Source organism: Cohnella nanjingensis, assembly GCF_014212125.1.
Taxonomy (GTDB): domain Bacteria; phylum Bacillota; class Bacilli; order Paenibacillales; family Paenibacillaceae; genus Cohnella; species Cohnella nanjingensis.
This window is the reverse complement of sequence record NZ_JACJVP010000026.1, coordinates 57,672-115,342: the sequence shown is the minus strand read 5'-3', so window position 1 is coordinate 115,342 and position 57,671 is coordinate 57,672. Positions and strand designations below refer to the sequence as shown.

At 60.5% G+C, this 57,671-nt stretch carries 50 protein-coding genes and 1 pseudogene (2 of these 51 cut by a window edge); 29 read left to right on the top strand and 22 right to left on the bottom strand.

Annotation, left to right across the window (positions count from 1 at the left end):
- The 6 genes and pseudogenes from yhbH to H7C19_RS16965 all read right to left on the bottom strand — a co-directional run.
- Positions 1 to 1,114, bottom strand: partial view of a sporulation protein YhbH gene (gene yhbH, locus H7C19_RS16990; RefSeq protein WP_185143852.1) — the 5' portion only. It extends 32 nt beyond the left edge of the window; the window shows 1,114 of its 1,146 coding nt (coding positions 1-1,114); it begins with the start codon at positions 1,112 to 1,114; the stop codon falls past the left edge of the window.
- Between the two features lie 37 nt (positions 1,115 to 1,151).
- Positions 1,152 to 1,814 (bottom strand): annotated as a pseudogene (locus H7C19_RS16985) (DUF444 family protein); the annotation flags it as partial.
- Positions 1,815 to 2,201: 387 nt separating this feature from the next.
- The gene (locus H7C19_RS16980; protein WP_221469300.1) at positions 2,202 to 3,413 is read right to left on the bottom strand and encodes an MFS transporter; all 1,212 of its coding nucleotides are present in this window, start codon (positions 3,411 to 3,413) and stop codon (positions 2,202 to 2,204) included.
- A 34-nt stretch (positions 3,414 to 3,447) separates the two neighbouring features.
- Entirely contained in the window at positions 3,448 to 4,293 is an 846-nt protein-coding gene (locus H7C19_RS16975; RefSeq protein WP_185143850.1) for a carbohydrate ABC transporter permease, read from the bottom strand.
- A 15-nt stretch (positions 4,294 to 4,308) separates the two neighbouring features.
- Positions 4,309 to 5,214 (bottom strand): carbohydrate ABC transporter permease, encoded by a 906-nt coding sequence (locus H7C19_RS16970; protein ID WP_185143849.1) that lies wholly within the window; start codon positions 5,212 to 5,214, stop codon positions 4,309 to 4,311.
- Positions 5,215 to 5,306: 92 nt separating this feature from the next.
- A complete protein-coding gene (locus tag H7C19_RS16965) occupies positions 5,307 to 6,707 on the bottom strand; it encodes an ABC transporter substrate-binding protein (protein WP_185143848.1) in 1,401 nt (466 codons plus the stop codon).
- Between the two features lie 702 nt (positions 6,708 to 7,409).
- Here H7C19_RS16965 and H7C19_RS34340 point away from each other — a divergent pair.
- Together H7C19_RS34340 and H7C19_RS16960 are read left to right on the top strand one after the other, a co-directional pair.
- Entirely contained in the window at positions 7,410 to 7,706 is a 297-nt protein-coding gene (locus H7C19_RS34340) for a transposase (protein ID WP_221469299.1), read from the top strand.
- Positions 7,707 to 7,717: 11 nt separating this feature from the next.
- Positions 7,718 to 8,581, top strand: coding sequence for an IS3 family transposase (locus H7C19_RS16960; protein ID WP_313731746.1), 864 nt, complete (start codon positions 7,718 to 7,720; stop codon positions 8,579 to 8,581).
- Positions 8,582 to 9,180: 599 nt separating this feature from the next.
- On the opposite strand, the gene glxB is transcribed toward H7C19_RS16960, so the two are convergent.
- The 6 genes from glxB to H7C19_RS16930 form a co-directional block, all read right to left on the bottom strand.
- Entirely contained in the window at positions 9,181 to 9,564 is a 384-nt protein-coding gene (gene glxB / locus H7C19_RS16955) for a methylglyoxalase (RefSeq protein ID WP_185143847.1), read from the bottom strand.
- Positions 9,565 to 9,664: 100 nt separating this feature from the next.
- Positions 9,665 to 9,943, bottom strand: a complete 279-nt coding sequence (locus tag H7C19_RS16950; protein WP_185143897.1) for an ArsR/SmtB family transcription factor — start codon at positions 9,941 to 9,943, stop codon at positions 9,665 to 9,667.
- 362 nt (positions 9,944 to 10,305) lie between these two features.
- The gene (locus H7C19_RS16945) at positions 10,306 to 11,841 is read right to left on the bottom strand and encodes an extracellular solute-binding protein (protein ID WP_185143846.1); all 1,536 of its coding nucleotides are present in this window, start codon (positions 11,839 to 11,841) and stop codon (positions 10,306 to 10,308) included.
- An 18-nt stretch (positions 11,842 to 11,859) separates the two neighbouring features.
- Entirely contained in the window at positions 11,860 to 12,843 is a 984-nt protein-coding gene (locus H7C19_RS16940; RefSeq protein WP_185143845.1) for a substrate-binding domain-containing protein, read from the bottom strand.
- A gap of 18 nt (positions 12,844 to 12,861) precedes the next feature.
- Complete coding sequence (locus H7C19_RS16935) at positions 12,862 to 14,649, bottom strand: cache domain-containing sensor histidine kinase (RefSeq protein WP_185143844.1); 1,788 nt, start codon at positions 14,647 to 14,649, stop codon at positions 12,862 to 12,864.
- Position 14,650: 1 nt separating this feature from the next.
- Entirely contained in the window at positions 14,651 to 16,282 is a 1,632-nt protein-coding gene (locus H7C19_RS16930; protein ID WP_185143843.1) for a response regulator, read from the bottom strand.
- A 225-nt stretch (positions 16,283 to 16,507) separates the two neighbouring features.
- On the opposite strand from H7C19_RS16930, the gene H7C19_RS16925 reads away from it, so the two are divergent.
- The 3 genes from H7C19_RS16925 to H7C19_RS16915 all read left to right on the top strand — a co-directional run bounded on the left by H7C19_RS16925 (position 16,508) and on the right by H7C19_RS16915 (position 21,617).
- Positions 16,508 to 18,940, top strand: coding sequence for a type IA DNA topoisomerase (locus tag H7C19_RS16925; protein ID WP_185143842.1), 2,433 nt, complete (start codon positions 16,508 to 16,510; stop codon positions 18,938 to 18,940).
- Between the two features lie 357 nt (positions 18,941 to 19,297).
- Positions 19,298 to 19,675, top strand: coding sequence for a DUF423 domain-containing protein (locus H7C19_RS16920; protein ID WP_185143841.1), 378 nt, complete (start codon positions 19,298 to 19,300; stop codon positions 19,673 to 19,675).
- 121 nt (positions 19,676 to 19,796) lie between these two features.
- Positions 19,797 to 21,617 carry a putative bifunctional diguanylate cyclase/phosphodiesterase gene (locus H7C19_RS16915; protein WP_313731731.1) on the top strand — a complete coding sequence of 607 codons (1,821 nt, stop codon included), beginning with the start codon at positions 19,797 to 19,799 and terminating at the stop codon, positions 21,615 to 21,617.
- A 101-nt stretch (positions 21,618 to 21,718) separates the two neighbouring features.
- Here H7C19_RS16915 and H7C19_RS16910 read toward each other — a convergent pair whose 3' ends face one another.
- Complete coding sequence (locus H7C19_RS16910; protein WP_185143839.1) at positions 21,719 to 22,144, bottom strand: hypothetical protein; 426 nt, start codon at positions 22,142 to 22,144, stop codon at positions 21,719 to 21,721.
- 297 nt (positions 22,145 to 22,441) lie between these two features.
- Here H7C19_RS16910 and H7C19_RS16905 point away from each other — a divergent pair, with 297 nt between their 5' ends.
- Positions 22,442 to 22,771, top strand: coding sequence for a YunC family protein (locus tag H7C19_RS16905; RefSeq protein WP_185143838.1), 330 nt, complete (start codon positions 22,442 to 22,444; stop codon positions 22,769 to 22,771).
- A gap of 23 nt (positions 22,772 to 22,794) precedes the next feature.
- Here the strand turns inward: H7C19_RS16905 and mtnA are convergent, their stop codons facing one another.
- Positions 22,795 to 23,874 carry an S-methyl-5-thioribose-1-phosphate isomerase gene (mtnA, locus tag H7C19_RS16900; RefSeq protein WP_185143837.1) on the bottom strand — a complete coding sequence of 360 codons (1,080 nt, stop codon included), beginning with the start codon at positions 23,872 to 23,874 and terminating at the stop codon, positions 22,795 to 22,797.
- A gap of 30 nt (positions 23,875 to 23,904) precedes the next feature.
- Positions 23,905 to 25,116 (bottom strand): S-methyl-5-thioribose kinase, encoded by a 1,212-nt coding sequence (gene mtnK, locus H7C19_RS16895; RefSeq protein WP_185143836.1) that lies wholly within the window; start codon positions 25,114 to 25,116, stop codon positions 23,905 to 23,907.
- A gap of 256 nt (positions 25,117 to 25,372) precedes the next feature.
- Here mtnK and H7C19_RS16890 point away from each other — a divergent pair, with 256 nt between their 5' ends.
- The 10 genes from H7C19_RS16890 to H7C19_RS16845 all read left to right on the top strand — a co-directional run bounded on the left by H7C19_RS16890 (position 25,373) and on the right by H7C19_RS16845 (position 36,441).
- A complete protein-coding gene (locus H7C19_RS16890) occupies positions 25,373 to 26,806 on the top strand; it encodes an NAD-dependent malic enzyme (RefSeq protein ID WP_221469304.1) in 1,434 nt (477 codons plus the stop codon).
- Between the two features lie 472 nt (positions 26,807 to 27,278).
- Positions 27,279 to 27,815 (top strand): sigma-70 family RNA polymerase sigma factor, encoded by a 537-nt coding sequence (locus tag H7C19_RS16885; RefSeq protein WP_185143835.1) that lies wholly within the window; start codon positions 27,279 to 27,281, stop codon positions 27,813 to 27,815.
- Positions 27,802 to 29,163, top strand: a complete 1,362-nt coding sequence (locus H7C19_RS16880) for a hypothetical protein (protein ID WP_185143834.1) — start codon at positions 27,802 to 27,804, stop codon at positions 29,161 to 29,163. The genes H7C19_RS16885 and H7C19_RS16880 overlap by 14 nt, the downstream gene beginning before the upstream one ends.
- A gap of 48 nt (positions 29,164 to 29,211) precedes the next feature.
- On the top strand, positions 29,212 to 29,781 hold the full coding sequence (locus H7C19_RS16875) for a DUF1802 family protein (protein ID WP_185143833.1): 570 nt from the start codon (positions 29,212 to 29,214) through the stop codon (positions 29,779 to 29,781).
- 216 nt (positions 29,782 to 29,997) lie between these two features.
- A complete protein-coding gene (gene sufC, locus H7C19_RS16870; RefSeq protein ID WP_185143832.1) occupies positions 29,998 to 30,777 on the top strand; it encodes a Fe-S cluster assembly ATPase SufC in 780 nt (259 codons plus the stop codon).
- Between the two features lie 23 nt (positions 30,778 to 30,800).
- Positions 30,801 to 32,105, top strand: coding sequence for a Fe-S cluster assembly protein SufD (gene sufD, locus H7C19_RS16865; protein WP_185143831.1), 1,305 nt, complete (start codon positions 30,801 to 30,803; stop codon positions 32,103 to 32,105).
- Entirely contained in the window at positions 32,106 to 33,335 is a 1,230-nt protein-coding gene (locus H7C19_RS16860) for a cysteine desulfurase (RefSeq protein ID WP_185143830.1), read from the top strand.
- Positions 33,319 to 33,771: a Fe-S cluster assembly sulfur transfer protein SufU gene (gene sufU / locus H7C19_RS16855; RefSeq protein WP_185143829.1), complete on the top strand. Its 453-nt coding sequence runs from the start codon at positions 33,319 to 33,321 to the stop codon at positions 33,769 to 33,771. Before H7C19_RS16860 ends, sufU begins: the two co-directional genes overlap by 17 nt.
- A gap of 20 nt (positions 33,772 to 33,791) precedes the next feature.
- The gene (gene sufB, locus H7C19_RS16850; RefSeq protein ID WP_185143828.1) at positions 33,792 to 35,189 is read left to right on the top strand and encodes a Fe-S cluster assembly protein SufB; all 1,398 of its coding nucleotides are present in this window, start codon (positions 33,792 to 33,794) and stop codon (positions 35,187 to 35,189) included.
- A 265-nt stretch (positions 35,190 to 35,454) separates the two neighbouring features.
- Positions 35,455 to 36,441, top strand: coding sequence for a C40 family peptidase (locus H7C19_RS16845; protein WP_185143827.1), 987 nt, complete (start codon positions 35,455 to 35,457; stop codon positions 36,439 to 36,441).
- A 55-nt stretch (positions 36,442 to 36,496) separates the two neighbouring features.
- Here H7C19_RS16845 and H7C19_RS16840 read toward each other — a convergent pair whose 3' ends face one another.
- The 3 genes from H7C19_RS16840 to H7C19_RS16830 form a co-directional block, all read right to left on the bottom strand.
- A complete protein-coding gene (locus H7C19_RS16840; RefSeq protein WP_185143826.1) occupies positions 36,497 to 37,540 on the bottom strand; it encodes an HD-GYP domain-containing protein in 1,044 nt (347 codons plus the stop codon).
- Positions 37,541 to 38,100: 560 nt separating this feature from the next.
- The gene (locus tag H7C19_RS16835) at positions 38,101 to 39,147 is read right to left on the bottom strand and encodes a ThiF family adenylyltransferase (RefSeq protein ID WP_185143825.1); all 1,047 of its coding nucleotides are present in this window, start codon (positions 39,145 to 39,147) and stop codon (positions 38,101 to 38,103) included.
- Positions 39,147 to 39,911, bottom strand: a complete 765-nt coding sequence (locus H7C19_RS16830) for a molybdenum cofactor biosynthesis protein (protein ID WP_185143824.1) — start codon at positions 39,909 to 39,911, stop codon at positions 39,147 to 39,149. Before H7C19_RS16830 ends, H7C19_RS16835 begins: the two co-directional genes overlap by 1 nt.
- A gap of 135 nt (positions 39,912 to 40,046) precedes the next feature.
- Here H7C19_RS16830 and moaA point away from each other — a divergent pair, with 135 nt between their 5' ends.
- From moaA to H7C19_RS16765, 13 genes are all read left to right on the top strand, one after another.
- Positions 40,047 to 41,051: a GTP 3',8-cyclase MoaA gene (gene moaA / locus H7C19_RS16825; protein WP_185143823.1), complete on the top strand. Its 1,005-nt coding sequence runs from the start codon at positions 40,047 to 40,049 to the stop codon at positions 41,049 to 41,051.
- 67 nt (positions 41,052 to 41,118) lie between these two features.
- Positions 41,119 to 41,583: a molybdopterin-dependent oxidoreductase gene (locus H7C19_RS16820; RefSeq protein WP_185143822.1), complete on the top strand. Its 465-nt coding sequence runs from the start codon at positions 41,119 to 41,121 to the stop codon at positions 41,581 to 41,583.
- A gap of 31 nt (positions 41,584 to 41,614) precedes the next feature.
- Positions 41,615 to 43,066, top strand: coding sequence for a bifunctional metallophosphatase/5'-nucleotidase (locus H7C19_RS16815; protein ID WP_185143821.1), 1,452 nt, complete (start codon positions 41,615 to 41,617; stop codon positions 43,064 to 43,066).
- 18 nt (positions 43,067 to 43,084) lie between these two features.
- A complete protein-coding gene (locus H7C19_RS16810; RefSeq protein WP_185143820.1) occupies positions 43,085 to 43,930 on the top strand; it encodes an undecaprenyl-diphosphate phosphatase in 846 nt (281 codons plus the stop codon).
- A gap of 264 nt (positions 43,931 to 44,194) precedes the next feature.
- Positions 44,195 to 45,295: an HD-GYP domain-containing protein gene (locus H7C19_RS16805; RefSeq protein WP_185143819.1), complete on the top strand. Its 1,101-nt coding sequence runs from the start codon at positions 44,195 to 44,197 to the stop codon at positions 45,293 to 45,295.
- Between the two features lie 125 nt (positions 45,296 to 45,420).
- Positions 45,421 to 46,575, top strand: a complete 1,155-nt coding sequence (gene yfkAB / locus H7C19_RS16800) for a radical SAM/CxCxxxxC motif protein YfkAB (protein ID WP_185143818.1) — start codon at positions 45,421 to 45,423, stop codon at positions 46,573 to 46,575.
- A 77-nt stretch (positions 46,576 to 46,652) separates the two neighbouring features.
- Positions 46,653 to 48,077: a hemolysin family protein gene (locus tag H7C19_RS16795; RefSeq protein ID WP_185143817.1), complete on the top strand. Its 1,425-nt coding sequence runs from the start codon at positions 46,653 to 46,655 to the stop codon at positions 48,075 to 48,077.
- Between the two features lie 28 nt (positions 48,078 to 48,105).
- The gene (gene ytvI, locus H7C19_RS16790) at positions 48,106 to 49,128 is read left to right on the top strand and encodes a sporulation integral membrane protein YtvI (protein ID WP_313731725.1); all 1,023 of its coding nucleotides are present in this window, start codon (positions 48,106 to 48,108) and stop codon (positions 49,126 to 49,128) included.
- 161 nt (positions 49,129 to 49,289) lie between these two features.
- Positions 49,290 to 49,511: a spore coat associated protein CotJA gene (locus tag H7C19_RS16785; RefSeq protein WP_246469567.1), complete on the top strand. Its 222-nt coding sequence runs from the start codon at positions 49,290 to 49,292 to the stop codon at positions 49,509 to 49,511.
- 68 nt (positions 49,512 to 49,579) lie between these two features.
- Positions 49,580 to 49,843 carry a spore coat protein CotJB gene (locus H7C19_RS16780; RefSeq protein ID WP_185143895.1) on the top strand — a complete coding sequence of 88 codons (264 nt, stop codon included), beginning with the start codon at positions 49,580 to 49,582 and terminating at the stop codon, positions 49,841 to 49,843.
- A gap of 15 nt (positions 49,844 to 49,858) precedes the next feature.
- Complete coding sequence (locus H7C19_RS16775) at positions 49,859 to 50,428, top strand: manganese catalase family protein (protein ID WP_185143814.1); 570 nt, start codon at positions 49,859 to 49,861, stop codon at positions 50,426 to 50,428.
- Between the two features lie 444 nt (positions 50,429 to 50,872).
- Entirely contained in the window at positions 50,873 to 52,231 is a 1,359-nt protein-coding gene (locus H7C19_RS16770; protein WP_185143813.1) for a glycoside hydrolase family 26 protein, read from the top strand.
- 291 nt (positions 52,232 to 52,522) lie between these two features.
- The gene (locus tag H7C19_RS16765) at positions 52,523 to 53,197 is read left to right on the top strand and encodes an HAD family hydrolase (protein ID WP_185143812.1); all 675 of its coding nucleotides are present in this window, start codon (positions 52,523 to 52,525) and stop codon (positions 53,195 to 53,197) included.
- 290 nt (positions 53,198 to 53,487) lie between these two features.
- On the opposite strand, the gene H7C19_RS16760 is transcribed toward H7C19_RS16765, so the two are convergent.
- The 4 genes in view from H7C19_RS16760 to H7C19_RS16745 are tightly spaced (at most 4 nt apart) and all read right to left on the bottom strand, a layout consistent with a single transcriptional unit that may run on beyond the window.
- Entirely contained in the window at positions 53,488 to 54,732 is a 1,245-nt protein-coding gene (locus tag H7C19_RS16760) for a YheC/YheD family endospore coat-associated protein (protein ID WP_313731724.1), read from the bottom strand.
- Positions 54,733 to 54,736: 4 nt separating this feature from the next.
- The gene (locus H7C19_RS16755; protein ID WP_185143811.1) at positions 54,737 to 55,279 is read right to left on the bottom strand and encodes a GNAT family N-acetyltransferase; all 543 of its coding nucleotides are present in this window, start codon (positions 55,277 to 55,279) and stop codon (positions 54,737 to 54,739) included.
- Positions 55,276 to 56,445 carry a YheC/YheD family endospore coat-associated protein gene (locus tag H7C19_RS16750; protein WP_185143810.1) on the bottom strand — a complete coding sequence of 390 codons (1,170 nt, stop codon included), beginning with the start codon at positions 56,443 to 56,445 and terminating at the stop codon, positions 55,276 to 55,278. The genes H7C19_RS16755 and H7C19_RS16750 overlap by 4 nt, the downstream gene beginning before the upstream one ends.
- Positions 56,445 to 57,671 carry the 3' portion of a YheC/YheD family endospore coat-associated protein gene (locus H7C19_RS16745; RefSeq protein WP_185143809.1) on the bottom strand. The gene runs 147 nt beyond the window's last position, so 1,227 of the gene's 1,374 nt are visible here — the last part of the coding sequence; its start codon lies off the right edge, out of view; its stop codon occupies positions 56,445 to 56,447. Before H7C19_RS16745 ends, H7C19_RS16750 begins: the two co-directional genes overlap by 1 nt.

The following is a 57,671-nucleotide window of genomic DNA, read 5'->3' as shown; positions in this document are numbered from 1 at the left end:
GCGCCAGAAATACGTCGGTTTTGTCCTTGATCACGTAATACATGAACTTCGGATCGTCGATATGCTTGTAGGCGGACATCAGCGTGCTCGAACGGTTGTACTGGTTCACTTCGCCGTAGCCGAACATGTTGGACCGCCGCATCAGCTCGTTGATGAGCCGGATGCATCGCTCGTTGTCCGAGGTCAGATTGTCCCCGTCGGAGAAATGAATCGGGTAGATATTGTAGTCCGAAGCGGGATACCGCGAGTCGATGATCTCCAGCGCCTTGAGGTAGGCCGAAGAGCAGATGGTGCCGCCGCTCTCGCCCCGGGTGAAGAATTCCTCCTCGGTCACTTCTCTGGCCTCGGTGTGGTGGGCGATGAAGACGATCTCGACCTTCTCGTATTTGGTCCGCAGGAAGCGGGCCGCCCAGAAAAAGAAACTTCTCGCCGCGAACTTCTCGTAATTGCCCATGCTTCCGGAAGTGTCCATGAGGGCGAGGATGACCGCGTTCGAGTGCGGGCGCTCGACTTCGTTCCACGTGCGGTAGCGGATATCGTCCGGCGAGATCGCCCCGACCGCGGGATGACCGTCCCGGGCGTTCCGCCGCAGGTTCTCCAGGATCGTTCGCTTCTTGTCGATATTGGAGACGATCCCTTTTTTGCGGACGTCGTTGAAGAGGATCTCCGTCTCGCTCATCTGCTTCTTGTCTTTTTGCTCCAGACGGGGAAGCTCCAATTCCTCGAAGAGCAACTGTTCGACCTCCGCGATCGGGACCTCCGTCTCGTAGTAGTCGATGCCGGGCTGATCGCCCGCGCCCTCGCCCTTGCCGGGTCCCCGGGCTTCCTGAGGATCGGTGCCGAGGACGTCTCCCACCCGGGAGTCGCCGTCGCCTTGCCCCACATGCTTGGATTTGTTGTGATTGTAGACGAAGTGATATTCGTCCAGGCTCCGAATCGGGATCTTGACGATCTGTTGGCCGTTGGCCGCGAGGATGCTCTCGTCGGTGACGAGATCGGGCAGATTTTGCCGGAGGGCCTCCCGCACCTTCTGCTGGTGCCGGGTCTGGTCTTGATACCCTTTGCGATGCAGCGACCAATCTTCCTTGGACACAATAAAAAGCGGCTCCGTCACGGCCGCATCACCTCCAACCGCGAATCGTTGCTTATGCCGCACCCGGGGAACCGGACGTATCCATCATCGCGAGGATGACGGCGTTGTTCTGCGGCTTGACGATCTCTTCCCACGTCTTGAACCGAAGGTCGTCCGGCGAGATGCCGTGAATCTCCGCGTGGCCTTCCCGCGAATTGCGCCGCAAATTCTCGAGGATGGTCCGTTTCTTGTCGATGTTGGACATGATGCCCTTGCGGCGGACATCGGTGAACCGGATCTCCGTCGACTCGATGATCTCCTTGTCCTTGCGCTTCAGATAGGGCAGCTCCAGCTCTTCGAACAGCAAGCTCTCCAGCTCGGCGATCGAGATCTCCGCTTCCACGACGTCTTCGCCGGGTTCGCTGCCCGCGCCTTCGCCTTTGCCGCCTTTGTCGGCCGGATCGGTGCCGAGGACGTCGCCGACCTGGCTGTCCCCGTCGCCTTGACCGACGTGCTTCTTCTTGTTGTGGTTGTACACGAAGTGATATTCGTCGAGGCTGCGGATCGGAATCTTAATGATCTGTCTCCCGTCGGACAGCACGATATTCTCCTCGGAGAGCAGATCCGGCAAGTTCTGCTTGATGGCTTCGCGGACCTTCTGCTGATGGCGGGACTGATCCTGATAGCCCTTGCGATGCAGCGACCAGTCCTCGCGGGATAGAATGAATGACGGTTCGGTCATGGACAGACACCACCTTCGTCACCTTTGGGTTCACGGATCAGAAAGTATAAGTTTCACCTATCCTTTGCTGATCTGTCTCCGATAAAAACGTATCGCCGTCTAGGAGGACGGCAAAGCCGTTTTTACTTGGTGCGTGTTATTCAATATATTCTGGATTGGCCAAACGATGTGTGCGAAATGTCCGGCAGCTTGTTTTAGTTTTCAGATTATTCGGCAGCCGACGGGCTCTCCCGGTTCCGCTGGGAGTGAGCGCCAGGGCAGCGCCGATGCTCTAGCGCCCGTCGCCCGGACGAATCTCCGATCCCGATAACAAACGCCCGTCCCGGGCCAATGGATCGTCCCGGGACGGGCTTTTTGCGTTTCCGCAGGGATCCGGTTCATGCCGAATCATTTCCTTGCGACCTCGCCCGTTTCCGAGACGACGAAGCAGGCCGATCTTGCGGCGCTCGCGCGGAGGGCGCGATTCTGCAGCAGCGGAATGGCCAGCATGCAGGCGATCGTGATTGCGACGATCGTCGCGAACAGCGCGCCTCGGAGCTCGGAGAGCGACATCGTCAGGGCGAGCAGGACGCAGCGCGTCGCGACGAGGATGCACTCCCGCCAGACGAGGAAGGAGGTCTGCCGGTTGCCGCCGTAGCGTTGGATGAACCGGAATTGCTGCGCGTTCCATACGGTCTGAAAGTAGAACATGCCGAACGTCGTCAGGAAGTTGGAGACGATCAGCGCCGCCGGCACGTGGAGCAGCGCGGCCAGGAAGCCGACCGCGAGCAGCGTCGTGCCGATCCACAGCCAACGGTTCTCGTTCATCCGAATCTTGCGGTACAGCAGCAAGCCGAGCAAGGAAGACAGCGTGTAGAGCACGTTCAGCAGCGCGATGAGCATCTTGTTCTGCGTCACGGAGAACGTGAACAGCAGCGTGAACAGGTTCTGGAACTGAAGGAATACGCCCGCCGCGAGCAGGGAGCCGAAGATCCAGCCGGCGCCCGGCTGTCCGAAGGCGTCGCGGAAGCCGAACTTGCCGAAGCCGGCCGGCTCGGCGTCGTTCGCCGGCTTCGGCAGGGCGATGCGGGGCATGCGCAAGGCGAAGATCAGCATCAGGACGAGAAAGAGGAGCATGAGCCCGAACGAGCCGCCGTAGCCATACAGATCGATCGCCTTGGCGGAGACGAACGGTACCGCCATGGACAGCATCTGCATCAGGACGCCCACCGCCGCGAAGTACGGCGCGAACTCGCTGCTCTTGCCTTGGCTCGCGACGCCGAGGTTCTGCGCGGCGGAAGAGAGACCGAACATCGCGCCGACGGGGATGCCCAGGAGGATGATCCAGAGGGTCCGGTTGTCGAGATGTACGGTCATCAGGTAAGCAAAGGCGGCGCCGCCGCACAATGCGGAGACGCCGAGCGGCAAGCGGATGGAGAAGCGGGTCAGCAGCTTGGCCGCCGCCGCGAAGGCGAACCCCCACGCGATGAACATCGTCATGTTGTAGAGGGACACCTCGGCGATTCGGCCGTGGGCTTGCCAGATGTACAGATTGACGAAGATGCCGATATAGATGGTCACGACCGAGGTGACCGCGTTCATGAGGAGCAGCTTGCGCATTTCAGGGGACACGAAGCAACACCTGTTTCATTCGTTATTTGACGGCGCCGGCCGTAATGCCGCTCGCGATCTTGCGTTGGAAGACGATATAGACGACGAGGACCGGCACGATCGTGAAGAGGAGGGCGGCGAACAGCGGACCCCACTCCGTCCGGTACTGCATCTCCTGCTGCATGACGCCGATCTCCACCGGCAGCGTATAGTGCTTCGGGTCGTTGATGAGGATCGTACCGACGACGTATTCGTTCCAGATGTTCAGGACGTTGATGATCGCCACCGTGATGAGCCCCGGCTGGGACAGCGGCAGCATGATGCGGAAGAAGGTGCCGTAGTACGAAGCGCCGTCCATGACGGCCGACTCCTCGAGCTCCTTCGGCAGCGACCGGAAGAAGCCGACCAGGACGAAGATGCCGAACGCCAATACGCTGGATGCATAGACCAATATTAGGCCGATGGACGTATTGATCAAGTGCAAAGAATTGAGCAGGAAGAACAGCGGAATCAGCGCGAGTACGAACGGAACCATCATCGACGCGATATAGAACAAATACAGCGCGTTGCTTCCCCGGAACGGATAGCGGCCGATGACGTAGGACGTCGAGGCCGAGAGCAGCAGTCCGAGCAGCGTGGAGCCGGTCGTGATGACGAGCGAGTTGATGAAGTACGAATCGAAGTTATATTTATTCCAGACATAGGAGAAGTTGGACCAGAGCAGCGGCAGCTTCGGCAGCGCCCACGGCGCGTTGCGCAGAAATTGCTCGTTGTTCTTCAGGGCGTCGAGCAGCGTCCAGAGCAGCGGATAGAGGACGAAGAAGCTCCAGATCAGCAGGACCGCATAGAAACAAGTTTTGGCGACGGGATTGCGTATTCCGATATTCATCTGTAGGTCCTCCCCCTAGCTCATCTCAATCGTCTCTTGACGAAGGACGCGCTGCAAAATGACGGTCGTGACGAGCGAGGTCGCGAGGATCAGCACGCCGATCGCGGCGCCGAACCCGAAGTGATACTGCCGGAACGCCATCTGATAGAGATAAGAGCCCATGACTTGCGTAGAATTGTCCGGACCGCCTTCCGTCATGATCCAGACGATGACGAACGAGCCGTTCAGCGTCGTCATCATGATGTTCAGGATCGACACCTTCATCTGCTCCCAGACGAGCGGCATCGTGATGCTGCGGAACTGCTGCCACTGGTTCGACCCTTCGAGGTCGGAAGCTTCGTAGAGCGATTCCGGCACGTTCTGGATGGCGGCGATAAGGAGGATCATATAGAAGCCGATACCGGCCCAGATCGAGGGGGGCAGCAGCATCCAGATCGTATGGGAGGTGAAGCCGAGCCAGGTGATCGTGACGGGTTCTTTGGTGAACAGCGACAGGAACGCGTTCAGGAAGCCGATCTGCGGATTGTATATGAAATTCCAGAGGACGCCGATGACGACCACAGAGATCACGTTCGGGATGAAGAAGATCGAGCGGAAGAAGCCCGCCAGCTTGAAGTTGAAACGCGTGAGCGCGACGGCGAAGAAGGTGGCGAGGAGCATGATGCCGACGACCTTCCCCGCGACGAGGAAATAGTCGTTGCCGAGCGCTTGCCAGACAATCGGATCGCGGAACATATCCTTGAAGTTCTGAAGTCCGATGAAGTCCATATGGTCGGACATGCCGGACCAGTCGAACATCGAATAGTACAAGGCTTTGATTACCGGATAGATGGTGAAGATGCAGAAGAACAGAAGGGTAGGAATGGTGAAGCTGGCAATGAAGACGTTGCGCTGCCATTTAGCCGTTCCGGATGTCTTCACGTTTGACCCCGTCCTTTCAAGTCATTCGCGAAAGGAGGCCAAGGCGTATGCCAAGGTCTCCTTTCGCTTTTTTCTGTAGTCGTGTAGCCGTGTTACTTCTTCACTTTGGCGGCTGCGTCCGTGACGCGCTTCACCCATTCGTCCGGCGTGATCTTGCCGATGGTGAGGGCGTCCGTCGCGTCCCACATGACCTTCTCGACGTCGGCGTTAAACGTGATCGTCGGGATGACGACGGTGTTCGGATCCGTCAGGAACTTGGCGGCATCCTTGACGAAGTTAGGCGCGCTGGAGCTGGAGATGTCGCCCTTGATATTCGAAGGCGCGCCGCTCAGCTCGGCCCATTGCGATGCTTGGGCTTCGGAGAAGATGAAGGACAGGAACGCTTTGGCCGCTTCTTTGTTCTTCGCCTTCGAAGCGATGGCGACGGTTGCGGTGGACGTGTTGGCGACCACTTTGCCGCCGGCTTTTTGCGTAACCGATGGAATGAAGCCGAAGTCGAAGCCGGACGGGATATCCTTGCTCATCTCGTTCGGCAGCCACAGACCGTTCGGGATGAAGGCGTCTTTGTGCTGCAGGAACGACATTTGCGAGTCGGTATGGTTGATTTGGATCGAAGCTTTGTCGATGAAGCCTTTGTCGCGCAGCTCGACGATCTGCTGCAAGCCGGCCATGACGGCAGGGCTCTTGAAGGCGTCTACCTTGGAATCCGCCATGTCCTTCAGAATGCTGTAGTCGTCGTTGTTCGCGGATACGATCGCCGGATACAGGATCGCGCCTTGGATGTAGTACGGATATTTGCCGGTGTGGATGAACGGCGTGATGCCTGCCGCTTTGATCTTGTCGCCGGTGTCGAGGAACGATTGGAAGTCGGTCGGCTCGGTCCAGCCCTTGTCCTTGAACAACGCTTTGTCCCAGAATACGCCCCAGGAGTTGAGGACGAGCGGGATGTTGTAGATCTTGCCGTCGTATTGCTGGGGAGGCTGCGCCAGGATGTCGCTGATGAGCGTGCCGTCGACGTTTTTGGCGGTCTTGAACCATTCGGTCAGGTCTTCGAGCTGGCCGTCTTCGACCATTTGGCGGTCATTGAGGCCGGCGCCGTCGATGTACACGAAGTCGGGCGGATTGCCGCCGATCCAGCGGGGTTTGTTCTGATCGTTGATTTTCGGGCCGCCGTCTTCGATGACGTTCAGATCCGGGTTCGCCGCTTTGAAGTCGGCGATGACTTTTTTCCACCACTTGTCGCCGTAGCCGCCGACGAAGTACTGGATCTCAAAGTCGCCCGTCAGCTTCGGTCCCGCGTCGCCGGCACTCGGGCTGGCGCTGGCGGATTCGCTAGGGCTAGCGGAAGGCGAAGCGGATGGCGTTGCGGACGCGGATGCGGACGGCGAGCTCTCGCTGCCGCCGGAATCTTTAGAGGAACCGCAACCTGCCAGCGGCAGGACGGCCATCATTGCGGCAAGACCGGCTGCTGCCATTTTTTTGTTAACAACCATGAAGCAAAACCCTCCCCGATTATGTTGGATCGCGCTATGGAGCGCCTGTAACCATCATAGAGGGGAGGGGCATTTGTCTCTATCGAATATCTTCCACAGAATCTTTAGTATTTTCTTTTCGTGGTTAGGTAGCCGATTGGAGTAGGTTTGTCGCTGGCGGGCATGAGGGGCTAGTTGCTTCAGTTTGTCGCTGCTACGAGAGGCATGACGCTTCGGCGGCGGCGCGGCGTACCCGGCTCAATCGTCGGATAAGGCAGTAACTATACTTTTTATCGTTTCAGCTGCGGAATGCGGTGGTTGAGGAGCTGTAACGATACATTTTATCGTTACAGCTACCGGCTGCGGTGGTTGAGGGGCTGTAACGATACATATTATCGTTACAGCTGCGGAGTGCGGTGGTTGGGGTGGCGCAACGATACTTTTTATCGTTACAGCCGCGGGAAGCGGTGGTTGGGGTGGCGTAACGATACTTTTTATCGTTACAGGGGCCGAACGGGCTCCATGCGCCGCTGTAACGATACTTTTTATCGTTACAGGGACCGAGCGTGCTCCATGCGCCGCTGTAACGATACTTTTTATCGTTACAGGGACCGAGCGTGCTCCATGCGCCGCTGTAACGATACTTTTGAAGGTAGAATGAAAAGTGGACACCTCATAAGAGTGGGCAGATAATAAAGATAACAAGAGGATGAGGTGTCCGGCATGAGTGAGAAAAGACAGCATTACAGTGAAGAGTTCAAAGAACAGACGGTTATGTACATCCAGGAACAGACAAAGACTTTGCCTCAAATTGGGGAAGAATTAAACGTTCCTGTCGGTACACTGCAGCAGTGGATGAGAAAGTATCGCAAGTTCGAGAACGAGCCTTTGGCGGACCGCGAAACACTTCGTCAAAAAGATAAACAATTACAGGAACAAGAACGCACGATTGAAGATCTCAAAGAGGAGATTGCAATCCTAAAAAAAGCCATGCACATCTTCAGCAAAGAAAGGAACTAAGGTTCCAGTTCATCGAAGGTCATCGCTCCAAATTTCGAATGGAGAAGATGTGCGCAGTTCTTGACGTATCACGGAGCGGCTACTACAAGTGGTGTAAGGAACAAACGAACGAGAACGCCTACCAAACGCGCCGAAGGGCATTGGTGGCGCGGATTACCTGGCTATTTCTCGACTCCAAGCGGCGGTATGGGAGCCCCAAGATTACAAAGCTGCTTAGGCAAGAAGGTTGGACGGTTTCCGAGCGATTGGTCGGCAAGCTTATGCAGGAGAGCGCATTGCGGTCATGCGTGTCGAAGAAATTCAAGGTCACGACGACCGATTCCAATCATACGAATCCCATCGCACCAAACGTGCTAAACCAGCAATTTAAAACGAAAGCGCCAAACAAGGTATGGGTGACGGATATCACCTATATCCCATGTCGTGAAGGGCGGTTGTACCTGGCAAGCGTCTTAGATCTGTACACACGCAAAATCGTGGGCTGGAAGCTGGCAGACCGGATGACGACAGACTTGGTGCTAGCTGCGCTTGATCAGGCTTACGAGGCTAAGAAGCCCGCCAAAGGGCTGTTACACCACTCGGATCGGGGTTCGCAGTACACCTCGGAAGAATATCGAAGCAGACTGAAGAAGTACAAAATGAGAGCTAGCATGAGCCGAAGAGGCAACTGTTATGATAACGCGTGCATTGAATCTTTCCATAGCGTACTGAAGAAAGAGTTTATTTACTGTACGCGTTTTAAGACCAAAGTACAGGCGCAACAAGAGATGTTCGAGTACATTGAGTTCTTTTACAATCGCAAGAGAATTCACGGCTCGTTAGGATACGTATCGCCTGATCGCTTCGAGGCCATGTATTACAAAAGAATCGGCTAAACTCTCTTATGGTGTGTCTACTTTCTTGACAGAGGTCCATTTTTATCGTTACAGGGACCGAACGGGCTCCATGCGCCGCTGTAACGATACTTTTTATCGTTACAGGGACCGAACGGGCTCCATGCGCCGCTGTAACGATACTTTTTATCGTTACAGGGGCCGAGCGGGCTCCTAGAGCCGCTGTAACGATACTTTTTATCGTTACAGGAGCAGGACGTGCTCGTCGCGCCGCTGCACCATGTTAAACTCCCGCGCGGTCGCGCGCAACCGCGGCAGACGGCCCGCTTCCAGTACAAAAAACATGGATGACCGTTTCCGGTCACAATCAATGATGAAAATGCTTAAGGCAGGTGCTTTATCAAAGGCTCTGTTAATGAATATTGTTGATTTTCTCCAAAGAATGAGCCACCTCGATGGGGTGGCTTGAATTTCCGTTTTTTAAACTAATCTCATTTCATTTTAGACCTTCTAAATGTATAACCCCATCCTAAAAATAGGACAGGGTTAACATAAAGTTGTTTAATTTTAGATCAAAACACTTCAACGAACTTAAAACTTGCCAATAAAGGCGTTTATCACTAAGGTACTTCGTCATGAAGTTACTTCTGCGCAATCTGAATAAGGTTGCCGCATGTATCGTCGAAGACAGCTATTGTGAGTTCGCCCATTTTTGTCGGCTCCATAGTAAACTTCACGCCTTTTTCCAATAATCGTTGATACTCTTGATTAAGATCTGCAACGCCAAACATTGTTGCCGGGATGCCATCGGCAAATATCTTCTTTTGATACTCTTTGGCGGCAGGATGGTCATTCGGTTCGAGTAAAAGCTCGGTACCGTCTTGCTCATCGGGAGAAACAAGCGTTATCCATCTAAATTCTCCGATGGGAACGTCATGCTTTTTTACAAAGCTCAGCGTTTCTGTATAGAACTCCAATGCCATATCTTGATCTTGAACGAAGATACTGGTAACAATGATTTTCATAATGTTTTTGCCTCCTTTGATATTGGCGACGTTGGTGCTCTGCTAACAATCTGGCTCTGATCAGAAAAACCCATACATTCGTCAGAAGTTTTAATTAAATTTACTCTACCCATCCTTTCAGTAAATTTTTAAGTGGTTCGTTGTTAAATATAACCACTCGATATTTTCCCCTTTTTTCCGATTTTACGAGCCCTGCATCTTCCAATGCAGAAAGATGTTTAGCTATCGCCTGTCGCGTAATGGAAAGGTCGTGCTTCGTAATGAGACGCACCGTAAGTTCATACAACGTCTGCTCGTTGCGTTCCGATAGTTCGTCTAATATAAGCCGCCGAGTCGAGTCGCCAAGTGCTTTGAAAATAACGTCTTTGTCCCATTTCATATATCGATTATAAGCAACTCTGCGGTTGCTTGTCAAGCATAAGCAACTGTATGATTGCATGATTAAGAAACCGTATCATGCTATCTTAACAAGTTAAAGTCACATCGTTGCAGTTGAACCCCATGTTTATACCGCAAACTTACGTGAATGGATACTCTGGTATGTTTCGTCCACTTCAAACGAGAACGATGCAACGCCTTTGAAAAGGAAAATCCAGTTCTTTAATCGGGAATGCGGCGCATTGACGTTTTAGATAGGGTAGATTCCCTTAATGACAGGCGTCCCTCCATGAGATTTAAAATGGCTAAATATCAACAATAACGTTTAACAGAAGCCTTTTCATAAAAAAATTCCGCCCTTCGTTAGGGGGCGGGATGCTTCGAGGCGAGCTCGTTCGTGCGGGTCACCGCGAATTGCTGCAGCTGATCGAGCGCGGCCTGCGGCGACAGGTGGTCGTAGAGCACGGCGTCGCCCATCTTGCGCGCCTTGTCCATCACGGCCTGCCAAGCGGGCTGTTGGATCGGATAAAACTTCGCTTTGCCGAGCGAGTCGAGGTAGCTCTTCAAGAGCGGATCGGCCTGGGACAGCTTGTCGCCCACGTGCGACGTGACCGGGATGAACCCTTCGCGGATGACGTTCTCCTCGTAGTTGGCATCGTCGTAGAGGAAGTCCAGAAACTTCGCGATCGCGACGGGATCCGTATGGTCCGTCTTGAAGGAGACGAGCACGTCCTGCACGCTGAACGAGACGGGCGCGTGGCCTTCCTTGACCGGGATCGGACCGACGCCCCATTTGAGACCGGGGAACTCGCGCGGCACGACCGATGAGAAGTAGTTGCCGGAGATCATCATGCTGAGACTGCCGTCGCCCATGATCCGCTGCTTCTCGTCCCGCGTCGTCACGGTCGGTTCGGGGTCTGTCAACCCGTCGTCGAACAGGTTTTTGAGGAACGTCAAGCCTTCCACGTTCTGCGGCGAGTTGATCGTCCATCGGCCGTCCTTGAACCATCCGCCGCCGGCTCCGAAAAAGAAGTACGAGAGGTAGGCCTGCACCTCGTCGTCCGTCAGGTCCACGCCGAAGCCGTGGGACTTGCCGGATTCCACGATCTTGCGCGCGTCCTCCCGCAGCGCGGCCCAGGTGGTCGGCGGCGCCCCGATTCCCGCCTCTTCGAACAGCTCTTTGTTGTAATAGAGATTTCGCGTCGACGCTACATAAGGAACCGCATATTGATGTCCTTCCAACTGGTCCATCTCCAGAAGATTCGGATAGAACTTGCGCTTCAGCTCCGGAGAAATGATATCGTTCAGGTCGTTTAAGATGCCGGCTTTGGCGAAATGCGCGTATACGTTCGTATTCAGCAGGTCGGGCGGCTGATTCCGGCTGATCATCGCCGTGTAGATGCCGTCCAGCACGTTCCAGTTGGCCACCTGCAGCTCAACGGCGATGTCCGGGTTTTTCAGCTCGAATTCGTGGACGAGCTTCTCCAAGATCGGCCGCGTCTCCGTGCTGTACTCGGAGGCGACGAAGCGGATGAGCGACTGTTTGCGGTCGATGGTCGCCGCCGGCTGCCGATCCGCCTTGGCGCATGCGCCGAGCGCGGCCGCCAACAGCATGATCGATGCCGCAACCGTCGCTCCGCGTACAGCCCCGATCCGCGCTTGAGCCGCCGCCCCGCGAACGGTCCACGCGTTCGACGTCGCCGCTCTCGCGGCCGCTCCGCGAACGGTCCTCGCGATCGGCGTCGCCGCCCTGGCAGACGCCCCGCGAACGGTCCGCGCGTTCGACGTCGCCGCTCTCGTGGCCGCTTCGCGAACAGACTGCCGAATCGAAGGCGTTGCCGAATCGCGGATATTCTGCTGCCCGCCTGCCCGTCCGGCACCCGGAACCTTTGTCTTCATCGCCACTCGGCCTCCTTTTTATTTCTCGTTGAACGGGAAGAGCAGCTTCTGATTTTCCGGCGAATACATGTTGTCCCGGGTCACGATGAGCGAATCGATGTAGGTCGTCTTGGCCGTCTTCTTGCCGTCGATCAGCTGCAGCGCGGCTTTGACCCCCAGATAGCCCATGTTGAACGGCTTCTGCACGACGATCGCCTTCAAGCTGCCGTCCTCCAGCAACTTGATCTGATAGATCGAGCTGTCGAAGCCGATCAGGGTGACCCGGTCGGTGACTTCCTTCTCCTTCAGCGCCTTGGCGGCGCCGAGCGCGGCCGCTTCGTTCAGCGCGACGACGGCGTTCAGCCCGGGCTTCCTCGCAAGTGCCTGCTTGACGATCTCGTAGGCTTTGTCTTCGGAGTCTTCGCCGTAGTACGTGCCTACATAACTCGCGGGATACGGGGAGATCGCCTCCAGAATGCCTTTCTCTCGCTCCGCCGACACGCCGGAATCCTTGAAGTCGCTCACGATCGCCAGATAAGGCTTGTCCCGCGTCGCCCGCACGACGGCCATTCCCGCCTGCCGCCCCGCTTCCAGGTGGTTGTTCGCCACCGATACGGGGGCCGGCTTCAGCTTCGAAGGCGTGTCGATCACGACGAGCTTGATGCCGGCCGCTTGCGCACGCTGCAGCTCCCGGACGATTCGCTCGTCGTCGATCGGGGCCACGACGATCGCTTGGGGCTTCCGGTCGATCGCTTCATCCAGCAGCTCGGCCTGCGAGTCGGCATCGGTCTCCTGCAGCGGGCCGTGAATCTCCAGCACGGCGCCGGCTTCCTTCGCAGCCGCTTCCGCGCCCGCGCTGACCGTCTGCCAGAAGTCCGACCGCACGTTCTTGGACTTCAGCAGGAGCGTGACGGTCTTCTCTTGCCCGGCGGAGGCCTGATAGAGCTTGAAGTAGAAGACGGCGTATACGGCCGCGGCGAGCAGCAGAAGGGCGAGCACGAGGGTGAATCGTTGGATGCGCATGGCCGTTCCGGCACTCCTCTACGTTTGGACTTTGGGGATGGTGATGGTGACGCAGGTGCCCTCCGCGATCTCGCTTAGGATGCGCACGCCGTAGCCGGGGCCGAAGAACAGCCGGATCCGCTCGTCGACGTTGCTGATGCCGATGCCGCCCCGCCGGAGATCGTGCGCGTCCGGCGTCTCCCAGATGCGGGCCAGCCGCTCTTCCGTCATGCCCACGCCGTCGTCCTCCACCTCGAAGACGATGGCGTCCTCCGTCTCCTTGCCCCGGATCGTAACGGTGCCGACGTCGGGCTTGTTGCGGATGCCGTGATAGATGGCATTTTCCACGAACGGCTGCAGCAGGATCTTCAGCGTACGATAGGGGAGAATCGCGTCCGCGAATTCGAGCTTGTAGTTCAGCTTGTCGGTGTATCGCATCTTCTGGATGAGCAGGTAGTTCGTGATGTGCTCGATCTCCACGCGGATAGGCACGATCTCCTGATCCTTCGTGATGCCGGCGCGGAACAGCTTGGCGAGGGCGGACGTCATCAGTACGACCTCCTCGTGCTGCTTCTGCTCGGCCATCCAGACGATCGAGTCTAACGTGTTGTACAGAAAATGCGGATTGATCTGGGCTTGGAGGAGCTGGAGCTCGCCCTTGCGCTTGTTCTCCTGCGTATCGATGATCTCTTGCATGAGATTCTTGATCTGGCCGACCATCATGTTGAACGTCCGCCCGAGCTGGCCGATCTCGTTCATCTGGCCGACCTCGGTCTTGACGTCGAAGTTGCCCTTCTCCACCAGCCGCATCGTCTTCTGCAGGTGGCGGATCGGCCGCGACAGGCGATGGGAGAGGAAGACCGACAGCAGCAGAGAGACGGCGACCCCGCACACGGTGATCAGGATCGAGTTGCGCAGCGTGCTCTTGTACCCGATCAAGTCGCCGGCATAGGCGACGCCGACGATTTTCCACCCGAAGTTCGTGTCCTGAACCGAGTAGAACCGCCTGCCTTCGTCGTCGTCGACGGTGAACGAATCCCCGCTCCCCGCGGCCGTCACCTCCGCGATATGCTCCGTCCGCAAGTTGCTGTAGATCAGCTGCTGCTGGGGATGGTAGACGATGTTGCCGCTGTCGTCGACGATGAAGACGTACCCTTTCTTGCCGAGATTGATCTGCCGGGCCAGGTCGTTGATGACGCTCAGGTTCAAGTCGACGAGGAAGATGCCGTCAGCGGTGATGCCGTCCGTGTTCTTCAGCTCGCGGCTGAGCGAGACGACCCAGCGGTATTCGTTCTGGATGATGTTCTGCACGTGCGGGGCGGAGATGACGGACTTGCCGCCCTCGTTCTTCGCGTTCCGGTACCAGGGCTGCTCCTCGATCTTGGCGTTCGGATTGAGGCTCGTGATCCGCCGGTCCGACACGAAGCGCCCGTTGTAGCCGAAGACCATGATCGAGGCGATGTCCTTGCGCGTATAGAGGATCGACTGGAACAGATCCGAGATCCGTTTCTCGTAGGGTCGCCGTTCCTCTTCGCTGATGAAGCTGTTGTTCGAGATGTAGTATTTGACGTCCTTGTTCGTCATGGCGAGCAGCGAGATGTTCTCCATATTGTCGATGTAGGACTGAATGTTGGTATTGACCTGCTTAATGACTTCTTCGATGTAGTTCTGCGAGTTCTTCTCTACCGCGTCGACCGAGAGCCGGTAGCTGATGAGGCTCGTGACCGCGATCGTAACGAGGATGAGGCACGAGAAGGCGACGGAGATGCTCGATTGGATGCTCTTCAGCGGGAAAATCGGACGGAAAGGCCTGCGTGCCGGGAACATGTCAGCGATCCGTCTCCTTCGCCTGCCGGTCCCGGAAGTCGCGCGGCGTGACGCCGGTGTGCTTCTTGAACAGGATGCTGAAATAGTTCGGATCGCCGTAGCCGACCTTCTCGGCGATCTCGTAGAACTTGAGCGGGGTGCCGAGCAGCAGCTCCTTCGCCTTCTCGATCCGGATGCGCGTCAGGTGCTCGATGAACGTCTCGCCCGTATGCTGCTTGAAGACGAGGCTGAAGTAGCTCGTGCTCATCAGGACGTGGCGGCACAGCTCCTGCAGCGAGAGCTTCTCGTTCATATAGTTGGCTTCGATGAAGTCCTTGGCCCGCGCGATCTGCTGGAGGGTGAAGTGGTTGCGGTTCTCCAACGCGGCCTCCATCATCGTCCCGACGACGTGCTTCAGCCACGTCTCGATCTCGTCTATCGTTTTGAACCGGTAGATGTCCGTCAGCCACAGCTGAATTCCGTTGCCGTAGTCGGCGCCGTTCGCGATGCCCATCTCCTGCATCGCGTTCATCAGCGTGAGCACCACCTTCTGCACGTGCAGGAAGCAGGGGCCGACCGGCATCCAAGACGCCTTGAGGTCGGCGACGAGCCGCTCGATCAGCGTATAAGCTTCCGAGGCGGTGCCGGTCTTCACGGCGGCGGCCAGCAGCCGCTCGATGTCCGGCTGCGGCTGCGGCGCTATAGACGCCGCTTCCATGTCGGCGATGCTCAGGACGCGGTTCTTGCCGAGCAGGAACCGGTAGTCGAGCGCGGAGAGGGCGCTCCGGTAAGAGACGGGCAGCTGTTCGGCCGCCGCGCACGGGCGTCCTACGCCGATCGTTAACGTGAACTTGAGGAATTTCTCCACGTGATGGCGCACTTCCTCCGCGATGCCGAACGCCTGCTCGTAGAGATCGCTCTCCTCCGGCCAGCCGAAGAGCAGGGCGACCATCCGTTCCTCGCGCGTGCGGAACAGCAGGACGTCGTTCCGCTGCTGGACGGTCTCCTCGAAGATATTGAACGCGGCGAACCGCAGAAACTCCGCATCGTGCGCGTCGCCGAAGTGCGCCTCCCGGACGCCGAAGTCGTCGATGTCCGCGACCATGATCAGGTAATGCGGCACGAGCCGCGGCAGTCCGAAGTACGCGAAGCGCTCGTCGATCTCGGGCTTGCCCAGCTCAAGCGCGACGAGCCGTTCGAGGAACCGCTCCTTCAGCAGCGGCAGGCTCTGATGCAGCTGGTGCTGCAGGCGGGAGAGGTCTTCGCGGCGCCGCGTGTCCGCGTCCATCTCCAGGCGGACCTTGTCCAGCAGCTCCCGGATCTCGCGGGCTGTAATCGGTTTCAATATGAAGTCCGACACTTTCAGCCGAATCGCCTGCTGGGCGTATTCGAACTGGTCGTAGCCGGTCAGGATGATCAATTTGATATAGGGGTACTGCGTCGAGACGAGACCCGCCAGCTCAAGCCCGTCCATATAAGGCATGCTGATATCCGAGATGACGAGGTCGGGCTTCAGCCGCTCGATCGCTTCCCAGGCTTCGCGTCCGTTCGCGCAGTCTCCGATCAACGAGAAGCCATGCTCTTCCCAACGGATGGTGTTCTTCAGACCGTCGCGGACGACCGCTTCGTCGTCGACGATGATGACCTTGTACATCGGCGTCCCCTCGTTTCTATCTCCGCGCGCAGTAGTTCGCAAGTAATGGTCTCTTCATCATAATCCAACTGTTCTCGCACAGAGGGGCAATATCCTCCAGCCAGGGGGAAAAATCTTCTAATCCCCGATGGCGGACGTTCCTTCTGCGCGATCCGCGGCCGTTTTGGCCGATATGCTATAATAGGGAAACTAGGCCATGCCGGGCTATAGAGAGGAACATGTCCGTTGAAAACGTTGGTAATCGCCGAAAAGCCCGACATGGGGCGGAATATCGCGGCCGTGCTGGAGCCGAAGGCGACGAACAAGCGGTCCTACCTGGAGGGCGAGCGGTATATCGTCACGTGGGCGATCGGTCATCTGATCGGACTGGCGGAGCCGGACCTCTACGACGAGAAATACAAGAAATGGCGCTTCGACGACTTGCCGATCATCCCCGAGCGGTTCAAGCTGCTGCCGAACCCGCGGACGAAGGACCAGCTGCAGGTGATCCGCGAGCTGGCCGGCCGGTGCGACCGGCTCGTCAACGCGTGCGACGCCGGGCGGGAAGGTCAGCATATCTTCTCGCTCATCCAGCGGCACCTGGGTCTCGCGCAGCCGGTGAAGCGGCTGTGGATCTCGGACCTGACCGCGGAGACGATCCGCCGAGGGTTCGAGGAGCTGAAGGACGGCGCCGAGTACGACAATCTGACCCGCGCCGCGCAGGCGCGCAGCGAAGCGGACTGGCTGATCGGGATGAACGGCTCGCGCGCCTTCACGACGAAGCACAACGAGCTGCTGTCCGTCGGGCGGGTGCAGACGCCCGTCCTGGCGCTGATCTACGATCGGCAGATTCAGATCGAGTCGTTCGATTCGCTCAAATATTACGAGGTATCGGCGGTGTTCGCGCAAGGCGAGACGACATACCGCGGCTTGTGGCAGGGCGAGCGGATCATGGATCCCGCCCAGGCCGAGCGGCTGGCAGAGAAAGTCCGGGGCAAGACGGGGCGGATCGCCAGCTACGAGGTGAAGGAGACGAAGGAGTACCCGTGGCGGCTGTACGACTTGACGCTGCTGCAGCGGGAAGCGAACGGGAAGCTCGGCTTCTCTGCCAAGAAGACGCTCGACGTGGCGCAGGCGCTGTACGAGAAGCACAAGGCGATCACCTACCCGCGGACGAACTCCAACTACGTGAACAACGAGAACATTCCCGAGATGCACCGCGCGCTCGACGCCCTTCGCGGCACGGAGTTCGAGGCCATCGCCGCGGGCGGCAACAAACGGCTCGTCCATACGGGCAACCGCGGCGTGTGCAATCCGGCCAAGGTCGAGGATCATCACGCGATCATGCCGACGGCGAAAAAAGCGCAGGGGCTCTCCCCGGACGAGCGCAAGCTGTACGAGATGATCGTGCGGCGTTTCGTCTCGCACTTCTACCCGCCGGCGGAATACCGGGTGCATACGGTGCTCACCGAGGTCGAGCGCGAGACGTTCAAGACGACCGTCAAGCAGCTGCTGTCCCCGGGCTGGAAAGTCGTATACGGCGATCAGCAGCCGGGATCGGGCGCGCCACCGAAGAAGGGCAAGGGCGGCGCGTCGGAGGACGGCGCGGAGCAGGAGCGCGAGGAGGAAGAGGAGACGAACGCGCCCTTCGAGCTGGACGCCGCCAAGGAGGCGGCCTGCGTCGAGGCGGAAGCCAAGGCGAAGGAGACGCAGCCCCCGAAGGCGTTCACCGAGGGCACGCTGCTGAAGGCGATGGAGAGCGCGGGCAAGCAGATCGAGGACGAGGAGCTGCGCGACGCGATGAAGGACTCGGGGCTCGGCACGCCGGCGACGCGGGCGGCGACGATCGAGCGGCTGAAGCAGGTCGGCTACGTCGAGATGCAGGGCAAGAAGATCGTCATCACGCCGAAGGGCCGCTCGGCGATCCAGCTCATCCGCGGCGCGGGCGTCGAGCTGCTGGCTTCGCCGGAGATGACGGGACAGTGGGAGCGCCGCCTGAACGAGATCGCCCGCGGCCAAGCCTCCGCGGAGACGTTTATGGCGAACGTACAGAAGTTCACCCGGCTCATCGTCGACAAGGTGCGTGTTCAGCGCCCGGCGGCGAAGGCGGCTTTCGCGCGGCCGGAGAAGCCGGCCAAGGGCGGCGGCCGCGCCGGGAGCCGAGGTTCTTCCGACGCGGACGAAGGCGCGGGCGGCGGCTCGGTCAAGGGCAAGGCGACCCGCAAGCCGCGCGCTGCTGCCACCGGGCGTGTCGGATCGGGCGGCGGAGGCGCTGCTGCGGCCTCCGCGATGGCGACCTCTTCGCGCCCGGACGCGGCCGTTGGCCAGCGATCGCGCGCCTCGCTCGCGAGCGCCCCGGACCGGAAGCCCGCTCCGCCAACGCAGGCTGCGGCCGCGGGGCCGTCGGTCGTGGCGCGCTGTCCGCGGCCGGGCTGCGGCGGCCAGATCTTCATGGGCCGCAAAGGGTACGGCTGCAGCCATTACAAGACGGGCTGCAAGTTCGTGATCTGGAAGGATAGCTTCGGCAAGTCGCTGACCGACGCGATGGTGAGCAGCCTGATCGAGAAGGGGCAGACGGGCAAGCTGAAGTTCAAGGACGAACACGGCGCCTCCTTCGACGGACGTCTGACGCTTGCGGATCCGGCCACAGGGGCATTGAAGCTGGAGCGGCTGTCGTAGTCGGGAACGCCAGAGAGCCCAGCATTTGCGGTCGGCGCGCCGAATGGCGCGATGTGCGTATGTAGACTACGCACATTGGCGGTTGACGAGCAGAATGTGGGGATGTGCGTATGTAGACTACGCACATTCACAATAGCCCCAGGCCACGGTACAAAAGAATCAAATAGGGTGTCCTGGTCATCAGGGTGATGACGCGGGACACCCTATTTTAATCAGGGAAACTTTAAATATTTAACAAACATGAGAAGATTGCCGAAGCTTCGTCATCGCTTCGTCATACGGAAGGTCCGATCACACGTGGCAAGTCCGTTCGGCGTCGGTTATGATGATACAGAGAAGATCGAGGGAGGAATATCGATGTTGCTGAAGTATGTGAAGATCGGTGCAGCCGTCGCGGGTCTCGCCGTGGCGTTCGGGGCTTTCGGCGCCCATTCCCTGAAGGAGACGCTGTCGGCCGACGATCTGGCGGTGTTCGAGACGGGCGTTCGATACCAGATGTACCATGGTCTCGGCATTCTGCTCATCGCGCTGCTGGCCGACCGGCTTCCCTCCGCGAAGCTGACGCAGTGGGCTGCGCGGCTGCTCGTCATCGGCACGGTGCTGTTCTCCGGGAGCCTTTACGCTTTGTCCCTCAGCGGGATCAAGCCGCTCGGCGCGATTACGCCGCTTGGCGGCGTCGCTTTTCTGGCCGGCTGGCTCTGCCTGCTGCTGGCCGCCCGGAAGCCGAAGGACTGACGTCCGCTTGGCCGTTCCGGAAAAATTTTGAAAATTCAATGTCACGTTTTCGCGACTTGATCTATAATGGGATGGACATGAAATGACATGTTTCCCCAACCGGGAGAAAGGAAGTCGCCTCGTGAACGGATGGCATATCGACGGCCTCTGGCCCGCTTGGATCGCCGCCAGCGGCATATGGGCCTTAAGCACCGCTTCATTGGGTTGGTTCCTGGCTCGGGAACGACGCAAATCCAAAGCCGCCAAGCGGTCGCACGATGCGGAACTGCTCGCCTTGCTTGAAGAAAGCCCGCTGTTCTTCGCCGTGATCGACCGAGAAGGCAGCTTCGAACGCATGAACCGCGATCCGATGACGACGATCGGCCGTCCGAAGGAGCAGCTTATCGGCCGTTCGTTGCTGGAACTGCTCGCCGAGAATTCGCGTGGGCAGGGCATGCAGATCTTCCGCAAGACGCTGCAGGGCGAGCGCTGCACGGCCGACGTGCAGGTCATGCACGCGGCGGGGCATCCCATCGATCTCAATATCGAGACGGCGCCGCTCGTCCGCGAAGGACGGATCGAAGGCATCGTCGTCTTCACGCAGGACATTAGCGAGCGCAGACGCTCGCTGGAGCGGATTCGCTATATGGCGTATTACGACGACATGACCGGCTTGCCCAACCGCCGATTCTTCATGAATCGCCTGCAGGAGCGGCTGTCGGAACCGAATCCAGGCAGCCCGTCGATCGCGGTCTTCTATCTCGACGTCGACCGCTTCAAACTGGTGAACGCCTCGTACGGTCGGGACACGGGAGACATCCTGCTGCTGCAGATCGCCGAGCGGCTGACCCGCTGTTTCGACATTCAGGAAGATCTCGCGCGGATGGAGGGCGACGAATTCGTCGGCATGTTCGTCGTGAACGACGCCGAGGAAGCCGCCGCCCGGATCGGAGCCGTGCTGCGGCAGTTCGACGAGCCGTTCGAGCTGGGGGGCATTCCGCTCCACGTGACGGTCAGCGTCGGTCTCTCGCTCAACGTCGAGGCGGGCGACGATGCCGGCATGCTGATCAAGAAGGCGGATACCGCGCTGCATCGGGTGAAGGAGAACGGACGCAACGGTTATACGCTCTACAAATCGGAGTTCGAGAATACGGCCCTACATAAGCTTACGCTCCAGCACGAACTGATCGAAGCGCTGCATCTGAAGCAGTTCATGCTCTACTATCAGCCGCAGTACGACCTCGTCGACGGGCGGATCGTCGGGCTGGAGGCGCTGATCCGCTGGCGCCACCCCGAGCGGGGGCTCGTGCCGCCGATCGCGTTCATCCCGGCCGCCGAAGACAGCGGCATGATCGTGGCGCTCGGCGATTGGGTGCTAAGAGAAGCCTGCCGCCAGAACCGGGCTTGGCAGGATGCGGGCTTGCCGCCGATCCCGGTGTCGGTCAACCTGTCCTTCCGCCAATTCGCGCAGATGGACTTGGTCGGCAAGGTTGCCGCCATTCTCGAAGAGACGGGGCTGGAGCCGCGCTATCTGAAGCTGGAGATCACGGAGAGCATGACGATGGACGTGGAGCGGGCGCTATCCTACCTGAAGGCCTTGACCGCGCTCGGCGTCGGCATCAGCGTCGACGACTTCGGGACCGGGTACAGCTCATTCCATTACTTGAAGCGGCTGCCGATCGGCAGCCTCAAGATCGATCGTTCCTTCGTTCGGGACATCCAGCAGGACCCGAACGACCGCGCGATCGTCGCCGCCATCATCGCGATGGCGCACAATCTGCAGCTGCAGGTCATCGCGGAAGGCGTGGAGAACGAGGAGCAGGTCCGCTTCCTCCAGCATCACCGCTGCGACGAGATGCAGGGCTACTACGGCAGCCCGCCGGTGCCTTCCGAGGCGGTGGAGAATCTGCTCGCCCTCGGCAGAGTCGAGACGCTCCAAACGATTTCGACGCACCCCGTCTAGCGCTCCCTTTCCGAATGCATGCCGTATCTGCACGCTGCACGAAGAACGCCTCAAGCTCATTATGAGCTTGAGGCGTTCTTCGTCGTAGGTTCTTATCCGTTTCAGTCCGCGATGAAGTCGTCGATCTCGTTCAATTGAATGGAGTAGACCCGCTTCTCGTCGACATGGTAGAGGGTGAGCAGTTCGTTGTCCGGATCGAAGTTGACGACCCGGCAAGGCATGCTGAGCTTAACGCCTTTTCCTTTGTTCACTTGAACGCGGATCAGTCTGCTCGTCTGAATGTATTGCCGGATGCGGGCGTCCAGCGTCTCCGTCAGCACCTGGCTCTTCCCGGACGCCTGTTCGAGGGTCTCCTCGATCGTCTCGCCGAGGCGGATGCCCGATTGAATGCGATAATCGGCAAAGGATCCTTCGTTGAGCGCGTGAAGCAGCTGCTCCAAGGCAGCGCCGTTGGTGGACGCGTTCACGAGAATTTCGACTTGAAACAGATAGGAACCGTCTGCGGAGGTCTTTACTGTGTTGGACATAGGATGTCTTCATCCTCTCGAAGCCAAGCTGCCGTTGACTGTCTAGGAGTAATATATCACGAATCGGTTGTCCCACATAGTCCCAAATGGGTGTTCATCCAGCGCGGATTAGTCGCCAAGGCGCATATCATGTAACGCAAGACCTAGGAGGACGCGGGGTTCGGCCCGGCGCTTCGGAAGGGGCGATCCGTCGGCATTGCAGCCGACCGCTCTCCGATGCGTCTCCGGTCATTAGCGCACCCGCCTTCTTCCGGGAACGACGAAGCCGGATTGATATGAGCTCCGGAGGTGATAGCTGTGATACGACTTGTACCTCTCGAGATCGATGGACATACGGCCCTTGGCGTCGAAGTGCTGTTGCCGAAGACGACGCTGCTGGCCGTAACCGCCGGGGACGGATACATCATGTGCGGCGCCCTGGATGTCGGCCTGTTGAACGACAGGCTGAAGGATCGCCGGATTATCGCCGCCCGGGCGGTCGGCGTGAAGACGCTCGAGCAGCTGCTGGCGGCGCCGATGGAGTCCGTCACCGACGAGGCGCGCGCGCTCGGTATCGTGCCGGGGACGATCGGGCGCGACGCGGTGGCGATCCTGGCAAAGACGAATGCGGTTACCCCCAAGGAGTAACCGCATTCGCAGGTGCCGGACGATTAGCCTTCGAACAATTGACGCAGTCCTTCGGCGTACGGCGCGCGGACGATGCCGCGCTCGGTGACGATGGCCGTGACCAGCTCGTTCGGCGTCACGTCGAAGGCGGGGTTGTAGACCTTCACGCCGGCCGGGGCGGTCCGCTTGCCGAAGCCTTGGGTCACTTCGTCCGGATGGCGCTCTTCGATCGGAATGTCGGCGCCGGTAGGCGTCGACAGGTCGATCGTGGACAGCGGACAAGCCACGTAGAACGGAATGTTGTGCGCTTTGGCCATGACGGCCACGCCGTAGGTGCCGATCTTGTTGGCGACGTCGCCGTTCGCGGCGACGCGGTCGGTCCCGACGATGACGGCTTGCACCCATCCCTTGGACATGACGTGGGCTGCCATGTTGTCGGTGATCAGAGTGACGTCGACGCCGGCCTGCTGCAGTTCGAAGGCGGTCAGGCGGGCGCCTTGAAGCACCGGACGCGTCTCGTCGGCGAACACTTTGAGCGCGATGCCTTGCTCCAGCGCCAGATAGAAGGGTGCCAACGCCGTTCCGTACTTGGAGGTGGCGAGGCCGCCGGCGTTGCAGTGCGTCAATACGCCCATGCCGTCCCGGAAGAGCGTCAGCGCAAACTCGCCGATCTTGCGGTTCGTCTCCTCGTCCTCGGCCTGGATCTGCTGGGCCTCCGCCAGCAGCGCTTCGATCGCGTCGGGGGTAGCTGCGCCGGCTTGCGCCGACGCATTCGCGCGCGCCTTCATGCGGTCGAGCGCCCAGAACAGGTTGACCGCCGTCGGGCGGGAAGTCGCCAGGTGTTCGGCATGGCGCACGGCTTCGGCAGCCAGCTCCCGGACGTCGCCGGAGAAATCTTGCACGCCCAGCACGACGCCGAACGCGGCGGCGATGCCGATTGCCGGCGCGCCCCTGACCTTCAGTTCGCGGATCGCATCCCAGACGTCCTGAGGCGTCTTTAAGATCAGATAGACCGTTTCTTCCGGCAGGAGCCGTTGATCCAGCAGCGACAAGGCGCCGTCAGTCCAGCGCACCGGCTGCAGCACCTTGGATGCCGCGTCCGCGGAGGGGGTTTGCTCGCTCATGATGCAGGTCTCCTTTGCAGTTGTCGTAGATTATTGCCCGTTCGCGGCCGCTTCGGCGATGCGAATGACGTCTTCGATGGATTCCGCCTGGCGATGGCGCAGAATGAGGTTCCGCGCGATCGCCAAGGCCAGACGCTGCGCCCTTTCGCGCGCGGCCGCGTCCGTGATCGTGTCGATATCGGCCACATGGGCGAGGCCGTAGACGCGGCGCAGCGCTTTGGCGCCGGCAAAGCCTACGGTATCCTGCAGCAAGCGGCGCATATAGTCGTCTTGATAGCCCTTGGCGCGGGCGACACGATCGACGCCTTTCTCGTCCCACAGCTTCCGGAACTTCCGGTCGAATCCGGTCCACAGCTCGCGGATCGTCTCCAGCAGGTAGGCCCGGCGGTCGCGGCGGGCGGCCTCGTCCGCGCTCCAATGCTCTTGGGACGCGAAGTGAAGGAGCAGATTGGCGATCGGCGCGCCGATATCGAAGCCCATCGGGCCGAAGTAGGCGAATTCGGGATCGATCACTTTGGTCGATTCCGGCGTGACGAAGATGCTGCCGGTATGCAGGTCGCCGTGGAGCAGCGCTTGGGCGTGCGTCAGGAACTTCTCCCGGAGCAGCGCGACTTCGAGATGAAGCGTTTCGTCTCTCCAGATCGCTTCGGCCGCGTCGCGGATGTGGTCTTCGATGCTGTTCGTGTCCGCGTCGCGATACGGATCGTCGAAGATCAGGTCTTCCGTGATCTTGCACAGATCCGGGTTAATGAAGCCCGCGAGCGTCTTCTTCTTGTCCTGCTGGTTCATGCCCAGATCGGAAGTGAAGAAGAGCGTGTTCGCGAGAAAGTCGGACAGATGCTCCGCGAACGCGGGATACGTGCCGCCTTCGATGAGACCGCGGCGCATGATGACGTGATCGCTCAGGTCTTCCATGACGGTGAGGGCCAGCTCCGCATCCGTCTTGTAGACGGCGGGAACGAGCCCCGGGGCCAGCTCGCCTTGCTTCAGGAGCGCTTCGGCTTCGATCCGGGCGCGATCCAGGCTGAGCGGCCAGGATTCGCCAACGACTTTGGCGTAGGGCAGCGCCTGCTTGACGATCACGCTGCGGCCGGTCGCCGGCTGCATGATATGGAACACCAGGTTCAGGTTGCCGTCCCCGATCTCGCGGGAGACTAGCGGTTCGCCCGTGGGGAACACTTCTTGAATCGAGCTTGCGATCTCGATCGCTTCCGCTTCGCTAAGCGGGTGGTACTTGCTCATTTTCTACATACACCTCCGGATAAGTTCGCCTGCTTGTCCGCCTTCGCGGGCGGACACACCTTAGCACAGTATAAAGCAATCGGACCCGCAAAAAAAGCACAACCGGCGGGGGGTCCCCTGGCGGCTGTGCCTCTCCGTGGACGGATCAAGGCGCTGCTCGGATTCATCTTTCTCGTACTCTATTATAATGGAACGCGTTAACGCCGAACAGGGGTAACTGGCGGCGGCCCCTGCGGACATGATAAGGTAATGGCATCTGGCGAATACAGGAGGAATTGCGATGGACGGATCCAATCTGATCGTACGTCTTGAAATGGAAGCTGACCGCGCGCTGTTCGGCTCGATAGCGACGGCTGTAGGCGCGGCGGGCGGCGATATTGTGGCGATTGACGTGATTCGCGCCGGGCAGCGGAGCATCCGCGACTTAACGATACGGGCGGAGGCTTCGATGGAGGCGATCGTAGACGCGATCCGGCAGGTGCCGGGCGTGCGCGTCGTGAACGTCTCGGACCAAACGCTGCTCCTGCATCTCGGCGGCAAACTGGAAGTGACGCCCAAGATCAAGATCCGTACCCGGGACGACCTGTCCCGCGTCTACACCCCTGGCGTAGCCAAGGTGTGCATGGCGATCCATGAAGATCCGGCCTCCGCATTCTCTCTTACGATTAAGCGCAACACCGTAGCCGTCGTCAGCGACGGCACCGCTGTACTCGGCCTTGGCAATATCGGTCCCGCGGCTGCCATGCCAGTCATGGAAGGCAAGGCGATGCTGTTCAAGGAGCTGGCCGGCGTCGATGCCTTCCCGATCTGTCTGGATACCCAGGATCCGGACGCCATCGTCGAGATCGTGCGTGCGCTCGCGCCGGGCTTCGGCGGCATCAACCTGGAGGACATCTCGTCGCCCCGGTGCTTCGAGATCGAGCGCCGGCTGCAGGAGCTGCTGGACATTCCGGTCTTCCACGACGACCAGCACGGCACGGCGGTCGTCCTGATCGCCGCGCTCATGAACGCGGCGAAGTGCGTCGGCAAGAAGCTCGGCGATATGCGCGTCGTCGTCTGCGGCATCGGGGCGGCGGGCATGGCTATCGTCAAGATGCTGCATTCCGCGGGCGTCCCCGTCGTGATCGCCGTCGACCGGGAGGGCATCCTCTCCGGAGCGAAAACGTACGACAACATCGCATGGCAATGGTGCGCCGAGCATACGAACCCGGAAGGAATCGAAGGCGGATTGGCCGACGCGCTTCGCGGCGCGGACGCCTTCATCGGCGTATCGGGACCCGGCGTGCTCAAGCCGGAATTCGTGCGCGGCATGGCCGCCGATCCGATCGTCTTCGCCATGGCCAACCCGGAGCCCGAGATTCGTCCGGAGCTGCTCGAAGGGATCGCGGCCGTCGTCGGCACCGGACGCTCCGATTATCCGAACCAAATCAACAACGTGCTCTGCTTCCCCGGCATCTTCCGGGGGGCGCTCGATTGCCGCGCCTCGCGCATCACGGAAGGGATGAAGCTGGCCGCGGCCCGCGCGATCGCCGCGGTCGTGACGGAACAGCAGTTGAACCCGGAGTACATCGTGCCCAGCGTCTTCAACGCGGACGTGGTCGAGTCCGTCCGCCGCGCTGTCGTGAACGCGGCCTATGCGGACCGCGTCGCCCGCCGCGTCGACAAGCGCGAGCCCGCGGACGAGATTTAAAGGTTAATGTTGAAGGCCTGCAAGCGACTCGGTCGCTTGCAGGCCTTTTTAGTATTGGACGAGCTGCAGGGGTGTCGGCGGAAGGAGATAACCGTAGAAAGCGGTTATCTTGATCAGGAGCGGTCCATTTCGGGGTGCGATAGCCGCCGAAAGCGGTTATCTCCCTCGCGTAAAGCCCGTTTTCCCCGGAGATAGTCGGTTAGAGCGGCTATCTACCCCGTGTACGGTCCGTTTCCAGGTGCGTTAGCCGCCGAAAGCGGTTATCTACCCCTTGTACGGTCCATTTCCGGGTTCGTTAACCGCCGGAACCGGCTAACTCCACTTTCGGCCAACCTCTTTTGCTTTTCTCTCCTCGGATTTTCACCCCAATGGATAATGGGTGACCTATTTTGATATTTTAACGAACCGATTGAAGGGATCGGCCCTCTAACGAGTAGAAATAGAAACAGTCGGGGGAGAGGAGTGGCTGCAATTGCCGGATCTGGCTTGGGATACGGACGTTCGATTGGCGCGGGACGGGGACCGCGAGGCATTCTCCCGTCTCGTACGGGAGTTTAGCGGGGAGATGTACCGCATGGCGCGGACGCTGCTGCGGAGCGACGAGGATTGCGCGGATGCGTTGCAGGAAGCCATCCTGCAGGCTTACCGGGGCGTCACGAAGCTGCGCGAGCCTGATTTTTTCAAGACGTGGATGATGCGGATCCTCATCCGGGAGTGTCAGCGGATCGGGCGCCGCCGTAGCGTCAGCCTGTCGGAAGTGTGGGCGGAGGAGAGCGCGGAGATGACGATGCCCGACTTGGACCTCCGAGCGGCCGTCGGACGGCTGGACGAGCCTCTGCGCACGCTTGTGCGGCTGCACTATCTCGCGGACGTGCCGCTGAACCGTCTGGCCGAGTGGATGGATATCCCGGAAGGTACGCTCAAGTCGCGACTGCACCGCGCTCGCAAGCAGTTGGCCGTCTGGCTGGAAGATACGGAAGAGAGGGGGATGGGATATGAGCTCCATTGAGATCGAAGACGCGCTGCGCTCGTGGAAAAGAGAAGAAGCGATCGAGATTCCGTTCATCGTGGCTAACCGGATCGAGGAGACGCTTCAAACCTTGCCTACACGCACAATGCTGCGTCGACAAGCGCGCGTGCGCCAAACGACGATGACCGCAGCCGTGTCGCTAGGCATCCTCGGCATTGCGTGGCTGGGACTGGTCTCTTCAGGCGGAGCGCCTGTAAACTTGAGGAGTCTGCTTCCGAGCGTCGGCGCCGCTTCGCCAGCTCCAAGCGCGACGGCAACGGCGCAGCTGCCGAGCGTGAAGAATCAGGGGATCGAGTTCCAGGTGACGAAGGTCGATTACGATGGGTTGTATTTAGCTATTCATTACTTGATCCGAATGGGGCAATCGGGGGAAGAATCGGAGGTTCGTGAGGGTTCGTATCCCGTCTCGAAGTCCGCAAAAAATCTCCCCACGATCGATGCGGGAATTCTCGTGAATGGCGTACGTCCTTCCTCAGACCAACCAGCTACCTTGACTTATCCCATCGAAGAGGTGAAGGGAAACGAGGAAGGGCAAGTATATGAAGGCACTATTCATGCCGCCTTGTTCGACTATCGCCCGCCTTCTTTCGAGTTGAGCTTGCAAGTGTCGCGTGTTGGCAATAAAAAAGGAAATTGGCAATTGAATATGCCCGTCGAAATGTTGCGTAATTCGTATACAGATTTGAACATTAAAGAAATAAGTTCCAATGGAATCCTGCATATTACAGGTATCGCTGCAAACGAGTTGACGACTAATTTGAGGTATTCATTGTCTCCTAAGGTTGAGGATAATGCGCCTTTCGCAGACCATATTGAACTAGTCGACGATAAAGGGAAATGGCTGCCGATCTATTTTGATGAAGGAAAAGTACTCCGGACGGCGCCGCTTCCAGCGGGCACAAAGTACATCACGGTTAAGGTCAATCAAGTCGACATGGAAAGCGATTCAGCGAAAGCCCAACTCTATCTATTTAAAACGCCGTTGAACGAGAAGCCGACGCAGGAGCGACCGCTGAAACTCCCTCAAGGGGATGCGGGCTACACGTTGATCACCGGCATCGAATACCAGAAAGAGCGAACGGTCGTAAATTACAGGACGGTAGGCTCGAATCCTTTGCAGCAGAGCGCTTGGAATCTGATTGGAGAAGAAGGCATAGCGCTTCAAGCGCTAGAGCCTTACGATATGACTGTCGATCTTCAAGAACGTACAGCTGTCTACCCGGCGATTTCCTCAGATGAGAAGCTCACATTTGTCACCCGGAAGACCGTCGCCCTCACCTACCTTCCCGAACTGGAGACGCGCATCGATATCCCGCAGCCGCAGTAGCCTTTGTGTTATAATGAAGCGACAAGGTTGCGGAGGAGACGATAACGCATGTACCATCCTATGGCGCTTAGAGAGTGGGCGGTAGCCGTGAAGGCGCTGGAAGCGGGGCGGCAGATCATCGTGCTCCGCAAAGGCGGCATCGCGGAGGAGACGAAGGAGTTCAGACTGGAGAGTCCCAGATTCTATCTGTTCCCTTCCTATGAGCATCAGAAGCCGCACCTAGTGAAGCCGGAAGCGGCCGATACCGTGACCGCGACGCTCGCCGAAGCGGCTGAGAATCCGGAGACGATCCGGATTACGTCCTATGCCGAAGCGATTGACGATATCGAGGTGACGGACAGCGAGACGCTGAAGCGGCTGGACGCGCTTCACATTTGGACGGAGGATTATGCGGAAGAGCGGCTCAAGTGGAAAAAAACGAAGCCGCTTCACGTCCTGTTGCTGCGCGTCTATACGCTGGGGACGCCGGCGGAGATTCCGCTGCGGGACAGCTACGGCGGCTGCAAGTCTTGGCTGCAGCTGGAGGAGGCGCTCGGAGAGGGGAGCCTGCACCCGGCGTTGACGGACGAAGCATTCGAAGCGCAAGCGGAGGCCGTGCGCCGCGCGGTCGCAGGATAGTCGCATATTTCTTGATGAGACCGGGCTTCCGCTTCCGATACGGAAAAGGGCCCGGTTTGCATTTTTCATGGCATTTTCATAAAATGGAGGTTGAGAATCAATGAGAATCACTTTAAAATAATTATAAATAAGGATATCAGCGATTGGGTTCCCGGCGATACGTAAGAAGGGGTCAACCTCACTTTGCGTCCTTAAGAAATGTGGAGGGAAAACAATATGTCCAATCTGTTCGAGATTCGCGGCCTCAAATCGGAGATTGAGGGCAAGGAAATATTGAAAGGCTTCAACCTGACCATGCAAGGCGGCGAAGTGCACGCGATCATGGGCCCGAACGGGACCGGCAAGAGCACGCTCGCATCCTCGATCATGGGTCATCCTAAATATGAAGTGACGGAAGGCGAAGTGTACCTGAACGGCGAAGACGTGCTCGAGATGGCCGTCGACGAGCGCGCGCGCGCCGGCCTGTTCCTCGCGATGCAGTACCCGAGCGAGATTACGGGCGTCACCAACGCCGACTTCCTGCGCAGCGCGATCAACGCCCGCCGCGGCGAAGGCAACGAGATCTCCCTCATCAAGTTCGTCCGTCAAATGGAAGCGAAGATGAAGGAGCTCGACATGAACCCCGAGTTCATGCACCGCTACCTGAACGAAGGCTTCTCCGGCGGCGAGAAGAAACGCAACGAGATTCTGCAGATGCTGCTGCTCGAGCCGAAGCTCGTCATCCTCGACGAGATCGACTCGGGTCTCGACATCGACGCGCTGAAGATCGTCGCGGCCGGCGTCAACGCCATGCGCGCGGATGACCGCGGCTTCCTGATCATCACCCACTATCAGCGTTTGCTGAACTACATCAAACCCGACTTCGTGCATGTCATGATGCAAGGACGCATCGTCAAATCCGGCGGTCCGGAGTTGGCTGAGCGTCTCGAGGCGGAAGGCTACGATTGGGTCAAAGAAGAGCTGGGCATCGTCGACGAGACGGTTGGCCAAGCGTAAGAGGACAAGGGAGGTAATCAACGATGAGTACGCCGACCACCTCTTTTGGACGTGAAGCGGCAGCCAAGCTGGCCCGCAGCAAGAACGAGCCGGCTTGGCTCGTAGCATGGCGGGAGGAAGCCGGTCAATTGGCTTCCACGCTGGATCTGCCTAAGCCGGAGAAGACGCCGATTCACCGATGGGCGCTCGACGTCTACGGCGCGAACCGTCCGGGTCAAGCGGTCGCGTCGACCGCGCAACTGCCCCAAGCGATCACTTCGCTGCTGCCGGCAGAAGCGAAAGGCGCTTTGATCGTGCAGCACAATTCTTCCGTCGTCTATACGGAGCTCCCCGAGGAGCTGAAGGCGAAGGGCGTCGTCTTGACGAGCCTGGAAGAAGCGGCCCGCACGCATGAAGATTTGCTTCGCCAGCATTTGATGACCGCTTATCAGCGGGATGAGCATAAACTGGCCGCCTTGCATGCGGCTTTGTGGAACGGCGGGGTATTCCTTTACGTGCCGCGCGGCGTCGAGATCGAAGAGCCGATCCAAGCGCTCCTCTTCGCGGACGATGCCGAAGCGACGTTCGTGCCGCATATTCTCGTGATCGCCGAGGCGAACAGCCGCTTCGCGTTCGTGGAGAACGTCAATTCCGCGATCGGCGACACGGAGACGACCCTGCTGCACAACGGCGCGGTCGAAGTGTTCGTCAAGTCCGGCGCGCATGTGCGCTATGCGGCTGTGCATCATATGGAGAAGGCCGCGATCGACGTCTCTTACCGCCGCGCGGTGCTGGATAACGATGCGCGGATCGAATGGATCATCGGCGACCTGCACGAAGGCAACACGCTGACGGATACGAAGTCGATCCTGAAGGGCAACGGCTCCAACTCCGACGCCAAGATCATTGCCGTCGGCACCGGCAAGCAGCGCGTGAGCCTGACGACCCAAGCGGTCCACTTTGGCCGCGCTTCGGAGAGCGATATGATCACGCGCGCAGTCATGACGGAAGAAGCGACGGCCATCATCAACGGCATCACGAAGATCGAACACGGCGCGACCAAGGCGAACGGCCAGCAGACGGAGAAAGTGCTCATGTTGAGCCCCAAAGCCCGCGGCGACGCCAATCCGATCCTGTTGATCGACGAAGACGACGTCAAAGCCGGCCACGCCGCGAGCGTAGGCCAGGTCAATGCGGAGCAGGTGCACTACCTGATGTCGCGCGGCATCGCCAAGACGGAAGCGGAGCGTCTCATCATCTACGGATTCCTGGATCCGGTCGTCTCCGAGATTCCGCTGGCGGGCATTCGCGAGCAGCTGCAACGCATTCTCGAAAGGAAGCTGGGGTAAATGGACAGTCTCGCGCTGAAAAGCGAATTCCCGATTCTGAATCAGGAAATTAACGGTCACCCGCTCGTCTACCTGGACAACGCGGCGACTTCCCAGAAGCCGCGCAGCGTCATCGAAGCCGTGAAACGTTACTACGAATGGGACAACGCCAACGTGCACCGCGGCGTGCATACGCTCGGCTCCCGCGCCACGGACGCATACGAAGGCGCGCGGGAGAAAGTGGCGCGGTTCCTGAACGCTTCTTCTTCCCGCGAGATCATCTTCACCCGCGGCACGACGACGGCTTTGAACCTGGTCGCCAGCGGCTATGCGCGGCAGACGCTCCAAGAAGGCGACGAGATCGTCATCACGCCGATGGAGCATCACGCGAACCTGATCCCCTGGCAGCAGGCCGCCAAGGCGACCGGCGCGACCTTGAAGTATATCCCGCTCCAGCCGAACGGCACGATCACGCTGGAAGACGTTGAAGCGACGGTCACGGAGCGGACGAAGATCGTCTCCATCGCGTTCGCTTCGAACGTCCTCGGCACGATCAACCCGATCGGCCGGATCGCGGAGATCGCGCACAGGAACGGCGCGATTATCGTCGTCGACGGCGCGCAGAGCTCCCCGCATATGAAGGTGGACGTACGCGCGCTCGACATTGATTTCTATGCGTTCTCCGGACACAAGATGTGCGGTCCGACCGGCATCGGCGCGCTGTACGGCAAGTCGCGGCTGCTCGAACGGATGGAACCGATCGAGTTCGGCGGCGAGATGATCGACTTCGTGGATTTGTACGAATCCACGTGGAAGGAGATCCCTTGGAAGTTCGAGGGCGGTACCCCGATCATCGCCGGGGCGGTCGGTCTCGCCGCGGCGATCGACTTCCTGGAGCAGATCGGCCTGGATGAGATCGACCGCCACGAGAAGAAGCTCACGCAGTACGCGCTCGAGCGTCTCTCCGCGATCGACGGCGTTACGATCTACGGTCCCCGCGAGGACCGAGTCGGGCTCGTGACGTTCAATCTGGGCGACGTACACCCCCACGACGTCGCGACGGTGCTGGATACGGAAGGCATCGCCGTCCGCGCCGGGCATCACTGCTGCCAGCCGCTTATGCGCTGGCTGAACGTGAGCGCCACGGCGAGAGCGAGCTTCTATCTGTACAATACCGAGCAGGATGTCGACCGTCTGGCCGACGCGCTGGTCAAGACAAAGGAGTTCTTCGGCTATGAACCCGTTAGATGACCTCTATCGCCGCGTCATCATGGATCATTATAAAAACCCCCGCAACCGCGGTACGCTCGACGTCGAGTCGGTGACGGTCAACCTGAACAACCCGACTTGCGGCGACCGGATCTCCCTGCAGATGCAGATCGAGGACGGCATCGTGAAGAGCGCGCGGTTCACGGGCGAAGGCTGTTCGATCAGCATGTCCTCGGCTTCGATGATGACGGACGCGGTCAAGGGCAAGACGACCGCCGAAGCCATGCAGCTCGCGGAGAAGTTCTCGTCTCTCATGAAGGGCGAGGGCGCTTCGTTCGACGAGTATGAAGATATCGAGGCGTTGTCCGGCGTGAACAAGTTCCCGGCGCGCATCAAGTGCGCGACCCTCGCTTGGAACGCGCTACGCAAGGGCGTCGAGCAGGGCCAAGGCAAGCACGAAGAGAACGTGGATCAATAATACGAAGGAGGCGAATCGTCATGGCGAAGCAAATGCCTGAAATGGAAGAATATAAATATGGCTTCCGCGACGAGCATAAGGCGGTATTTCAGTCCGGTAAAGGCCTGACGCCCGAGATCGTCCGCACGATCTCGGAGATGAAGGGCGAGCCCGAATGGATGCTGAACTTCCGCCTGAAGTCGCTCGAGCAGTTCAACAAGATGGATATGCCGCGATGGGGCGGCAACATGGACGAATTGGACTTCAACGACATCCAGTACTACGTCAAGCCTTCCGAGAAGCAAGGCAAGACGTGGGAGGAAGTGCCGGAAGAGATCAAGGCGACCTTCGACAAGCTTGGCATCCCGGAAGCGGAGCAAAAGTTCCTGGCCGGCGTCTCCGCGCAGTACGAGTCCGAAGTCGTTTACCACAGCATGCAGGAAGATCTGGAGAAGCAAGGCGTCATCTTCACCGATACGGACACCGCCTTGCGGGAGCATCCGGAGATCTTCAAGGAATACTTCGGCACCGTCGTGCCGGCGGCCGACAATAAGTTCGCGGCGCTGAACAGCGCGGTATGGTCCGGCGGGAGCTTCATCTACGTGCCGAAAGGCGTGAAGTGCGAGATCCCGCTGCAAGCCTACTTCCGAATCAACTCCGAGAACATGGGACAATTCGAACGCACGCTCATCATCGCGGACGAAGGCAGCTTCGTGCATTACGTCGAAGGCTGCACGGCGCCGGTCTACAGCACGAACTCGCTGCACAGCGCCGTCGTCGAGATCATCGTGAAGAAGGACGCGCGCGTCCGCTACACGACGATCCAGAACTGGGCGCCGAACATCTACAACCTCGTCACGAAGCGCGCCGTCGCCGAAGAGAACGCGACGATGGAGTGGGTCGACGGCAACATCGGTTCCAAGCTGACGATGAAGTACCCGGCCGTCATCCTGAAGGGCCGCGGCGCGAAGGGCATGGTGCTCTCCATCGCCGTAGCCGGCAAAGGCCAGCACCAGGACGCGGGCGCCAAGATGATCCACCTCGCGCCGGACACGACGTCGACGATCGTGTCGAAGTCGATCTCCAAGCACGGCGGCAAGGTTACGTACCGCGGGCTCGCTTCCTTCGGCCGCAACGCCGAAGGCGCGAAGGCGAACATCAAGTGCGACACGCTCATCCTCGACAACCAGTCGACGAGCGATACGATCCCTTATAACGAGATCTTGAACGACAACATCACGCTGGAGCATGAGGCGACCGTCTCCAAGGTATCCGAAGACCAGCTCTTCTACCTGATGAGCCGCGGCCTGTCCGAAGCCGAAGCGACACAGATGATCGTCATGGGCTTCATCGAGCCGTTCACCAAGGAACTGCCGATGGAGTACGCGGTCGAGATGAACCGTCTGATCAAGTTCGAGATGGAAGGCAGTATCGGTTAAGCGATATAGGCATGAAGAGGGTCCCCGGCTCGCGCCGGGGGCCCTTTGCCGTTGCCGGAGATGTCGGGGACATGCTCCTTGAAGCTCTGAGATCAGAATCCAGGAGCCAAATGGCAGGAGCCAGAATCCAGAAGCCAGAATCCAGAACCGATGCGCCTCGCTTTTTTAAGTCGAGCGAACCGCGCGGGAGCATAAAGCGCGCACAGGGAAACCATGCTAACGGGTGTGATCTCAACAATCGGCACCCGGAGGCGATAGGACCCCCATGCATAAACGCATGCAATTCACGAAGCGCGGCGCCGGCTTGCTGGTTGCCGCGCTGGTCGCAGCATCACTCGCCGGCTGCGCCTTTAACCCCAGTCCCAAGGATCTCCGGAAGTATTCCGGACCCGACAAAGTACGTTCTCTCGCGGAGACGAGAGCGAACGAACGGACCGCGACGAGCGTCGTTCCGGTAAAGACCATCCACCATTCGAATTACGTCTCATTAAGCGACGTGGCGCGGGCCGCGGACCTCCACGGCGCCTGGCTGAGCGACGGCAGCTACGGGATCGGGGACCACGACCCGGTCTGGAAGTTCCGGAAGGGCGACAGCGCCGTAACCAAGTCGGGCAAGACGATCCGGATGCAAGCGCCGGCCGTCCAAGACAGCAACCGGTTGTATATCCCCGTCTCGGGGATGAGAGCGCTGTTCGGGTCGGAGGTCGCGATCAACTCGCACGGAGACACCATCTCCTTCCTCCCGAAGTCGCTGCCGGCCGAATCCGGCGCGACCGGACGCGGGCTGCCGTTCCGGGACGCCGCGTCTCCGGCGGAGAACGGCAACCGCCTCCATATCGCATCGGCAGGCGCCGCGCAAGCCGATTCGATCCTTCAGGAGGCCCGCAAATACATGGGCGTCAAATATGACTTTGGGGCTGGCAATTATGCGGACACGGGGACGTTCGACTGCTCTTCGTTCACGCAATTCCTGTTCGCCAAGGTCGGCATCCATCTGCCGCGAACGGCGCGGGAGCAAGCGAATGAAGGCCGATCCGTCGCGCGGAGCGACCTGGAGAAGGGCGATCTGCTGTTCTTCTACGTGCCGGGACGGTTCAAGACGGATACGACCGTCGGACACGTCGGCATCTATATGGGCGGCGGCAAGATGATCCATTCGAGCCCGAAGCCGGAGGATGGCGTACAGATCACGAACATCAACTCCGCCTATTGGCAGGAGACGTTCCTGTACGCGAAGCGGTTGTTAAGCTAGACGGAACAGCAAAAAGGGCGCCCCCGCATCTGCGGGAAGGCGCCCTTCCTATCGTTTACATATGAATATGCTTGACCTCATATTCGCGATGCACCGTGAGATCGATGAAGCGATCCTCGATGCGGATGAGCGGACGGAACCAATCGCTCTCGTTCGTCAGGATGATCGTACCGATCTCTCCGTTGGTGAGTTCGACCTGCTTGCCGATGAAGTTCGGGACCATATGCCGGATAAAGGAATGCGTCATCTCGGCGTCGAGTTCGTTGAAGCTCAGTCGATGCAGCTCCCTCAGCACGTAGAGGAGATCCCGCTTCTCCTGGTACACGCGGGACGAAGTCATGGCGCTGTAGACGTCGGCGATGGCCACGATCTTGGCGATCGGATGGATCTCGTCCCCGGACAGCCGGTTCGGATAGCCGCGTCCGTCCTTTCTCTCGTGGTGCTGCAGCGCGGCGGTGGCGATGTCCGAATCGGGATAGGCTTGGGTCAAGATCTCGTAGCCGTATTCCGGATGCCGCTTCATGATGGCGAACTCTTCGTCGGTCAGCTTGTCCGGCTTGTTGAGGATCTCCTCGGAGATGCGGCACTTCCCGATATCGTGCAGGAATCCGGCGGTGCTCGCGCGGAGCCGATCCTCCTCGTTCCAGCCGATCCATTTGGCGATATAGTAGCTGAGCATGCCCACTTGCACGGAATGCTGATAGGTATAGTCATCCTGGCTGTTCAGAAGGAGCATGAGGGAGACGACGTCGCGCTCCTCGCGGAAATGATTCATGAGCGGCTTGAAGCTCTCGTTGACGTCCGATTCCCGGATCGTGCCTTCCTCGAAGGCGCGGCGGAACAGCAATTCGCAGCCGGCGACGGCGTCTTCATATCGCGGTTGAAGCTTCGGATTCAGACTGCGGGCGGCCGCGCTGAAGACTGCGCTGGCGGGCTGCCGGCGTTCGATCTCCACGTAGTCGATCTGATGCTGATATAGACGCGACAGCTCGCGTTCGTTCAATATCGTTCCGCTGGACAAGACATGCAGTCCGAATAGGTTGAAAATATCTTCCGACAGCTGATCTCCCGCCTGAAGATCGGTTACGTGGACTCTCATGGCGCACCTCGCGAGGATGGTCTGGTAGCGAGAATGCTAGTCATATCCAATCCGACCGCATTCAACCATATGCTACCAAGTAAAACGCTTCCGCGCAATACTTTTTCGTTAGAAAGAACCATTCCGTTACCTAAAAGTACTAGGCGCGAAGGAGCACGCGCAAGGGTCGCCGTGCCTACGAGCCGGGTGAGTTTCGTTACAGGGGGGTACGGGGCAGGTCCGTGTGCCGTAGCGATAGAATGTATCGATGCAGGAGGGAACGGGGCAGGTTCGTGTGCCGTAGCGATAGATTGTATCGTTGCAGAGGGGGACGGGGCAAGTTCGTATGCCGTAGCGATAGAATGTATCGTTGCAGGGGCGGATGGGACGTTATGGCGTGCTGTAGCGATTGGAGGTGGCGCGGCGACGGCTAACTCGTTCAGGAACCTAGCGTCCGTTGAAATGAAGCGGGATATCCGCACGAGGATCAATCGCGGGCAACGTCGCATCTAGCCATAAAAGACGGGACGGATTCAAGGAATCGAATCCGTCCCGTTTCGTGCAATCTCGCGTAGTTCGTGCTATTCCCCCAGCAGTTCGGTATAGCATCGGCGAGCCCGCGCGGGGTCGTCCGTACCCGTGACGAGCGCGCGTCCGTCCGGGAAGAGCGCGAAGACGAGCCCGTCCGCGCGCCGCAGCCGCAGCATGTAGGCGTTCGTCTCCACGGCGCCGATCGTCTGCCAGCGGCCCGCCAGACGCGCGAGATCCAGCTCCGCCGGTTCGGCGGGCGTGACTTGGACCGTATACCGCCCGCACAGGGCGGCGGTCATCGGCTCGCGCATCGCGCCCGCATCCAGCAGGCCGAAGCGGCGGCCCGCGCATACCGGGCAGTCCGCGCGCTTGGCGTGCGCGATGTCGAGCGGCAGCCAGCTCGTCTGCCACAGGTCGATCTGCAGCAGCTTCCCGTGAAGCGCGTCCGGTTGGCCGGCAAGCAGCTTCAAGGCTTCCATCGCTTCGATCGAAGCGATCGTATCGACGATCGGCGCGACGACGCCCGCCGTCTCGCAGGTGTCGAGCGACCCGCCGGCCGGCGTCTCGGGGAACAGGCAGCGCAAGCACGGCGTCGTGCCCGGCCGTACGGTCATCGTCATGCCGGACGCCCCCACGGCGGCGCCGTAGATCCACGGCGTGCCGGTCTTCACGCTCCATTCGTTCAGCAGATAGCGGACGCCGAAGTTGTCGGTGCCGTCGACGATAAGGTCCGCGCCCGCCAGCAGCGTCCCGGCGTTCGAGGCCGTCAGATCGACCGCGTGCGGCCGGATCTCGATGCTGCCGTTCACGGCGGCCAGCCTGCGGGCGGCGGCGACCGCCTTGGGCATGCCCGCCGCCGCGTCCTGCTCGTCGTAGAGCATCTGCCGCTGCAGATTGCTCGCGTCCACGACGTCGCGGTCGATGAGCGTCAAACGGCCGACGCCGGCTCTCGCCAGATGGTTGGCGACGACGCAGCCGAGCGCGCCGACGCCGACGATCGCGGCATGCGCGCGGCCGAGCCGGCCCTGGCCTTCCGCGCCGATCGGGGCAAAGCGGATCTGCCTCGCGTAGCGTTCTTCGGACGGGATCGCGGCCATCAGCGGCGGCCTCCCTCCGCGTCCGGCGTCGCCAGCGGATCCCAGGGCCCTAGTTGATGTCCCTGCCACGCGGTACCGTCCTCGTACACTTCCTTTTTCCAGATCGGAACCGTCATCTTGAGACGCTCGATGGCGTATCGGCTCGCCTCGTAGCCGCCCGCGCGGTGCGGCGCGGAGACGGCGATCAGCACGCTGGCTTCGCCGATGCCGACGGTGCCGATCCGATGGTGAATCGCGCACAGCGTGCCCGGCCACCGCTCGCCGATCTCCTCTCCGATCGTCTTCAGCGCCGCGCGCGCCATCGGCAAATAGGCCTCGTACTCCAGCGTGACGGTCCGCTTGCCCCCCGTCCACTCCCGGGTCGTGCCGACGAAGAGGAGCGCGGCGCCGTGATCGGGATGGCTCACCGCGGACAGGACCGCTGCCGTATCGAGCGTATCCTCCAGGATCGCGTAGCGGTCCGCTTCGCGCCGCGCGGCCGCCTCGTTCTCCGCCTCCTCCGGCATGCCGCCCGATACGGGCGGGAGCAGCGCCAGCTCGTCCTCCCGGCCGACAAAGGCGTCGTCCGCGGCGAACGCTTGGTTGCGGGCGACGAACGAGACGGCGATCAGGTCCGCTTGCTCCGGATAACGCTCTGCCAGCCTGCGCTTGATCTCTCCCGCCTCGAGCCGCGCCTCCGGAAAGGCGACCTCCAACAACCGGGTGCCCAGACGCTCGGCGAGGCCCGCGAACAAGTGAATGCGCCATTTCGTTGTGATGTTCATGTCCTGATTTCTTCCTTCCTGCGTGATACGATGCCTGCTCCAAGCATACCATATCGCCCCTGAAAATGTTATGCTAGAGGCAACGAACTCACCTGGCGCAGCAACGGGGAAGAGGGTAGAAGAGGAGGGCTCGCGATGTCGGCGTTAATCGACCGGTTTGGCCGAAAACATACGTATCTTCGCATTTCCGTCACGGATCGGTGCAACCTGCGCTGCCTGTACTGCATGCCCGAGGAAGGCATGAAGTTCATGGACCAGGACCGGCTGCTGACGTATTCGCAGATCGCCGAGGTCGCTCGGGCCGCGGCGGGATTCGGCATCTCCAAGCTTCGCGTCACCGGCGGCGAACCGCTCGTCCGGCCGGGACTCGACGAGCTCATCGCCGAGCTGAAGGCTATTCCGGGCATCGACGAGATCTCGCTCACGACCAACGGCATTCTGCTGGCCCCGCAAGCGGCCAAGCTGAAGGCGGCGGGACTCGATCGCGTCAACGTCAGTCTCGACACGCTGGACGCGACCCGGTTCAAATTCATCGCCCGCCGCGGCGACCTGGGCAAAGTGCTCGAAGGCGTGCAGGCGGCGGCCGAAGCGGGACTAACGCCGATCAAGCTGAACTGCGTGCTGCTCAAGGGCGTGAACGAGGACGAGATCGTCCGCTTCCTGCGTCTGTCCATGGAGCAGCCGCTTCACGTCCGCTTTATCGAATATATGCCGATCGGCCACGACGACGCGGGATGGCGGGATCACTACCTGCCGCTGAGCCGCGTGCTGGAGGAAGCCGCGCGCGAAGGACTCGCGGTCGAGCCGGCAGCCGAAGCGCCGCAAGGCAGCGGACCTTCGGAGAACTTCCGGATTCGGGGCGGCGCCGGGACGTTCGGCTTGATCCACCCGGTCAGCAATCATTTCTGCAGCAACTGCAACCGGCTCCGCCTGACCGCGGAAGGCGACCTGAAGCCTTGCCTCTATTGGGTGGACGAACTCAGCGTGCGCCCGGCGCTCGGCTCTCCCGACGCGCTGAACGCGCTGTTCCTGCGAGCGATGGCGATCAAGCCGGAGAACCACGAGATGGCCGCGCTGCTGGCCGGCGAGGCCCAATCCCACACGCCGACGGAGCGGCGAATGTCGCAAATTGGCGGTTGACGCCTTCGGTTGCGGCACGGACAAGAGTCGTGATACGTTAGCATAGAATAGGAAGGAGGCGTCGCCGATGTCCGTAATCGTGAAGTGGCCGGGAGGCCGAATCGACGAGACGACGCCCGAGGCGATGGCGTCCAAGGCCGGGCGATCGTTCTCCGTAGACGCGCGCGTGCCCGGCGCGGAAGGCGAGGGCTTCGCGCTATTGGAATGGTACGGGGCCGCGTCGGAGGCGGCGGACGACCGCGCCGCGCCGACGCATCTGATCGTGCGGGCGGCGGACGGCTTCCAGGCCGTCATCCCCTGGGACCAGCTCGGGCAGGCGCTGCTCCAGTACGCCGTGAACGGCCGTCCCCTCGAGCGGGGCCGGCCGATGCGCCTGTACGTGCCGGACGGCTCCAGCGCCTGCTTGAACGTCAAGAGCGTCACGGAACTGCGAATCGCGCGCGACGCCGAGTTTGGAGACGAAGCCGGGTACGGCTTCGTGAACGAGATATCACCCGGTCAGTTGAGGGAAGGCCTCAAAATTCGCGATTAGCGTATCCGGGAGGGTTGGCAGGAGGGCGTAGATGAACGAGAAAGCCGACAAGCTGACACTGCTGCATACGAACGACATTCACAGCCATTTCGAGGAAGCCGCTCGGATCGCGGGCTTCGTAAAGGAGATTCGCCGCGAAGTGCCGGAGGACGGGCTGCTGCTCCTCGATTGCGGCGACCACCTGGACCGCGTCCGGCCGGAGACGGAGGGCTCCCACGCCGCCGTCAACCGGGCGCTCCTCGAGCAGCTGCGCTACGACGCCGTTACGCTCGGCAACAACGAAGGACTCACTTGCACGAGAGCCCAGTTGGACCGGCTCTACCATGAGGCGCCGTTCCGGATCGTCTGCGCGAATATGACGGATGCCGCGACGGGCGGCTATCCGTCATGGCTGAAGCCCTCGCTGACGATTCGGCGGGCGGGGATGACGGTCGCCCTGCTCGGCCTGACCGCCCCGTACCACGAATATTACGAACTGCTCGGCTGGCATGCGGCCGATCCGATCGAGACCGCCGCCGCCTGGGCGGCGACGATGCGGCGGGAGGCGGACGTGCTGGTCGTCCTCTCGCACCTGGGACTCCGCCAGGACGAACGGCTCGCCGTCGCGGTGCCCGGGCTCGATCTGATCCTCGGCGCGCATACCCATCATCTCCTCGAGACGCCCCTGCGCATCGGCGAGACGACGATCTGCGCGGCCGGCAAGTTCGGACGCCATGTCGGCGTCGTGGAGATCGCGCGCGACGCCTCGAACGGCAAGCTGAAGATCGAGGGCCGCTGCGTCGCCATGGAGGGCAGGGCCGCCGATCCCGAAGCGCTGTCCATCGTAGCCGGCTACCGGGAGCAAGCGCGCGAAGCGATGTCCGGCGTCTTGGCGGAGCTGGCGGAGCCGCTCTCCGCGGAGCCGGAGCGGGAGAATCCGCTCGCGACGCTGCTCGCGATCGCGCTGCGCCGCAAGACCGGCGCGGAGATCGGCCTCACGAACGCCGGGCAGCTGCTCGAGGGGCTGGAGGCGGGGCCTGTGACGCAGGCGCGGATCCATGCCATCTGTCCTTCGCCGATCAACGCGTGCCGGATCATCCTGACGGGCGGACAGCTCCGGCGGGCGATCGAGGAGAGTCTGCTCCCCGAATTCACGTCGTTGTCCTTCCAAGGCTACGGATTCCGCGGGCGGGTGCTGGGGCGGCTCTGCTTCGACGGACTGGAGATCGCCTACGACGAATCGAAGCCCGCTTACGAGCGGATCGTCGAAGCCCGGGTGAACGGCGAGACGCTGGACGACGACCGGACGTACGCCGTCGGGACGCTGGACATGTTCACCTTCGGGATCGGCCATGTCGGATTGAAGGAGGGACGGACCGAGCGCTTCTATCTGCCCGAGTTCATCCGCGACCTGCTGGCGGAGGAGCTCAACGACCCCGCCGCCGTCGCGGATTGCCGGCGCCCGCGCTGGCACCCTGTATCGGCTTCACCCGATCCTGGTTAACGGGAGTGAGAGCTAGCGATGCTGCATGGGTTCGATAGCATCATCCTCGGCATCATCGAGGGCCTGACCGAATTCCTGCCCGTCTCTTCCACGGGACACATGATCCTGACGAACAAGCTGCTCGGCTACGAGGAAGCGCCCGAGACGCTCAAGACGTTCGAGATCGTCATTCAATTCGCGGCGATCCTCGCGATCGCCATCGTCTACCGCCGGAAAGTCATCCAAGTGCTCGGATTCCGGGGCACGGAGAAGGCGCAGGGTCTGCGGGTGGACAGCTTCCCGAAGCGCCGCCTCAATCTCCTCCACGTGCTGCTGGGCATCGTCCCGCCCCTCGCCGCCGCGTTTCTGTTCCGCGACTTCATCAAGACGCTCGGCTTCACCCCGACGCCCGTCCTCTGGGCGCTGGTCGTCGGGGGGATCTACATGTGGGTCTCCGAGCTGCTGTACGACGGCGGGCGCATCCGGCGGACGTCGGAGACGATGGACGACATCACCTACAAGCAAGCTCTCCTCATTGGACTGATCCAGTGCGTTTCCGCGCTCTGGCCGGGATTCTCCCGTTCGGGATCGACCATGGCCGCGGGCTTGCTGACGGGGCTCAGCTACCGCGCTTCCGCGGATTTCTCTTTCTTTATCGCGATACCGATCATGACCGCCGCTACCGGCTACGAGCTGCTCGGCAATATCGGGAACTTCCGCCCGGAAGACATCGGCTTCTTCGCGACCGGGTTCGTCGTCTCCTTCCTCGTCGCCCTGCTGGTCGTCGTCGTATTCCTGAGATGGCTGCAGCGGATCAAGCTGCGGTACTTCGCATGGTACCGGTTCGCGCTCGCCGCCCTGTTCTGGCTGTTCGTCATGCGCTGATCCCTTCGGGCGAGACGAGCGCGTTTCGTTCGCGCGAGCAAACGGCATATCGTTCGGACTGAACCGCAAGGAGTCGTTCTCCTTGCGGTTTTTGCGATTTCATCTGCCGGAAAAGAAGCATATTTCGAGCCGGAATGACGAATAATGTCGGTTTTTTGCGGAAAAACTTGCCGTCTTCTGACAAATCTCTTACATTAACAATAGAGGCAGCCGATGAAAAAAGTAGACTGCCGACGTTAGGACGGAATGGGGGGACCTTGAAGTATGCGCATGATGCCGATCACATCTTGCCGGCCGGGAATGAAGCTCGGCAAACGAATCTTCTCGGAAGAAGGCATCGTGCTGTTGGCGGAAGGCGTCGAGCTGACCCAGGGCCTGCTCAGGCGGCTGGGACAGTGCGGCATCCATCATCTGTACATCCAGGATCCCCGCACGGAAGGCATCGAGATTCCGGAATTGATCAGCGAGGACACCCATCGGCAGGCGCTTCAGACGGTGCGCGGCGTCTTCCGGGACCTGATCGACTTCCCGGGACGCAGACATACGGGAACCTATCCGTACGTCGGCAAATCCGTGCGGCAGGCGATGCACCAGATCATGGAGGAGCTCTATCGCAATCGCGACGCGATGATCATGCTGATGGGCGTGCAGACGGTCGATCATTACCTCTACATGCACTCGCTCAACGTATGCGTCTATACGACGCTGCTCGGCATCGCGCACGGCTACGATTCGGACTCGCTGTTGACGCTGGGACTGGGAGCGATGCTTCACGACGTAGGCAAGACCCGGATTCCGATGCAGGTGCTGCTCAAGCCGGGAAGCCTGTCCGAGGAAGAGTTCAATCAGATGAAGCGGCATACCGAGCAAGGATTCCATCTGCTCAAGGACGAGCCCAACATTCCCTTGCTGTCCGCCCATTGCGCCTATCAGCACCATGAACGGCTAGACGGCTCGGGTTACCCGCGAGGGATCAAGGGCGACGAGATCCATGAATTCGCCAAGTGGATCGCCATCGTCGATTCCTACGACGCGATGACGAGCCACCGGGTCTACCGGCACGCGATGCTGCCGCACCGCGCCGTCGAGACGCTGTACGCGGGCAGCGACAGCCTCTACGACACGGATATGCTGAGCCTGTTCCGGGACAAGGTCGCGATCTATCCCGTAGGCATGACGGTCAAGCTGAGCACGGGACAAACCGGCGTCGTCGTCGACATCAACGCGGTCAGCGTGCATCGTCCGATCGTTCGGGTCTTGACGGACGAATCGGGAGCCGATCTCAAGGCGCCTTACGATATCGACCTATCGAAGCATTTGTCGCTCATGATCGCCAGCGTCGAGATGGAGCCCGCGCTCCTGTGATTCGTTCCGCTTTCCCATACGGCCGCCTCCGGAAGCCTTGCCGCCCGGGGGCTTTTGTTTGCTTTTGAAGGGTATGAAACAGTACAATAAAAGTAACAATTCAGTCAGGACAGGGAGTATGGCATATGCAGGGCTTCACCGCGACAACCTCGCCGGCGCCGTTCGCGCCGCCGGCCGGCTTCACCCCATTATCGCCGGAGTACGATCCGTGGGACCCGATTCGTTCTCTGCGCGCTTACGGCCGGCATGCGCTCACGAGCGTCGAATTCACCACGACCCATCTGTGCAATATGCGCTGCGAGCACTGCGCCGTCGGGGACAGCCTCGCCATGACGGAGGGGGCGCACCTGCCGTTGGATCTCATCCTCCGGCGGTTGGACGAGGTGGAGCGGCTGGAGACGATCAGCTTGACGGGGGGCGAGCCGACCTTCCGGGAAGAGACGGTCAAGCAAGTGCTGCTGCCGCTGCTGCGCTACGCGCGCTCGCGCGGGATCCGCACCCAGTTGAATTCGAACGTGACGCTGGACTATGCGCGTTACGAGCTGATCGCGCCTTACCTGGACGTCATGCATATCTCCTTCAATTATACGGAGGCGGCGGACTTTCACGGGGTCGGCTTCGCCCGAACGGGGCGCGAGGTGGGACTTGGCGCCGCTACCCGGATGTACGAGCGGATGATGGACAATGCCAGGAGGCTGGCCGAGGGGGGGCTGTTCGTCTCCGCCGAATCCATGATCAACTTCCGCACGCATGAAAAGATGGGCGATATTCATAAGCTGATTGCAGAAATGGGCTGCCGCCGCCACGAAGTGCATCCGATGTATCCGAGCTCGTTCGCGGCGAACCTGCCGGTCCTCTCCAAGGAGCAGATGCGGATCGCGGTCGACGGATTGCTGGATGCGAGGGATCCCCGCATCTGGATGCTGTTCGGGACGCTGCCCTTCTACGCCTGCGGCGGCGACCCGCTCGAACGCCAGCTGCTGCAGCGCCTGAGGACGGAACCCAACGTGACCGTCCGCAACGACCCGGACGGACGCAACCGCGTGAACGTCAACCTGTTCAGCGGGGACGTCTACGTGACCGACTTCGCGGCGGTGCCGCCGTTCGGCAACGTCAAGACGGAGAAGCTGGACGACGTCTTCGACCGCTGGCAGGCGCACGAGATGCAGCAGCGCCTCAACTGCCACTGCGACGCGGCGGGCTGCTGCGGCCCGAATCTCCTCGTCACCGATATGTACTATCGGGACGTCGACTTCACGAGCCGCCGCGCCGTGCTTTGAGACCGCTTGGCGGGGGTAGTCGAACAGAAAAAGGCGAAAGCCTGTTGCGCCTAGGATGAAAGGAAGCGAGTCAGACATTGCCTGAACATTCGGAGTTTCTATGGGGATCTATCGCGTGGCATGCGGTTCTCGTCCTTTTCCTCGTCTTGCTGAACGGCTTCTTCGTCGCCGCGGAATTCGCGCTCGTCAAAGTCCGCCAATCCCGCCTCACGCAGCTGACGAACGAAGGGAACGTACGCGCGCGCTACGCGCTGAAGGTGAACCGCAAGCTGGACGTGTACTTGTCCGCGACGCAGCTCGGCATTACGCTCGCCTCGCTAGGGCTCGGCTGGACGGGCGAACCGGCGATCGCCGACCTGATCGTGATCCCGCTGCTGCAGCAGTTCGGCGTCACGAATTTGACGACGATCCACACGGTATCCTATATTATCGCGTTCAGCGTCATCACTTTCCTGCATATTGTACTAGGGGAGCTTGCACCAAAGTCGCTGGCGATTCAGAAGTCGGAAGGCGTATCGCTGTGGCTCTCCTTGCCCCTGCTGCTGTTCTACCGGCTGTTCCTGCCCGTGATCTGGCTGTTGAACAACGCCGCCAACCTGCTCCTGCGCCTCGTCGGCGTGAAGCCGGCCAGCGAGCATGACGCGGCGCATACCGAGGAAGAGATCCGGATCCTGATGAGCGAGAGCGCGAAGAGCGGCATCATCGACAAGGAAGAGATGACGCTGTTCGACAACGTGTTCGAGTTCTCCGACCGCGTAGCCCGCGAAGTCATGCTGCCCCGGACGGATATGGACTGCATGTTCACCAACCTGCCGCTGAGCGAGAATCTGAAGGTGGCGTACAAGACCAAGCACACCCGTTATCCCGTCGCGGTGGAGGACAAGGACCAGATTATCGGGTTCGCGCACATCACCGACATTCTGACGGCCGATCCGGACGAAGAGCACGATCTCCGGGAGTTCGTCCGTCCGATCCTGAGCGTGCCCGAGTCGATGGAGATCAGCAAGGTGCTGAAGCTGATGCAGAAGCGCAAGTCGCAGCTCGCCATCGTGATCGACGAGTACGGCGGCACGGCCGGCATGCTGACGGCGGAGACGATCCTCGAAGAGATCGTCGGCGAGATCCACGACGAATTCGACGACGAGCCGCCGAGCGTCATTATCAAGGGCGACGTGACCTCGCTGGAAGGCCGGATGCTGATCGAGGACGTAAACGATCTGCTCGGCCTCGAGATCGAAGACGACGAGGTCGACTCGATCGGGGGCTGGCTGTTCAAGGGGCTGGAAGGCAACGTCGCCAAAGGCCGGAAGATCGTGCAATACGGCTTCGTGTTCGAGATTGCCGAAGTCGAGCGGCTGCGGGTGCAGCGCGTACATATCTATCGGTTCAAGACCGCCGTCCCGGCGCGAGATTCCGCCCCGGCGTTCGAATCCGCGGATAGGCGGGACGGCGAGGCGCGCGAGGAGCGGAGACTGGATTCACCGGATTCCAACCGCGATTGAAAGGGATGAAGCGATGCCGCTACGAACGGTGATACTCATCGTTTTAGGTTTGGCTTTCCTCTATCTGCTGTTTACGGTCGGCGCGCCGTTCCTGCTCGCGCTCGTCGTCGTGATTTTCCTCGAGCCGCTCAATCGCGTCTTCATGGATCGGCTCCAGATGAACCGGGTCGCTTCGGCGATTCTGTCCAGCACGCTGTTCACGATCGTCCTCCTCGGTCTCATGGGACTGATCGGCTTGAAGGTCGTAGGCGAGCTGACTTCCTTCTGGGGCAACGTGCCGGATTATCTGAGCAACGCGAACCAATATCTGCAGCATCTGATCGAGCATGCGCAGTCCTCCTATGACGGCGGCCGGGAGAGCGACCAGCTGCCGATCAAGCTCGAGAGCTGGATGAGCAGCTTGACGAGCGCGCTGCAGAACGTGGCGGGCGGCGTGTCGCGTTACATCGTCGGCTTCGCGGCGGGCATCCCGAATTTCTTTATCGTGCTGATCGTGTTCCTCGTGGCGGTCTACCTGTTCGGCATCAGCCTGCCGACGATGAAGAGCTCCGTTCTCGCGCTCTTCGCGGACGAGTCGCGCAGCCAGGTCGAAGAGGTCATGGAGAATCTGCGCAAATCGATCTTCGGCTTCCTCCGCGCGCAGCTGCTGCTCAGCTTGATGACTTACGTGATTACGTTCTTCGGCCTCTTGATTATCGGTACGGGCTATCCGCTCGCGATCGCGCTGCTCATCGTCATCGTCGACATCCTGCCGATTCTGGGCACGGGTTCGGTGCTCGTCCCCTGGGCGGCCTACATGCTCGCCACCGGAGATTCATTCACCGGCATCGGGCTGATCTTGCTCTTCCTCGTCATCACGGTCGTGCGCCGCATCATCGAACCGAAGATTCTGGGCGATGCGGTCGGGATCGGCGCGCTGCCGGCGCTGATCAGCTTGTACGTCGGCTACGAGCTGGTCGGATTGATCGGCGTTTTTCTCGGACCGGCCGTCGTCATCGTCTTTATAGCCTGCCGCAAAGTGGGACTCATCCCGATCCGAATCAAGCTCTAATGGCATTTTCGCGCGTCGCCGATACGCCGCGCTTCATCGCGCAGGATCGCCCCTCTCCCCGAGGGGCTTATTTATTTTGTCGGACAACGTCAGAAAAATGGGCGGATGTCATAGGCTAAGAGCGAATGATCCTTACGGCGATCTCGAAGGAGGCACTTCGATTGCTCGACAACCAGTTGAGGGAATGGCGGCCCTACGTAAGCCCGCTGGATCCATGTCCGCCGATTCTGATCAAGACTTATGTCGTTCCGCCCAATCAATATATTCACTACCAGCCGATGAATCTGCCGCAATTCACGCTTGACGAGGCCATCCGCAAGGGAACGCTGTGGCCCGCGTTGTATAGCCCCTACATGTCGCGCCGGAAGGCTAAAGGAGGCTGAACGCATTGGCTGAAAGGCAAGACCGCGACCCGCGGAACGACGAGCAGGAGGCGAATGAACGGGAGCAAATGCCCGTAAGGGGCAGCGAAGCCTACCGCGCCGAGCTCTACGAGATTCAGAAGGTCGACTTCGCCTTGGTCGAGCTGACCCTGTACCTCGATACGCATCCGGGCGATATTCAGGCGGTGCAGCAGTTCAATCAGCTGGCCCAACGGCGGAGACAGCTCGTGTACCCGTTCGAGATGAGGTACGGTCCGATGCTGCAATTCGGTCTAAGCTTCACGAGGTACCCTTGGCAATGGAACGACGAGCCATGGCCTTGGCAGGTCTAAGGGAGGGGGATCGAAATGTGGGTGTATGAGAAGAAGCTCCAATATCCCGTCAAAGTCGGCAAATGCGATCCCCGCATGGCGCGGTATCTCATCGAGCAGTACGGCGGCGCGGACGGGGAGCTCTCGGCGGCGCTGCGGTACCTCAATCAGCGCTATACGATTCCGGGCAAGGTCATCGGGCTGCTGAACGATATTGGCACGGAGGAATTTGCCCACCTCGAGATGATCGCCACCATGGTCTACAAGCTGACGAAGGACGCCACGCCGGAGATGATGGAAGCCGCGGGTCTCGCGCCGCACTATGTAAATCACGATAATGCGCTGTACTACGAGAATGCCGGCGGCGTGCCCTGGACGGCGACCTATATCGCGGCGAAGGGAGATCCGATCGCCGACTTGTATGAAGATATCGCCGCCGAGGAGAAGGCGCGGGCCACGTACCAGTGGCTGATCGACATGACCGACGACGTCGATATCCAGGACAGCCTGAAGTTCCTGCGGCAGCGGGAGATTATACATTCGCTGCGGTTCCGCGAAGCGGTCGAAATTCTGAAGGCGGACCGGGAGCAGAAGAAGATGTATTAGGGGGGATCGCATTCAATCGCGCGGGGAGCCGGCCGGCCGAATGGACCGGCTTTTTTCGCGTGAATTTGTGCAGCTCTACGATGGACTTTCCAGAAGCCGCTCGACTACGTCTATCCGCCCTCGGCGCTGGCTTACTGGCTGGCGGGAGCCCTGTTCGTCGCGGCGATCGCCAGCGGCTAATTCCCGCTTACCTGGCTTCGCGTCTCGCCGTTCGGGACGCGCGGGTCTACGAATAGCGCAGCGGACGCCTCGGGACAAGAGAGCCGGTTCATTCGGCTCTCTTGTTGTTTGGAGAGGGACGCTTTTCTAGTCCTTAAGACGTATAGATTTGACAATGTTGCGAATCCTTACGTATATCGCTCTTATTTGTAAAATAATACCTGGATGCAGAGGGAAATTTGTCGATATAATGGGGGCTATTGTCACAGAGGAGGGTCCCTGGTCATGCTTCACCGATTTAAGCTCCCGTCGCACCGGCCCAAACGTGCGATCCAGATCCTCTCTGCGCTGCTCGTCTGCTGTCTGCTGGGCGGCATATGGACGCCCCCATCCCTGGCCTCGGGCTCGGATTGGACCGTCTATGCCGTGAGAGATCAATATCAACCGGCCAAGTTCGAACCGGCCAAGGGCGCTTATCTAGGCGCGTACGTGCTTCAAGACGAGTTCATCGAAGCGTCGATGACGAAGTTTAACGAATTGACCCAGAAGAAACATATGAGCTTCTTTAAATACGTCGGCTACGGCCGGCCGTTCCCGACCGATTGGGTGGAGGACGTCAAAGCGGCGGGCGCGGTGCCGCATATCGCGTTCGAACCGAATGCCGGTCTCGACGTCATCAAGGACAACGAGTATCTGCGCAAATTCGCCAGACAGGCGAACGAAGCCGGCGTCCCGATCTTTCTCCGATTCGCCAGCGAGATGAACGGGACGTGGACCGAATACTCCGGCAAGTCCGAGCAGTACGTCGCCAAGTGGCGGCTCGTCCACCGCGTATTCGCTCAAGAGGCGCCGAACGTCGCGATGGTGTGGACGGTGTTCTCGTTCCCCGAGTCCACGATGGCTTCCTTCTATCCCGGCGACGGTTACGTCGACTGGGTGGGGGTCAATATCTACAATGTCGTCTACCACAACGACAACCGCTACGACCGAGGCGATAACGAAGATCCGTTGAAGCTGCTGGATTACGTGTACAACACCTACAGCGGAAGCAAGCCGATTCAGATCTCGGAGTATGGGGCCACGCACTACACGATCACGGACAAGTCGTATCACGTGGATTTCGCCCAGAACAAGATCAAGCGGCTGTACGACAACCTGCCGAGCCTATATCCGCGGGTCAAGTCGATCTATTACTTCGACGTGAACAACGTGCTGAACGCGCCGGAGACGCGCAAGATCAACGACTATTCGATCACGGACAACGCGCAGTTGCTGGCGGCCTACCGCAAGACGATCAAGAATCCGCATTACCTCACCGGCATTCAAGAGACCGCGACCAAGCCGCGCAAGGAGACGTTCTCCGCGCGGGGCATCCACTTCGAGTCCGGGAACCAGCTCTACACGGACGTCGGCTTCTTCTCGGAACAGCTGGGACTCAAGGTGACGATCAAAGGTCGTACGGCCACCGTGTCGAACGGCACCCGCGCCAAAGTGTTCAATCTGGTGAAGCGCAGAGTGTCCAAAGGCTTCAACGGAGAGATCCGAACGCTCCAAGGATTGCCCCTGCGCGCCGTATCCGACTATTTCGGATACGGGTTCGCGAGCGACGCCAAGACCAAAGCCATATGGATAACGAAGAAATAAACTTGCCCGGAAGACGAGAACCATAACGGCGATATCGCTTGAGCAAAAAGGTCGGCCCATCATCGGGCCGGCCTTTTTGCCGTCATCTGGCATGCGACGCCGCGAGAGGACCGAGTCGAACGGCGGGCGGTAATGCGTCGTTAACGCGCCGATGACGCTGCGTTTACGGTTGCCGCGCGTGCGAGGCTCCAATCCCCGAGCGGGCAAAAAAATCGCCGTTGGCAGCGCTGACGACGGTTGCCTCCATGAGGTCCGTCCGGTATGATGGGGAGAAAAACCAAGGAGATCCCCATGACACGACAAGGATTGCCGGAAGCGATGCTGTTCGATCTCGACGGTACGCTGTTCCGCACAGAGACGCTCCTCGAGACGGTCCATACCCGCGTTTTCAACAAACTCAAGGAAGAAGGATTGTACGAGTCGCCGCAGCCTCCCGTCGAGCTCCTGCTGGGCTCGCTAGGGATGCTGCTCGAGCATATCTGGCAGCGCGTCATGCCGGACGGTTCGCCGGCCGCGCATGCCCGCGCGAACGACCTGCTCCTGCAATACGAGATGGAGGAGCTGCGGGAAGGGCGCGGCGATCTCTACGAGGGCGTGCCGGAGACGCTACGGCGCCTCAAAGGGCTCGGCGTCCGGCTGTTCGTCGCGAGCAACGGGCTGGAGACCTACGTCAAGGAAGTGCCGCAGCTTCGCGGCATCGGCGACTTGTTCGAAGGCTTCTACAGCGCGGGCGAATACGAGACGGCATCGAAGGCAGACCTCGTGCGGATCCTGCTCGACCGCCACGGCATTCAGTCCGCTTGGATGGTCGGCGACCGCTCGTCCGACGTCGAGGCGGGCAAGCGCAACGGGCTGTTCGTCGTCGGATGCGACTATGCCGGCTTCCGGCGCGAAGGAGAGCTGGAAGGCTCGGATGCCGTCATCCGCAGCTTCCCGGAGCTGCTCGCGCTCGTCGAAACCGATTGAGATCCGCGTCTATTTCGAGAGAGACGGCTCAGCAACCTTATTCCGGCGTTCGACCGGAGTAAGGTTGTTTGCTTGTTGGAAGGGCAGCGCCGGCGGCAGCAGCGGTTAGCTGTTTTCACCTCGCGCAAAGCCGTGCGCATGGCGTTGCGGTTCGTGACGGGTCCTCTCGGACGCGGCAAACGCTCGAAGAATCCGCAAAAATCCCCCTGAAGCGAATCCAGCGGGTCCGTTGCCGCAGGAAGGAACGCGCAGGGGGATTCGATTTTACCGGGAATGCCTCCGGTCCGGCCTCACGAGGGCTCCGCGTCCCGGAGATCGAAGCCGGTCTGGGACGATACGTTCGACCGGTGGGCGCCTGTTCGGGAGTCGGGCCGGGAGTCGGGCCGGGCGGAGGGGCCGTTCGTCCGCTGGGCGCCGGCGGGCGGTTTGCTCCGGCCGCGCCGCTGTCCGTAAAGCCACAAGGCATATTCTATGGGGCGCCGGATGGCCGTACGGTAGGCTTCCTTTTCGCCCGCCTGGATGAAAACCTCGCGCGCAGGCTTCGGATTGACCTCGAGCAGCCAGACGCGTCCCCGGCGGTCGATGGCCAGATCAAGGGCCAGCTCGCACAGCGCGCCGTAGGTCGATTCCAGGTGCCGCGCGACGCCGATGCCGAGAGACTCCGCCGTGTTCCGAATCTGGTGCAGCCGGTCCTCGTTGTCGACCCATTGGCGGAGCAACGCGTTCATGGAGACGGCTTCGCCGCCGCCATGCAGGTTGGAGGTGATGCTGCGCGGCGGTCCGACGCGGCCCGCGCAGCCCGTCACTTCCCATTCCCCGGATCCGTTCTTCTGCACGAGCATGCGGTAGTCGTGCACGCGGCCGCTCGGAAGCTTGATATGGAGACCTTGCTGCGCGATATAACGGTCTCCGTTGGTATTCCAGGCCCTGAGGGCGGCAGGCAGCTGTTGCCGGCTGACGCGCCTCGGCGCGACGATGCGGCGCGTATGGTCGCGTCCCTGCAGGCTGAATGACCCGCCGTTCAGCCTCTCGATGCGCAGGATGCCGCGCCCGCCGGTGCCGTTGATCGGTTTGACGTACACGAGCGAATGCTTCCGAAGCAGCGAGATCACGTCATCGTTCGACTGCAAGAGCCGGGTCGACGGGAGATGGTCGCGGAAAGCCGGCACTTTGCCGAGCGTCCGGTACACGGTCCACTTGTTGCGCAAAGGCCGGTTGAGGAAGGTCAGGTGGCCGTATTTGCGGCGAAAGGCGAGCAGCTGCTCGAACCGTCGGCTCCGCTGAATGCGGCACCGGTCGTAGACGAGGTTGGGGAACTTCATCCATTTGCGGTGCCAGCTCTTCGTCTCCGGCTTGAAGATCATCGCGTTGATGCGTTCGTTCGCGTCGTCGACGTCGTCGGGCGTGAATACGTAGACGTTCATCCCGAGCTTCTGGCCGGCTACGATCATCTTCTCGTAGACGGACCGCTCTTCCAGCACTTTGCGGTCGTTCAGATAGAGCGTTAGGATGCCCAATACAGGCAGCGGCGCCACGGACTCACCTCCGTTCGGCCGCCGTCAGCGAGACGGCGGCTTTAGGTTCGGCGACCGCGCCGCGACGATGCCGGGCGGGTGCGGCCGCGGGCTCGGCTTCCGGCGCGCCCGGCCGCCAGACCAGCCGCAGCGTCGGCTTGCCCGTCGGACCGGCATGCGTGCCCGAGGCGGCGAAGCCCGCCGCGTAGCACATGGCGAGGCTGGCCGGGTTGTCGGAGGCGACGCTGCATGACAGCCGTCCCCATGGCTCCGCGAGATGCTGCAGCAAGCGGCGGCCGATGCCGCGGCCGCGCAGCGCCGGATGCACGGCGACCACGCAGGCGCCTTCGCCGTAGCCTTGGGCGAAGGCGACGCCCGCCGGCTGCCCGCAGGCGGTGAAGGCGACCGCGACGGCCGTGCCCGGTTCGGCGAGCGTCGCCGCGCTCGCCGTCACCATCCGCCGCCAGCCGGCTTGGGTGATGCGGCGCTCGCCGTGGCGCAGGACGAAGCGCAGCATCGCGAAGCGCGACCGGTCCCACTCCTCCGATGTCAATAGCCGGACGATCATCGGTAGAGGCCTCCTTTATGCTGCGACTGGCGGTAGAGATACTGGCTGTATTGGAAGATGCGCTCGAGCGACTTCTGCCGGATGTGCGGCTCGTCGAACTTCATCGGCTTCGAGTTGGCTTCGAAGAACCATACGTGGCCGGTCGCGTCGACGCCGAGGTCCATCGACATCTCGCAGAGTTTGTTTTTGGAGGAGCGCTCGATCTGACGAGCGAGCAGCACGGCGGTGTTCTTCACCTTCCCGAAGACGCGCTGCGCCTTCTCCTGACCGAAGACGGACACGAGCAGCTTCTCCGGATCCTCGATGCTGCCGCCGCGCGGCACATGCGTCGTGATGCTGGAGTTGCCCGCCAGCCGCGCGCCGATGCCGGTCAGCTCCCAGGCGCCGTTTTGATTTTTCTGGATCAACGCCCGCAGATCGAACGGCCGGTCGTTCACCGAGGCCAGCGCGATGCCCTGCTGGGCGATGTACGGCTCGCCGGACGCCTTCGATTGGTTGCGGATCCGCGTCCACAGCCGGGAGAGCGTCCCGCAGTGGTACGTGCGGCTTCCCTTCTCCTCCTGAATCTGCAGCCGGTAGGGGAGCTGTTTCTCCGGGAGCACCTTGACTTTCATGATGCCGACGCCGGCTTTTCCCATGACCGGCTTCAAGTAGAGCTGCGGATGCCGCTTCAGCAGGGCGGAGAGCACCAGCGGCTCGGTGAGCCGTCGGGTCTCCGGCACGTAGGACCGCGTTTCCTTCGTCTCGTTCAGCCACTTGAACAGCGTCCATTTATTGAAGAAGCGCCGGTTGAACAGGATCATATCGGGGTGTCTCGCGACCGCCGTCAGTTTCTTTTTCACCCACGGCAGCCGCTCGTCTTCGCGCTGCGGAATGCGGTTGTAGACGAAGTTCGGCCGGGGATACCAAGCTTGATCCCACTGATCTTTGGCGGCGTCGTATGCGTATCCGACGACCCGCTCGCTCGCGAGCTTCAGGTTCTTGACCGTGACCACGTACGTCAGGAATCCTTGCGCTTCTCCGGTCTGCAGCAGATCGGCGAAGTTATGCCGGTTGCCCCGGAACAGCTGGATCTCGTCGTCGATCGTGAGGATTGCCAGCACCGGCTTCCCTTGGCTTGCCGTCTCCGCGAAGGAAGAAACGTCGGCTTTCGCTCCCCGCCTCATCACGATTCATCCTTCTTTCGGAATTTGCTCAAGTACAGGCAGTGGTCCAGAATATAGCCGAGCGACGCCCTCCCTTGTTCCTTCAGCGCCGGATGCTTGAAGATGGAGCGGCCGGGCTTCGCGTTCGCTTCGAACATCCATACCTCGCCGTCGCGGTCGATGCCGATGTCGAGGCCGAGCTCGCCGAGGGTATGGCTGTAATTGCGCTCGATCGATTCGGACAGCCGGACGGCGACGTCTTTCGCCTCCCGAAGCACTTCTCCCGCCCGGTCGCCGAACGTTCGGCTAAGCGCCTGTTCGGGCGTCATCAGCTGACCGCCGTTTTTGATATGCGTCGTCACGCTGCCCCGACCGGCTTTTTTGGCGCCGATGCCGGCGACGACCCAGTCGTTGCTGCCGTCCTTGTGCATGTGGAAGCGGAAGTCAATCGGGCAGTTGTCGATCTCGATCAGCCGGATCCCTTGCTGGACGACATAGCCCGACAAGCCGACGCCGTGGCGGGCCCGCAGCATCTTCATCAGGCTCGGGAAGTTGGAGAAACGAAGCAGCACGTTGCTCGAGCCCCTGCGGTAACGGACGAAGTAGCCCCGGCGAGGATGGTAGGTCAGGCGGTAGATGCCCATGCCGAGGCTGCCGCCCGTCGGCTTATAGTAAAGGAATTGATGCTTCTCGAGCAGTTCCTTGATATTCTCCGAGGATGGATTGTTGACCGATTCGGGCAGATGGCGCAGCGCTTCCGGATCCTTATCCAGCAGCGTGTAGACGTCGGACTTGTTGAAGAAGCTCCAGTTGAAAAACGGAATCTGGCGCTTGACGAATTTCTCGCGCAGCGACGTAATGGCGGAGCTGGTCTCCGCGCGGCGGCTCGGCAGGCGGTTGTAGACGACGTCGGGCAGCGCCACGACCTTGCGGATCCAGCCGCCGCCCCCGTCCAGGAACCATCCGTGAACCGTCTCCTGCTGCCAGTTGATGTCCCGGGGCGTGAAGGCGAACATATACGCTTTTTTCTGCCCCATCGCCAGCAGTTGGCGGACGAAACCCGTGCGAGGACCGAAGGGGGCGCCGGGCGTCCGCGATCCGTCCGTCAGCACGCCGATGAGCGGGCCGAGCTGGATCTCTTCGTTGTCGGCGTTCGCGATGTAGACGTTCCCCGACTTCGGGATGCGGACGGAGCGGCGAAGGCCGGCGGAGAGGAAGAGATGATGGCCTTTGCGCTTGACGGTGCG

Coding starts and splice junctions, on each gene's coding strand:
- H7C19_RS16980 (WP_221469300.1), bottom strand. CDS start 3,413: ATGCGCAAGCTGCTCCTCATGAACGCGGTCACCTCGGTCGTGACCATC.
- H7C19_RS16975 (WP_185143850.1), bottom strand. CDS start 4,293: ATGAATATCGGAATACGCAATCCCGTCGCCAAAACTTGTTTCTATGCG.
- H7C19_RS16965 (WP_185143848.1), bottom strand. CDS start 6,707: ATGGTTGTTAACAAAAAAATGGCAGCAGCCGGTCTTGCCGCAATGATG.
- H7C19_RS34340 (WP_221469299.1), top strand. CDS start 7,410: ATGAGTGAGAAAAGACAGCATTACAGTGAAGAGTTCAAAGAACAGACG.
- glxB (WP_185143847.1), bottom strand. CDS start 9,564: ATGAAAATCATTGTTACCAGTATCTTCGTTCAAGATCAAGATATGGCA.
- H7C19_RS16950 (WP_185143897.1), bottom strand. CDS start 9,943: ATGAAATGGGACAAAGACGTTATTTTCAAAGCACTTGGCGACTCGACT.
- H7C19_RS16945 (WP_185143846.1), bottom strand. CDS start 11,841: ATGAAGACAAAGGTTCCGGGTGCCGGACGGGCAGGCGGGCAGCAGAAT.
- H7C19_RS16940 (WP_185143845.1), bottom strand. CDS start 12,843: ATGCGCATCCAACGATTCACCCTCGTGCTCGCCCTTCTGCTGCTCGCC.
- H7C19_RS16935 (WP_185143844.1), bottom strand. CDS start 14,649: ATGTTCCCGGCACGCAGGCCTTTCCGTCCGATTTTCCCGCTGAAGAGC.
- H7C19_RS16930 (WP_185143843.1), bottom strand. CDS start 16,282: ATGTACAAGGTCATCATCGTCGACGACGAAGCGGTCGTCCGCGACGGT.
- H7C19_RS16920 (WP_185143841.1), top strand. CDS start 19,298: ATGTTGCTGAAGTATGTGAAGATCGGTGCAGCCGTCGCGGGTCTCGCC.
- H7C19_RS16910 (WP_185143839.1), bottom strand. CDS start 22,144: ATGTCCAACACAGTAAAGACCTCCGCAGACGGTTCCTATCTGTTTCAA.
- mtnA (WP_185143837.1), bottom strand. CDS start 23,874: ATGAGCGAGCAAACCCCCTCCGCGGACGCGGCATCCAAGGTGCTGCAG.
- mtnK (WP_185143836.1), bottom strand. CDS start 25,116: ATGAGCAAGTACCACCCGCTTAGCGAAGCGGAAGCGATCGAGATCGCA.
- H7C19_RS16880 (WP_185143834.1), top strand. CDS start 27,802: ATGAGCTCCATTGAGATCGAAGACGCGCTGCGCTCGTGGAAAAGAGAA.
- H7C19_RS16875 (WP_185143833.1), top strand. CDS start 29,212: ATGTACCATCCTATGGCGCTTAGAGAGTGGGCGGTAGCCGTGAAGGCG.
- sufC (WP_185143832.1), top strand. CDS start 29,998: ATGTCCAATCTGTTCGAGATTCGCGGCCTCAAATCGGAGATTGAGGGC.
- sufD (WP_185143831.1), top strand. CDS start 30,801: ATGAGTACGCCGACCACCTCTTTTGGACGTGAAGCGGCAGCCAAGCTG.
- H7C19_RS16860 (WP_185143830.1), top strand. CDS start 32,106: ATGGACAGTCTCGCGCTGAAAAGCGAATTCCCGATTCTGAATCAGGAA.
- sufU (WP_185143829.1), top strand. CDS start 33,319: ATGAACCCGTTAGATGACCTCTATCGCCGCGTCATCATGGATCATTAT.
- sufB (WP_185143828.1), top strand. CDS start 33,792: ATGGCGAAGCAAATGCCTGAAATGGAAGAATATAAATATGGCTTCCGC.
- H7C19_RS16845 (WP_185143827.1), top strand. CDS start 35,455: ATGCATAAACGCATGCAATTCACGAAGCGCGGCGCCGGCTTGCTGGTT.
- H7C19_RS16840 (WP_185143826.1), bottom strand. CDS start 37,540: ATGAGAGTCCACGTAACCGATCTTCAGGCGGGAGATCAGCTGTCGGAA.
- H7C19_RS16835 (WP_185143825.1), bottom strand. CDS start 39,147: ATGGCCGCGATCCCGTCCGAAGAACGCTACGCGAGGCAGATCCGCTTT.
- H7C19_RS16830 (WP_185143824.1), bottom strand. CDS start 39,911: ATGAACATCACAACGAAATGGCGCATTCACTTGTTCGCGGGCCTCGCC.
- moaA (WP_185143823.1), top strand. CDS start 40,047: ATGTCGGCGTTAATCGACCGGTTTGGCCGAAAACATACGTATCTTCGC.
- H7C19_RS16820 (WP_185143822.1), top strand. CDS start 41,119: ATGTCCGTAATCGTGAAGTGGCCGGGAGGCCGAATCGACGAGACGACG.
- H7C19_RS16815 (WP_185143821.1), top strand. CDS start 41,615: ATGAACGAGAAAGCCGACAAGCTGACACTGCTGCATACGAACGACATT.
- H7C19_RS16810 (WP_185143820.1), top strand. CDS start 43,085: ATGCTGCATGGGTTCGATAGCATCATCCTCGGCATCATCGAGGGCCTG.
- H7C19_RS16805 (WP_185143819.1), top strand. CDS start 44,195: ATGCGCATGATGCCGATCACATCTTGCCGGCCGGGAATGAAGCTCGGC.
- yfkAB (WP_185143818.1), top strand. CDS start 45,421: ATGCAGGGCTTCACCGCGACAACCTCGCCGGCGCCGTTCGCGCCGCCG.
- H7C19_RS16780 (WP_185143895.1), top strand. CDS start 49,580: ATGCCCGTAAGGGGCAGCGAAGCCTACCGCGCCGAGCTCTACGAGATT.
- H7C19_RS16775 (WP_185143814.1), top strand. CDS start 49,859: ATGTGGGTGTATGAGAAGAAGCTCCAATATCCCGTCAAAGTCGGCAAA.
- H7C19_RS16770 (WP_185143813.1), top strand. CDS start 50,873: ATGCTTCACCGATTTAAGCTCCCGTCGCACCGGCCCAAACGTGCGATC.
- H7C19_RS16765 (WP_185143812.1), top strand. CDS start 52,523: ATGACACGACAAGGATTGCCGGAAGCGATGCTGTTCGATCTCGACGGT.
- H7C19_RS16755 (WP_185143811.1), bottom strand. CDS start 55,279: ATGATCGTCCGGCTATTGACATCGGAGGAGTGGGACCGGTCGCGCTTC.
- H7C19_RS16750 (WP_185143810.1), bottom strand. CDS start 56,445: ATGAGGCGGGGAGCGAAAGCCGACGTTTCTTCCTTCGCGGAGACGGCA.